Genomic DNA, 57435 nt, shown 5'->3' on the forward strand with positions numbered 1-57435 from the left:
ATATTCATCAACGAGTGCCCACACAGATTGATAGGTTTAAATTATTAAAGAGCTTCTCTTCGTTGTGACTTACATCACTTCGGAAGAGGCGGCCATTCTAGCGATTTAATTCTCAGTGTCAAACACTTATTTGGAATTAATTCCTACTTTCTAAAAGTAGAAGCGAATCATCGCTTAAAGCTAGTTGCCTTACTAACATTTCTCGCTGAAGCCTTGTGGCGTCTGCCGTGTCAGTGAGGCGGCATTATAGAGATGCCGCTCATATTGGCAAGCAATAAATGCGTTTTTTATTAAAAAAAGAGGTTAAGCGAAGACATTTCAACCAAGGGCTTATTTATACCACTTTCACCCCAAGTTTCGAACAAATTACCCACAACGACCTGTGGATAACTACTCTCCACTATCAAAAAAGTAAGATAAACGAGCCCTAGGGTTTAGATACTCTCGAACTTGTTCAGGTAATTTGCTTGGATGAACGGCATTAACGATTTTGATCTCTTTAATAAAGAGGTCAATGATCGGAGCTTGGGTTCTTGGCACGCTAGGATCATAGATAAGTACATTTGGATAAAGCATATGTTTAGCGTTAACGGATATCACAATCCCAATCGAGTCATTTGAAAGCTGTACTACAGTTCCTGGTGGATAGACTCCCATGAACTTAACTAACAGCCCCAAGTTATCTTGGCTATATAGATGCTTGCAGCTCTTATATAGGTGGGACAGTGCCAAATACGGGATCATTTGTTGAGATTGCGTTTTACCATGGCAAAGGTTATCAAATGCATTAGCCACGGCGACTATCTTGGCAAATTCATCAATCTCATGTTCTTTTAAGCCCTCGGGGTAGCCAGAACCATCATTCATCTCATGATGTTGAGCGATCACCTTTTTAGCACTTTCAGGAAAGTCATCAATTGCCGATACAATATCCGCACCGTATTTAGTATGAAGCTTCAGGTAGTTCTCTTCTGGCACCGTTAGTGCACTCTGCTTTCTTAGTATCGCGACTGGTATTTTGATCTTGCCTACATCGTGAAACAACGCTGCGAATGAGAGGTCTTTCAATTGCTGTGTGTTATAGCCTTTGGCCTTTCCTATCATCAGTGCAACAACCGAAACATTTAGAGTATGAAAGTAAATATCTTCGAAATCTGCTTTAGCATTCATAAGGTGCAAGGTGACGTTATCATCGCTCACTAGAGTTTCAACGATATCATCAACAAGAGCCTTAACCTCCCCTACCGCATCTAAAGGTCTGTTACGGATCTTGGTCATCACAGATCGCATTCGAGCAAGCGAACGTTCAAACTCTCTCTCACAATGACTCACCCTGCGGCGGTAAGAGCTAAGGGTTTCGATACGCTCATGCTTATCTTTCCACATTCTTTCCGTTTCAAGGCTTACCTGTGAATCAATATCGACTTCTTGTTCACCTACGTGATTAACAGGTAAAGGTGAGGTATCACTTTGACTCAGGTTTATATAGACGTGCTTAATCCCAAGATGTCGAATTACTTTTACTTGAGCGTCATCTTTGATTTTAAAGCTGTTGAATAAAAATGGGTGTTCATTCCATTTTACGGGGAGTCGTATATGCAGACCGGGCTGAATGCGATCTACGGTAATCTTTATGCTGCCCATTTTTATATATAATATTGATGATTAATCTCTATTTATAATTCTAATAAAACCAAGCAGCAATTTCACTATCCAATTTCACAGGCTCAACTTAAAGAGTCGCAGTGCACCATCCAGCGTATACCGAATTTATCTTCTACTTTGCCAAATCGAGCCCCCCAAAAAGTATCTGCGAGTGGAGTCATTATCCGCCCTCCCTTCTTGAGCTTTTCAAAGATTTGCTCTTGAGTCGTCGTATCCTCAGTAACAAGGGAGAGTGCAAGATTGTTTCCTTCTAATTCTTTCGCTTTGACGCCATCTGACATCATAAGCTTCATACCGAATGCTTCAAACTCTGCGTGCATAACCCAATCAGGCTGAGCACCCTCTATTACCTGTGGTGCGTCACTAAATAGTTGTTTTGATAAAACTACACCACCAAAGCACTTGTGATAAAAGTCCAATGCTTCATTACAACGACCATCAAAAAATAAGTAAGGGGTTACTTTCAGCATATCTCTCTCCTTTATGATCTATCTTAAACATAGACAATAGATGTGAGAATTAAAGGTAACATTCTGATTTAAGATAATTAATTCATTGGCACATTAGATTACGAAGAGAAATGATGAAATTTAGGAATGAAACATCAAGATCTGACTGATTGAACAGGCATACCTGCCGCCACCGTGAAGGCAATGCTTCCTATACCCCACAACAAAGCCCCGATTTTCATCTAGGCTTTGTCATTTAAATATGGTGCCGGTAGGTGACTTGACTGGGCTTGCATCCAAGCCGACACGCTGGATTTAAAATTCACAAACGCCCAAAGCGACCTTTCTATGTTTGGTACCGGTAGGCGGACTGATTGGACAGGCATTCCTGCCGCCACCGCGAAGGCAACGCTTCCTATATCCCAGATACAACAAAGCCCCGACTTTCGTCGAGGCTTTGTCATTTAAATATGGTACCGGTAGGCGGACTTGAACCGCCACGCCCGAAGGCAACGGATTTTGAATCCGTCGTGTATACCAATTTCACCATACCGGCATTATCTTGGGGCATTGCCCTTTCGATGTTTGGCATTATACGTATGCGAACTGATGTGGCAAGTATAAAAACTTGAATTCATGTGTGTTTGCCGATAATTTCGCCACTAAGTCATAAGCTGTGCGTCATGTCTCTTTTCAGGCTAAGCCTTAAACTATATTCTGACGCCTCAATTTTTAAAGAAGTAATAACACATGACATCAACAAACACTCTGCCACCAGCAGGAGTCATGCGCCGATTTGGTGCCTTGTTCTACGACGCTCTGATCGTAATCGCTATTGAAATGTTGGCGGCTGGCGTCATTGTCGCTCTACTGCACGCACTCATGGCTCTCGGCATTTTTAACCACAGCGGATATGCCGATGTTAGTGACTTCTTAACCAACCATCCGATTTGGAGCCCTGCATACACCTTTTACTTAGTGGCCGTTTGGGTATATTTCTTCGTCTTCTTCTGGACTAGAGCTGGTCAGACTCTCGGCATGAGAGCTTGGAAGCTGCGCGTTCAAAACAAAGATGGCTCAGCGATCACAGTAACGCAGGCGCTGATTCGTTTAGGTACTTCAGGTTTTGGATTGGCAAACCTATGTGTTCCATTCGATCCTGAAAAACGTGGCTTTCACGATATCTGGGCAAAGACAAAAGTCGTAGTGTTACCACAAGTACGATAGCGTGATTTAAGTTAGCTCCAATCAAGATCAAAAAAGGAAGGCGTTATGCCTTCCTTTTTTCTATTTACAGTTTCCGCCTCAAGAGCATGATGGCAATTCCAAGGAATACCACGCTCGGGGCTATTGCGCCAAAGGCAGGCGGTATTTGATAAACCAAACTCACCGGGCCAAAGAACTCACTGGATATATAGAAGGTAAAGCCAGCAATAACTCCTGACAAAATCCTCGCACCCATGGTCACGCTACGCAAAGGACCAAAGATAAACGACAGTGCCATCAACATCATAACCGCGATCGAAATTGGCTGGGTTATCTTTCTCCACAGCGCCAATTCATAGCGTGATGCATCTTGCTCTGACGCCTTCAGATAAGAAACATAATCATACAGCCCACTTAACGATAGCTCTTCTGGTTTAACCGTTACTATCGCCAACTTGTCTGGAGCTAATGAAGTTTCCCAAGAGTAAGTCGGTAGGCTTTCTTTGGTAATTTGAAGCTCATTTTCAAAAGACGTGATCTCTACATCCTTCATCGTCCAAACGTTGTCTCCAACGTAATCAACTTCGTCAGAATAAATAGCGGTCTTAAGTGCCTTGTTTTCATCAAAGCGCCACATGTTCATGCCATATAGTTTCTGGTCATCGATTTTGACAATAAAAATGAAGTCATTGGCATCACGAGCCCAAACACCACTTTGCGTCGAGATAATATTACCACCAGCAATCGAGATAGTTCTTAAATCACGAGCCATTTTCTGCGCTTGCGGTGCACCCCACTGACCAAGCAATGTCACCACGATCATCAGTGGAATAGCCGTTTTAAGTACCGATAGGCCGATATCTAACTTAGAGAAACCAGCTGCCTGCATAACGACAAGCTCAGAACTTGCAGCAAGCATACCAAGCCCTATCAATGCGCCAAGCAATGCAGCCATTGGAAAGAACATTTCGATATCACGAGGGATACTCAATAAAACGAAATACAGCGCTTGTAATAGATCGTATGTACCACGGCCAACTTTTCTTAGCTGTTCTACATATTTGATGATCCCAGAGAGACCAACAAACGTCACCAATACCAGTGACGTCGTTGCGATGATGGTTCTGCCTATATATAAATCGAGAATCTTAAACACGGCTTAAGCCAACCTCTTATTCTTGAATTTTTCTTTCAAACGCCTTACTGGCACGCTATCCATAAAGTTGGCACCAATCGCGACAAATAACAATAACGCATTGATTGGCCACATGCCGATTACCGCAGGAATGCTCCCCTCTTCGATTGAAGACTTGGTTGCACTGATTGCTAAGAAATAGGTGAGATAAATCAGTATTGCTGGGCCGATTTTCGCAAAACGACCTTGTCGAGGGTTTACCGCAGACAGTGGCACGACAAGCATGGTCAACAATGGAATACAAAGTACCAAAGAAATACGCCACTGCAACTCTGCTTTCGCACTATTATTTGAGTTACCAATCAGTTCAAGCGTAGGGATCGCTTCCCAGTCTCGACCTTTCTTCTCAACTTCACGCTGACCAATCAGGCCTTCGTATTCTTCAAAGTGCGTCACCCTGTAGTCGAGGCGAGTCGGAATGCCTTCATGACGAGTACCATCGTACATTACGATCACTTGGCGACCATCACTGAGCTCTTTTACATCACCTGACTTCGAGAACATCACACTTGGCAGTACAGAATCACGCGGACGCATTTGAGCTACGAACACGTTTTCTAACTTATTACCGTCGATATCATCAATAAACACGACAGAAGAGCCATCCGGCGTACCTTCAAACTTACCTTTTGGTAGCAAATCAACGCTGTTCTCTGCAGCTACTTCTTCATACATTTGTTCAACTTTGTCTTGTGACCAAGGAGATAACCAAAATGAGTTAAAGGCTGCAACAGATGCCGTAATTAAAGCGAGGTAAAGCGCAGATTGGATCAGGAATTTATTACCGATACCGGTGGCGTTCATGACCACTATTTCACTTTCAGCGTAAAGGCGGCCAAAAGTAAGCAAAATACCAATATAGATACTGAGTGGAAGCATCAATAGGCCCATCGCTGGCATATTTAAGCCAACAATCGACAATATAAGACTCGCAGGGATATCACCATCAGAGGCATCCGCTAAAACACTGATGAATTTTTGGCTGAGAAACACGAGAAAGAGAACAAAAAAGATCGCAAATTGGCTCTTGATTGTCTCGCGGATCAAATATCTAACAATAATCACGCTCAAATTACCTATACAAAACTTGTTTTTTTGATTGAATCACTATAATTTCCCGTTGAACCTTTTATTTTTTTAAATTTTTAGCTAAGTGTTAGCGTTCTTCTTTAAGGTTAGTTCCATTATAGGATCCAACAAGTAAGAACCCATTATCTAACATTTAGTTCGATTTGTCTTCAGGATGTAGGAGTACGCATGGAGTTCAGTGTAAAAAGTGGCAGCCCAGAGAAACAGCGCAGCGCATGTATCGTTGTCGGTGTATTCGAACCGCGCCGCCTTTCTCCAGTCGCCGAGCAATTAGATAAGATTAGCGATGGCTACATTAGTTCACTGCTTCGTCGCGGTGATCTAGAGGGTAAACCTGGCCAGATGCTACTACTGCATCAAGTACCTGGTGTACTTTCAGAACGTGTTCTACTGGTAGGCTGTGGTAAAGAACGTGAGCTAGGCGAGCGTCAATACAAAGAAATTATCCAAAAAACCATCAGTACACTAAACGAAACAGGTTCTATGGAAGCTGTATGTTTCCTTACAGAACTTCACGTTAAAGGTCGCGACACTTATTGGAAAGTTCGCCAAGCGGTAGAAGCGACTAAAGATGGTCTTTACACATTTGACCAATTCAAGAGCAACAAGCCAGAGACTCGTCGCCCACTACGTAAATTGGTATTCAATGTACCAACACGTCGCGAATTGAGCCTGGGTGAGAAAGCAATCTCTCACGGCCTTGCTATTGCTTCAGGTGTAAAAGCGTCTAAAGATCTAGGCAACATGCCACCAAACATCGCAAACCCTGCTTACCTTGCTTCTCAAGCTCGTCGTTTAGCCGACGATTACGAGACAGTGAAGACTAAGATCATTGGCGAAGAAGAGATGGAAAAACTGGGTATGACATCATACCTAGCAGTTGGCCGTGGCTCTAAAAATGAATCGATGATGTCTATCATGGAATACAAAGGCGCTCCGGATCCAGATGCGAAGCCGATTGTATTAGTAGGTAAAGGTCTGACTTTCGATTCAGGCGGTATCTCGCTTAAGCCTGGTGAAGGCATGGATGAGATGAAGTACGACATGTGTGGTGCGGCGTCTGTATTCGGTACAATGAAAGCACTGGCTAAGCTGAACCTGCCTATTAACGTGGTTGGTATCCTAGCCGGTTGTGAAAACATGCCGGGCAGCAATGCTTACCGTCCAGGTGATATCCTAACGACAATGTCAGGCCAAACGGTTGAAGTACTCAACACTGATGCTGAAGGTCGCTTGGTTCTATGTGATGCTCTAACTTACGTTGAGCGTTTTGAACCTGACTGTGTTGTCGATGTTGCTACGCTAACTGGCGCATGTGTTATCGCTCTAGGTCACCACATCAGTGGCGTTCTATCGAACCACAACCCACTTTCTCACGAACTTGTTAATGCTTCAGAGCAAGCAAGTGACCGTGCATGGCGTCTACCAATGGCAGACGAGTACCATGAGCAGCTAAACAGCCCATTCGCTGATATGGCGAACATCGGTGGCCGTCCTGGCGGCACAATCACTGCTGGTTGTTTCCTGTCTAAATTCACTAAGAAGTACCACTGGGCACACATCGACAGTGCTGGTACAGCTTGGAAGTCAGGCGCAGCGAAAGGCTCGACAGGTCGTCCTGTCTCAATGCTAGTCCAATTCTTATTGAACCGCAGCGGCCAAGAGACTGAAGAGCAATCTTCAAAATAATAAAAAGGGCCTACGGGCCCTTTTTTAATAAGCGCTATTTGTTAGACCCTGTTAACCAAGTAACATTGATATCCACGATTTTCAGTTCGAGTATTAAGTATGCAGACTGCTACATTTTACATTGTGCCTTCAGACAGCCCGCAAGCCAGCGAAGATGGTTTTGCTCACTATGTGCTGTTTCTTGCTCAGCACTTTGCAAAACAAGGCGCTAAACTTTATCTCAACTGTAATGACAAAGAGCATGCCGAGCGTATTGCTGAAGTTTTCTGGCAAGTCGAACCCTGTGATTTTATTGCGCACAACTTGGTTGGCGAAGGCCCGAAGTATTCAACCAACATCGAAATTGGCTATCAAGGCGTAAAACATAATTGGAATCGTCAGCTAGTAATTAATCTGGCCGATAATCATACAACCTTTGCGAACGCCTTTGCTCAGGTGATAGACTTCGTCCCTTGCGAAGAAAAAGCTAAGCAACTCGCTCGAGAAAGGTATAAAATTTACCGTCAAGCTAGATATCAGCTACAAACTATCGAGATTCAACATCCATAGTCAAACCTCATAGTTAAAGCTATCTTTGGATTTAGATTCAAGAAGCTTCACTTATGAAGTTTGACCACGATTAACCATTCACAGTATCCGTTTAAGAGCACTATGGAAAAGACATACAACCCAACATCAATCGAACAAGCTCTGTATAAGACTTGGGAAGAGAAAGGCTACTTTAAGCCACACGGTGACACATCAAAAGAAGCTTACAGCATCATGATCCCGCCACCGAACGTCACTGGCAGCCTACACATGGGTCACGCGTTCCAAGATACGATCATGGATACGCTTATCCGTGCTCAACGTATGAAAGGCAAAAACACGCTTTGGCAAGTGGGTACTGACCACGCAGGTATCGCAACTCAAATGGTTGTTGAGCGTAAGATTGCTGCCGAAGAAGGCAAAACAAAACACGACTACGGCCGTGAAGCTTTCATCGACAAGATCTGGGAATGGAAAGGCGAATCAGGTGGCACGATCACTCAACAACTTCGTCGTCTTGGTGCATCTGTAGATTGGGATCGTGAACGATTCACTATGGATGACGGCCTATCGGCTGCGACTCAAGAAGTGTTTGTTCGTCTATACGAAGAAGACCTAATCTACCGTGGTAAACGTCTAGTAAACTGGGATCCTAAACTGCACACTGCAATCTCGGATCTTGAAGTTGAAAACAAAGACAAAAAAGGTTTCATGTGGCACTTCCGCTACCCGCTAGCGAACGGTGTTAAAACGGCAGATGGTAAAGACTACATCGTTGTTGCGACTACTCGTCCTGAAACCATGCTTGGCGATACTGGTGTTGCTGTTAACCCAGAAGATCCTCGTTACAAAGATCTTATCGGCAAAGAAATCCTACTTCCTGTTGTAAACCGTCTTATCCCTATCGTAGGCGATGAGCACGCAGACATGGAAAAAGGCACGGGTTGTGTGAAGATCACTCCAGCTCATGACTTTAACGATTACGAAGTGGGTAAGCGCAACAACCTACCAATGATCAACATCCTAACGTTCAATGCTGATATCCGTGATGCTGCTGAAGTCTTCACGACTAACGGCGAAGAAAGCGATGTTTACTCAACAGGTATCCCTGCTAAGTACCAAGGTATGGAGCGTTTTGCTGCACGTAAAGCTATCGTTGCTGAATTCGATGAGCTTGGTCTTCTTGAAGAGATCAAAGATCACGACCTGACTGTCCCTTACGGCGACCGTGGTGGCGTGGTTATCGAACCAATGCTGACTGACCAATGGTACGTGCGCACAGCACCTCTTGCAGAACCTGCAGTTAAAGCGGTTGAAGATGGTCAAATCCAATTCGTACCTAAGCAGTACGAAAACATGTACTTCGCGTGGATGCGTGACGTGCAAGACTGGTGTATCTCTCGTCAACTTTGGTGGGGCCACCGTATCCCAGCATGGTACGACAACGATGGTAAAGTTTACGTAGGTCGCACTGAAGAAGAAGTTCGTGAAAAGAACAACCTAGCGCCTGTTGTTGTGCTTAAGCAAGACGACGACGTACTGGATACTTGGTTCTCTTCTGCACTTTGGACGTTCGGCACACAAGGCTGGCCTGAAGATACTGAAGCACTGAAAACATTCCACCCATCTGAAGTACTAGTATCTGGTTTTGATATTATCTTCTTCTGGGTTGCTCGTATGATCATGATGACCATGCACTTCGTGAAAGACGAAGATGGCAAGGCTCAAGTACCTTTCAAAACTGTTTACATGACAGGTCTTATCCGTGATGAAAACGGCGATAAGATGTCTAAGTCGAAAGGTAACGTACTTGACCCAATCGACATGATTGACGGCATCGGCCTTGAAGAGCTAGTAGAGAAGCGTTGTGGCAACATGATGCAACCTAAACTGGCTGCTAAGATCGAAAAGAACACACGTAAAACATTCGAAAACGGTATCGAACCCTACGGTACTGACGCACTGCGTTTCACTCTTGCTGCTATGGCTTCAACTGGCCGTGACATCAACTGGGACATGAAGCGTCTTGAAGGTTACCGTAACTTCTGTAACAAGCTATGGAACGCAAGCCGTTACGTACTAATGAACACAGAAGAGCACGACTGTGGCATGTCACTGTCTGTAGAAGACCGTGCCAACATGGAATTCTCTCTAGCAGACAAGTGGATTGAGTCTCAGTTTGAAGTTGCTGCGAAAGAGTTTAACGCTCACCTAGACAACTACCGTCTAGACATGGCAGCAAACACGCTTTACGAATTCATCTGGAACCAATTCTGTGACTGGTACTTAGAGCTAACTAAACCTGTTCTTTGGAAAGGTACTGAAGCTCAACAACAAGCGACTCGTTACACGCTTATCACGGTTCTTGAGAAGACTCTGCGTCTTGCTCACCCTGTTCTTCCTTACATCACTGAATCTATCTGGCAGAGCGTTAAGCCGCTAGTAGACGGCGTTGAAGGCGAGACAATCATGACTCAAGCGCTTCCTCAGTTTAATGAAGCTAACTTCAATGCTGAGATCGTTGACGACATCGAATGGGTTAAGACTTTCATCACCGCTATCCGTAACCTACGTGCGGAATACGACATTGCACCAAGCCAAGGCTTAGAAGTAATGATCAAAGTAGCGGATGAGAAAGATGCAGCTCGTATCGAAGCAAACAAGATCGTTCTGACTTCTCTAGCTAAGCTAGACGATATTAAAGTTCTAGCTGATGGTGAAGAGACTCCTGCTTGTGCAACTAAACTGGTTGGCAAATCTGAGTTGATGATCCCAATGGCGGGTCTTATCGACAAAGATGCAGAGCTTGCTCGTCTAGATAAAGAAGTCGCTAAGACTCACGGCGAGATTAAACGTATCGAAGGTAAGCTAGGTAACGAAGGTTTCGTTGCTAAAGCACCAGAAGCAGTTATCGCGAAAGAGCGTGAAAAGCTTGAAGGCTACCAAGAGACTCTTGTGAAGCTTGAAGAGCAAAAAGCGACAATCGCTGCGCTTTAAAACCGAGTGAACGAGAAGGCTTCGAACTTCTCGCTCTAAATAGAAAGGTTGGTCTTGGTGACCAGCCTTTTTTTATACCTCTGATTCCAATATTCCAATGCTTCTCACTCTATTCTCACTCTAGCCGCACTGATTGATAGGTTTCATCTATCAAATTAATCTCTACTTCCCATTATACTTAATGATAATAATTCTCAATAATAGACCTATCGAAACAACACAACGATTGAGTAATTATCATGAAAAAGACACTAACCTTTGCTGCATTACATTTTACTATCGCATTTAGTGTCGCTTATGTACTAACAGGCGACATCTTAATTGGTAGCTTAATCGCTATGATTGAGCCCTCTGTCAATACTGTTGCCTTCTATTTTCATGAAAAGGCGTGGGCTCAAGTTCCAGCGCTTAAAGCTCGTCAGTGGATGACCAAATTAAAAACAGCAAGCTTTGCTAGCATCCATTTTAGTGTTGCCTTTACCGTGGTCTACTTGTTGACTGGAGATGCTTTCATCGGCGGTGTGATGGCCTTGCTAGAGCCAACTTTAAATACCGTTGCTTACTACTTCCACGAGAAAGTCTGGTTACGTAAATCAGGCGACCAAATGGCACAACAACAATTCTGTTTGCACCAACATGCTTAGTCACCATATATTGGGTCACATATTAGTGACCCTTTCATAGGCAGATCATGGAACAAATTGCTGAGTTCACCCTTAGACCCATTACACCGCAAGACAACCCAAGCATCGCACAAATCATTCGCCAAGTTTCGGCTGAGCATGGACTCACAGAAGATAAAGGTTATGGCGTAGCCGACCCAACACTCGATGATATGTACTCTGTCTATAGCCAAGCGAATGCAATGTACTGGGTTATCGAACACAACGGAAAGATCGTCGGAGGCGGTGGCTTTGCCCCTCTAGCAGGTAAACCCAATGTGTGTGAGCTACAAAAGATGTACTTCTTACCGCAAACTCGAGGGCATGGCCTAGCCAAGCGAATTGTCGCTTTGAGCTTAAAGCAAGCCAAGCAACTTGGGTATCAACACATGTATTTAGAAACAACGAAGTGCTTGGGTGCTGCGGTCAAACTCTATGAGAAGCTTGGGTTTGAGCATCTTGAGTCAGCTTGGGGAGAAACAGGCCACGACGCTTGTGAGGTTGTCATGGCCAAGTCGTTATAAGCAGAATGCGCCGCTATAGCGAAAGAAGATAACGCTAAAATATACGGAGTTAACGTAGAAAGTTACTGACGCAAGAAGTTGGGTTCAAGGCAACAAAAGAACTCTCTTCTTGCCCATCAAGTACCACTTCTAATGGGTATAGATACTTGGGGTTAGGATTCTCAATATCAAAAATGATAGGAGCTTCGACCTGGAACACGACGCCAGTATGTTCAGCGCGTACATCAATCGGCATCACGAGAGTCATACCATTAAACTTGATGGATGCCGATACTAACCCCGCCTTTAGCGTTTGATAGATAACATCCACTTTAAACTCACAGCCACCACCGTGGTGCCAGATCTGCTCTGTGACAACTTGCTCTAGCTTGACGTTTCGAACGAACTGCAGGTATGGCGCTTGCCAAATCCCGATGCGTGAATCAGATTTAGCGATAGCCTGTGAAGATACAGAGTCATCCATGTCTTCTTCAAGCAATAGGCTCTCCTCTTCTTCAAGGAAAAGGATCTCGAAACGGTTTCGGCCGGACTGCATATAAGGACGGATATCTTTACGGTATTCAGCTTGGCTACCATCACAATCAAAAACAGCCACACCATTAAGTCGAACTTCAGCAAAATAATCGACTCCAGCCATCACTAACTCAACAAATGGACACGCTAACATAGCGTCATCCACTTCGATGTCGTGCATCAGGTGCCACTCTTGCTCTGCAATTTGACTTTCACTCAAGCTATCAGGGAGCTTTGAGCTTAACGGAGCCGGAAAGGTGATGTCATCTTGTGGGATAGAGAGATCCGTCAGTGGCGAAATTTGCCAAAGACCATCGAGAAGCAACCGCATATCATTCCTTGAGCTAGATCAATTTTGACCGCATTATAATGAATGAATGCATATAAAGACATTTATTTTTCTGAGGGTAAAAAAATGCCAGCTCGAGGCTGGCATTTTTTAAAATTGGGAAAGAATTACTCTTCGCCTTCATCATCTTCGTCTGGGTAGATAGCATCTTCACCTTCGTAGTAAGTGCCCCAGCCGTCGTAGATAATGTCAAACTTCTCTGCAAGGTTTACAAGCTTCTCAACTTGCTCATCAATCGCTTCTGCATTCAGAGTGCATTGCATCGTTGCATCACAACAAAGTAGCTTATTGCCATCTTCGTCTTCTGTCTCTTCAGCTTCAAGCACTTCAAAGCCCATTTTGAATGCTTCAACAACCGCTTTCTCAAGCACATCGAAATCTTCAGCAAATAGGTGATGCTCGATATCGTATAGAGCTTCAGGATCGCTACCATCTTCAATTAATGCTGTAATGATGTCGCGAGTCTCTTCCTTTTGAAATTCAATTAATTCCGCTACTGATAGATATTCATCTTCGTGAGACATGTGTCTGCTCCAGAGTGTTGACTATGAAAAGATCAAATTTGATTGCCACGAAATATGGCACGGATCGTCCAGAAAAGCCACCCAGATCAGGCCTAGAAAGGTAAGTTTATCGCGAGATCGCAGCGCCAATATCAATTCAAAAGTGAAATCAAAATCACAGAAACAAATTTTCAACATTTTATTAACTACGCCGTATTTTAGCATTTCGTTTTTGTGGCCACTTTAGGGCTTATTGAATAAAACTTGCGTGATTAGTCACGTTAGGTGCATACGCTAAACCGCTTTTGGGGTGCATAAATCCTCAGCTTGTTATCAAAAAGTGCATAATAGTGAATAAAAAATCACGATTAATAAGCAAAATTCAATTTTAACAAGCCACGAATTGAGCATAGATCCTCAAAAACGTTGTTCCGTTCGATAGCCAGTTAGTTGGAATTTAATCTGTATAAACTTAAAAATCACAGGTTTTATGACCAATTATCACCCAAATACCTTGTATTAACTCAATCTACAAAACTTGCATATTACGGACAAGCTTGTCATAAATAGACGCTGGATTAATAGTAAGGATGCAAAATGAGTAAGCTGTACGTTGGCTCCGAAGTCGGTCAATTGAGACGAGTTCTCCTAAATAGACCTGAAAGAGCACTCACCCACCTCACCCCTTCAAACTGTCATGAGCTTCTATTTGATGATGTACTTGCCGTTGAAGCCGCTGGTGAAGAACATGATGCCTTTGCAGAAACGCTGCGCAGCCAAGACGTAGAAGTACTACTGCTGCATGACCTGCTAGTAGAAACGCTTGCCGTATCTCAGGCTCGTGAGTGGTTGCTGAATACTCAAATCTCAGATTTCCGTTATGGGCCGACTTTCGCCCGTGACTTAAGAAACTACCTTGCTCAAATGGATAATGAGCATCTAGCAACGATCTTACTCGGTGGCTTGGCCTACTCTGAGCTTCCTATCAAATCATCATCGATGCTGCCTAAAATGCATCGACCACTCGATTTCGTTATCGAGCCACTGCCTAACCACCTATTTACGCGAGATACTTCTTGCTGGGTTTATGGCGGTGTATCGCTTAACCCGATGATGAAGCCTGCACGTCAACGTGAAACGAACCACCTGCGTGCTATCTACCGCTGGCACCCAGTGTTCGCAGGCCAAGATTTCATTAAGTACTTTGGTGATGAAGACCTTCACTACGACAACGCTAACATTGAAGGCGGTGACGTACTGGTTATCGGTAAAGGTGCGGTACTGGTTGGTATTTCAGAGCGTACTAAACCACAAGGTGTCGAAAACCTAGCGGCTAGCTTATTTAGATCAGGCCAAGCTACCGAAGTGATTGCGATCGATCTACCAAAACACCGCTCTTGTATGCACCTTGATACGGTGATGACACACATGGATATCGACACGTTCTCTGTCTATCCAGAGATCGTGCGTAAAGACCTAGACACTTGGCGCTTAACGCCAAAAGAAAATGGCGAAATGCGTGTCGAGAAAGCTGAAAACTACCTGTCAGCGATTGAAGGCGCGCTAGGCCTTGATCAACTGAAGATCATCACTACCGGCGGTGATAACTACGAAGCTGAGCGTGAACAGTGGAATGACGCAAACAACGTACTGACAGTGAAACCAGGTACCGTGATTGGTTATGAACGTAATGTTTACACCAATGAGAAATACGACAAAGCGGGTATCGAAGTTCTAACGATTCCTGGCAACGAGCTAGGCCGTGGTCGTGGCGGCGCGCGCTGTATGAGTTGCCCTATCGAAAGAGATGGTATCTAAGTCAAAGAGCTCAGTTAAACAGACTCAATAATCTTATCTAGGCCAGTATTCATTTACTGGCCTTTTTTATCAAATTAATAAAATAAATATTCACAAATATAGCATTTTTATGTTTAACTAAGTTCTTCATTGATTCTATATACGCAAGGAGCGAGAGATGGCCTTTAATCTTCGCAATCGTAACTTTCTAAAACTTCTCGACTTTACTCCTAAAGAGATTCAGTTTTTACTCGACCTGTCTGCTGACCTAAAAAAAGCTAAGTATGCAGGCACTGAGCAGAAGAAACTCAACGGCAAAAACATTGCTTTGATCTTCGAGAAAGCATCAACTCGAACACGATGTGCGTTTGAAGTGGCCGCCTTTGAGCAAGGTGCTCAAGTCTCTTACCTTGGCCCTTCTGGTTCTCAGATTGGTCAAAAAGAATCAATGAAAGATACGGCGCGTGTATTGGGACGCATGTACGATGGCATTGAATATCGTGGCTTTGGCCAAAGTATCGTTGAAGACTTAGGCGCTTATGCGGGCGTGCCGGTTTGGAATGGTTTAACCGATGAGTTCCACCCTACTCAGATTTTGGCTGATTTCCTCACTATGCTTGAGCATGGTCGCGGAAAACATCTGCACCAAATCAGCTTTGCTTACCTAGGCGATGCACGCAATAACATGGGTAACTCTCTGTTAGTCGGAGCCGCGAAGATGGGCATGGATATTCGCCTTGTCGCGCCTAAAGCATTCTGGCCAGAAGAGCAGCTTGTTGAAGAGTGCCAAGCTATCGCGCAAAGCACAGGTGCCAACATCACGCTGACAGAAGACGTTGCTGAAGGTGTTCAAGGCTGTGATTTCCTTTATACCGATGTTTGGGTTTCAATGGGCGAGGCCCCTGAAGCTTGGGACGAACGTGTAGCGGTAATGAAACCATACCAAGTGAATATGGATGTCATTAAGCTCACTGGCAATCCTCAAGTGAAATTCATGCACTGCCTACCCGCTTTCCACAACAATGAAACTGTGATTGGTCAGCAAGTCTCTGACAAGTATGGAATGAACGGCTTGGAAGTGACTGACGAAGTGTTTGAATCTGACTACTCGATTGTATTTGATGAAGCGGAAAATCGCATGCACACCATCAAGGCGGTGATGGTCGCGACGCTTGGTCAATAGACAATAATGAAAGTAAACAAAAGCTTGATGTAATCGCTTGCGCTCACAAATTGAAAGCGTATAATTCTCGGCAATTTGTCTGAGAGTAGTGAAAATGACGCCAACCAATATTGTGATAAAACATAATGATATTGTGAAAACACATAGTAATATTGTGAAAACACCAAATATTGCTCGCAAGCTAGCATGCTTGCCAGGCCGTCTATTCTGCTTTTCAGCACTTTTTTAAAGCCTCCCATTATGGGGGGCTTTTTTATGGCCAATACATTATTGTGGGGAAGAAGATCATGGCGAATTCGCTCTATCAAAAGCACATCATCTCAATTCCAGAGCTTTCTCGTGAAGAGCTAGAATTAATTGTTCAAACGGCAGGTCAGCTAAAGGCTGAGCCAAACCCAGAACTCATCAAGAACAAAGTTGTTGCCAGTTGCTTCTTCGAACCTTCTACGCGAACTCGTCTCTCTTTTGAAACTGCGATTCAACGCATCGGTGGTGATGTGATTGGTTTCGACAGTGGTGGTAACACTTCTTTGGCAAAGAAAGGCGAAACGCTAGCGGACTCGGTACAGGTTATCTCTTCATACGTTGACGCTTACGTGATGCGTCACCCTCAAGAAGGCGCAGCGCGTCTGGCTTCTGAGTTCTCAAACGGTGTACCTGTTATTAACGCAGGTGACGGCGCAAACCAACACCCAACACAAACGTTATTAGACCTATTCTCTATCGCTGAGACACAAGGCCGCCTAGACAACTTAAACGTTGCATTCGTTGGTGACCTTAAGTACGGCCGCACGGTTCACTCGTTGACTCAAGCACTAGCGAAGTTCGACAACATCTGTTTCTACTTCGTTGCTCCAGAAGCTCTAGCGATGCCAGACTACATTTGCGAAGAGCTTGATGAAGCGGGCATCAAGTACCAACTATTGACGGACATGGAAGATGTCATTCCTGAGCTCGATGTCTTGTACATGACTCGAGTTCAAAAAGAGCGCTTCGATGAGTCAGAATACGCGCACATCAAATCCGCATACATCCTGACCGCTTCGATGCTGGAAAATGCACGCGATAACTTGAAGGTTCTGCACCCTCTTCCTCGCGTTGATGAAATTACTGTCGATGTCGATAAAACACCTTACGCTTACTACTTCCAGCAAGCAGAGAATGGTGTTTACGCTCGTGAAGCATTGCTAGCCCTTGTTCTTAACGAAACGCTGTAGAGGAGAGATATCATGTCTAAAGAGACTCAATTAAAAGTTGAAGCAATCAGAAACGGTACTGTTATCGACCATATCCCAGCTAATATCGGGATCAAGGTGCTAAAACTGTTCGACATGCACAATTCTCATCAGCGCGTGACGATTGGCCTGAATCTACCGTCTTCTGCACTAGGCGGAAAAGACCTGCTCAAGATTGAGAATGTGTTTATCACAGAAGAACAGGCGAGCAAGCTGGCACTTTATGCGCCTCATGCAACAGTAAACCAAATCGAAGATTACGAAGTAGTTAAGAAGCTACCACTAGAACTTCCTGAGCAAATCAACGATGTGTTCGAGTGTCCAAACACCAACTGTATTACTCACAATGAACCGGTTGAAAGCAGCTTTAAGATCTTTGAAAAGAAAGAAGATATTCGATTGAAGTGTAAGTATTGCGAAAAAGTCTTCTCTCGCGAGATCGTGACAGAAAGATAACGTCATACTGCAAAGAAGACCGAATGTAAAAACTATCAAATACCTCGCCTGTGCGGGGTATTTTGCGCTTTACCTATCCAAAGTTTGAAGGCACACTGAAAATTGATTTTTATCTAATAACTGATGGAATAAACCAATGACTAAAGTACTTCACACAGAATCTGCTCCAGCTGCAATCGGCCCATACGTACAAGGCGTTGACCTTGGCAACATGGTACTGACTTCTGGTCAAATCCCAGTAAATCCAGCAACTGGTGAAGTATCTGCTGATATCGCAGAGCAAGCTCGCCAATCTCTAGACAACGTTCAAGCGGTTGTTGAAGCTTCAGGCCTGACTGTAAAAGACATCGTAAAACTAACGGTATTCGTTAAAGACCTAAACGACTTCGGCACAGTAAACGAAGTTTACGGTAAATTCTTCGATGAGCACGGCGTTGCAAACTACCCTGCACGTTCATGTGTTGAAGTAGCTCGTCTGCCAAAAGATGTAGGTATCGAGATCGAAGCTATTGCGGTTCGCAAATAGGTTTTAATCTTTAGATTAAACACCTTCTAATAAACGACTTAGCGTAATACTGGGTGTTTATTAGATACAAAAAAAGGTTGCCCAGTTGGCAACCTTTTTTATTGTTCATCGTTTCGCTTAGATAATTACTTTTTATTAAGCTCAACCACTTCTTTGTCTAACTCTTCAAGTTTCGCAGCCATCTGCTCACGAGCTAGGTTAGCCAGTTCACGAACATTAGACTTGTCGTAGCCTTCAGTGCTGATTGGTGGCAGCATTTCAACAATCACGTGACCATTGTTCCAACGGTTTAGCTTCACGCCACCGGTTGAGCTACACACGATAGGGATGATAGGCAAGCCAGCACCAATCGCAGCATGGAATGCACCTGTTTTGAATGGCAGCAGACCACGGCCACGAGAACGAGTGCCTTCAGGGAACATCCAAACTGAAACATCGCTCTCTTTTAGACTCGTCACGACCTGATCAATCGTACCTACCGCTTTGCTACGGTTAGCACGGTCAATTAGGATGTTACCCGTCAACCAGTAAAGCTGACCAAATAGAGGCATCCACACTAGGCTTTTCTTACCAACAGTTACCACTTTTGGCGTTACCGCTGATGAAATCGTGAATAGATCCCAGCTGTTTTGGTGGTTCGCCACATAAACATGTTGGCCGCGAGAGTAGGCATCTTCTGGGATGCGAAGCTCTAACTTCATGCCGAAGATCTTCGACATGCGACCGAAATAACGGCCAAAGGTAAATACGTGTTTCGGGTTGCGTGGACTTAATAGGCAGTAACCACAACCAAATACAAACATAAGAATCGCAAATATCGCCACTGCGAAAATACGTAATATTGCTATCATTTTGTTCCTCACCGACCGCCAAGTTGATTCATCTATTCGCGCAAAAATGAGCAATAGATTTACTCGCGGTAAATACAACTATAAAAAAGCCGAAACCAAGGTTCCGACTTTTATGTTTTCATCTTACTGATTCATGAATCCACTAACCTAGGTTAGTTCGACTCACTAAATCGTGTAATGTTTGCGCCTAAGGCTGACAATTTATCTTCAATCTTATCGTAGCCACGATCGATGTGATAAATACGGTCAACGATGGTTTCACCTTGAGCAATACAGCCAGCAATAACAAGGCTCGCAGATGCGCGAAGGTCCGTTGCCATTACTTGAGCGCCGCTCAGTTTTTCCGTTTCACCACAGATAGCCGTGTTACCTTCGATTTCCGCTTTTGCACCCATTCGCTGTAACTCAGGAATGTGCATAAAACGGTTTTCAAAGATAGTCTCAGTGATAACACCACTGCCCTTCGCCATCATGTTAAGCAGAGTAAACTGTGCTTGCATGTCGGTTGGGAAACCAGGGTGAGGTGCCGTTACGATTTTCACCGCTTTCAGTTCACGACCCGTCATATCAAGACTGATCCAGTCTTCGTCCGTTTCAACCTTCGCACCCGCTTCTTCAAGCTTCGCTAAGGCAGCTTCAAGAAGATGAGCGTTGGTGTTGCGACAAACCACTTTACCGCCAGAAACAGCAGCAGCAACCAGGAAAGTACCTGTTTCAATACGGTCAGCAACCACAGAGTGTTGGCCACCACCAAGACGTTCAACGCCTTCGATAGTAATAGTATCTGTACCTGCGCCAGAAATTTTAGCACCCAGTTTGTTTAGGAAGTCAGCCGTATCAACAATCTCAGGCTCACGCGCTGAGTTATCGAGTACTGTTGTTCCTTCCGCTAGCGTTGCTGCACACATGATAGTAATGGTGGCACCCACACTTACTTTATCCATCACGATGTGCGCGCCTTTCAGACGGCCATCAACACTTGCTTTCACATAACCATCTTCCAACTTAATGGTCGCACCTAGTTGCTCTAGGCCGTGGATATGCAGATCAACAGGTCGAGCACCAATTGCACAACCGCCTGGAAGTGACACTTGGCCTTCACCAAAACGAGCGACTAGAGGACCTAAAGCCCAGATAGAAGCACGCATTGTTTTCACTAAATCGTAAGGCGCACAAAATTCATTAATTTCGCTGCCATCAACATGAACACTACCATTACGCGATACTTTTGCGCCTAAACGCTTAAGCAGTTCCATCGTAGTATCGATGTCACGTAGGTGAGGAACGTTACTTACTTCCACTGGCTCTTCAGCAAGAATTGAAGCAAATAAGATAGGTAGCGCTGCATTTTTTGCGCCTGAGATCGTCACTTCACCGCTTAGCGGCTTATCCGATCCAATAACTCGAAACTTTTCCATCATAAACCTTAAAGTGACATCAGTTTCTTATCACGTTCCCACTCTTCCGGCGTGAAAGCCTTAATAGAAAGAGCATGGATGTCATTGCGTTGAATGTATTCCATTAGTGGGCCGTAGATTAGTTGCTGCTTCTTAACTCGATTCATGCCGTCAAAACATGGATCAACCGCAACAACTTCGTAATGACTGCCTTCCCCTTTCACGAAAATTTCCTGAAGGTTCAGTGCTTCTGCTAATAATTCTTGTACTTTTGTGCTGTCCACAAATAGCTCCTGCCTAATTTTTTATGTGTTCTGCCATCATTGGCTGGATATTGCTCAATTGGAACAACGTTCGTAATTGTTCTGGCACGAAACTGAGCATTATATGACAGTTTTGATTTTTTGCATGCTCTAATAAGTGAATTAGCATCACCATTCCTGCTGAATCGACTCGATTTATATGGCTAAGGTCAATTTCAACGCTCGATTCCGTTGTTTGCCACTTTTCCAATATTCGCCAGATTGCAGGAACGCTGTCTCGGTCGATATCACCGAGCAGCTGATACTCTTTAGAGCTTAGTGCTTGCCATTGAGAATGGCTCATTATTTGTTGCTCTCAAAACGAATGGGCTGCGCTGCCAATTTCTCTAGTTCGTCAGCAACTTGTAAGATGCCTTCTTGACGAATTTTCGTATTCCACTCTGACTGCTTGCTTGATAATAGACTAATACCTTCCGCAACCATATCGAATGCCTTCCATTCGCCTGACTTCTTATCTTTGCGTAACTTAAATTCAAGCTTAATGTTTGGTCGCGGCGTATCAATGATGTCGACCTTGATACTGGTAATGCGGCTATCCGCTTTGATTTTTGGTTCTGGACCAAATTCAATCGTCTGATCTGTGTATTGAGTCAGCACTTGGGCATAAGAAGAAACAAGGTATTTACGGAATGAATCGATAAACACGCCCACGTCTTTTCTATCCGCGCCTTTCAAGTTTGGTCCAAGTAACTTAAGAGCTGCATATTGTGCATTCACATAAGGCATCAACTCTTCTTCCACGATGACCTTCAATAACTCTGGATCTTGGTGGATGTTGTCTTGTTCACTCTTCAAACGCTCAAATGCCACTTCGGCAACTTGAGTCATCATCTGGTAAGGCTGAGTACGGTCAATCGATTCTGCAGCAAAGGCTTGGGTAGAAATAAGCAACGCCATTGCCGCCATAAACATTGATTTCAAGTAACCAATAGCTTTTAAATAACTAATAGTTTTCAACATTATCTTATTCCTTAGCTTCGCTGTCATTAGAACCACCAACGCTATACAGCACTTGGCCAATCAAATCTTCTAGTACCAATGCTGACTTAGTGTCTTCAATTGAATCACCATCGACCAACATCTCTTCATCATCAAAAATGAAGCCTGGAACCAGACTAATGTACTGCTCACCAATTAAGCCAGATGTTAAAATTTGAGCACTAGAGGTATCTGGAAATTGTGAGTACTTCCCGTCAATAGACAGTTCAACGACAGGAAGGTAGCTCTCGGTATCAAGCTCAATGCTTTTAACTCGTCCAACAACGACGCCACCCACTTTCACTGGAGAACGAACTTTTAGGCTGCCAATGTTGTCAAAGGTCGCTTTTAGATTGTAAGTATGGTTCGAACCTATGCCTTTTACGTCAGCGACTTGAAAGATCATGATTAAGATTGCGCAAATTCCGGCAATAACAAAGGTGCCGACCCATAATTCTAATTTTCGAGTTTGTTGCATGATTAATTCCCAAACATCAATGCGGTAAGAACAAAATCTAGCCCTAGTACCGCTAGAGAAGAGTGCACTACAGTGCGTGTGGTTGCCTGACTGATACCTTCTGAAGTCGGTACTGCGTCATAACCATTGAAAAGTGCGATCCAAGTTACGGTGATAGCGAAGACCATACATTTGATCATGCTGTTACCAATATCTCGGCCAAGTTCTACTGAAGACTGCATCGCAGACCAGAAACTGCCGTGATCAATGCCTTTCCAATCAACACCAACCAGTTGACCGCCCCAAATACCTACCGCCATAAAAATCATAGCAAGCAATGGCATTGAGATAAGCCCGGCCCAAAGACGTGGTGCAATAATGCGTTTAAGAGGGTCAACGGCCATCATCTCAAGGCTTGAGATCTGCTCTGTTGCCTTCATTAACCCAATCTCTGCCGTGAGTGCTGAACCGGCTCGACCTGCAAATAATAACGCAGTCACCACAGGCCCCAACTCACGCAACAGTGAAAGCGCGACCATTTGACCAAGGTTTCCCTCAGCACCGTAGTCAATTAACACGACATAGCCCTGCAGGCTGAGCACCATGCCGATAAACAGACCCGAAACTAAAATAATAGCCAATGACTGAACGCCAACGCTATAAAGTTGTTTTACTAATAAGGGGAAGTTTTTTAGTCGCGGGATGCCAAACAAAGCCCCAAATAACATCAGGCTTGCTCGACCAAATGACTCACAGCTCGCAAGTGTACGCTTACCGACACCCGCAATAGTTTTAACAATCATATTAAAACAAATCCTTTTCTAAGCTCTTCGCAGGGAATCTAAATGGTACTGGACCATCGGCTTCGCCTTGCAAAAATTGCTGCACTCTCGGATCGTTATTGTTGTACAACTCATCAGGTGTTCCAGCGGCAATAATCTTGCTATCTGCCATGAGGTAAACCCAATCAGCAATACTCATCACCTCTGGCACATCGTGAGAAACAACAATCGAGGTTAAGCCCAAGGCTTGATTGAGATTTCGTATCAATTCAACCAATACGCCCATGGTGATGGGATCTTGGCCAACAAACGGCTCATCGTACATGATAAGTTCTGGATCCAGTGCGATTGCGCGCGCCAGTGCGGCACGCCTAGCCATTCCGCCAGACAACTCACTCGGCATCAATTGCGCAGCACCACGTAATCCTACCGCTTCAAGCTTAAGTAATACGATGGTACGAATGAATTTTTCATTAAGTTCAGTGTGCTCTCGCAGCGGAAACGCCACATTATCAAAGACATTGAGATCCGTAAAAAGCGCACCCGATTGGAATAGCATGCTCATTTTCTTACGTGCTTGATATAGCTTTCGACGTGATAATGCAGGGATATTGTCACCATCAAACCAAATTTCGCCTTCATCTGGCGGCAGTTGCCCACCAATCAAACGCAGTAAAGTCGTTTTGCCAATCCCAGACGGCCCCATGATGGCGGTTATCTTGCCTTGAGGCACCTCTAAACTGATGTCATCAAAGATAACGCGCTCACCACGTGAGAAGCTGAGGTTCTTAACTTTCACAAGCTCAGTGTTCAACATATTTTTGTTGTTTCCTTGCTTTAAAAAACGCCAATTATGGCTGCAATAATAATGAGTCTACTTTAGAATTAAAAGCACTGTTCAATTAATTCATATTAAACAGGAATCTATGCAGGGATTTGAAAGCATTAGGAAATTATCTATTGATCTCTCTTTCTTGCCTGCTAACTGGTAATTAATTTGCCGAGTGACTTCCCTTTTATCTAGCAACAGGTCAAAATTAGCGGTTAATTCTCCGTTTTTATTAATTTTTTAGGAATCATCATGCTTGAAGCGATTGCGTTTCTTATTATCGGTCTAGGTTTTTTGGTGTGGAGTGCAGATAAGCTGGTTTACGGTGCCGCTGCTCTTGCTCGCAACTTCGGTATTTCACCACTAGTTATCGGTATGACGATCTTAGCAATGGGGTCTTCGGCTCCTGAAATGATGGTTTCTGCGACAGCAGCCCTTGATGGCAAAACAGATACAGCTGTAGGCAACGTACTGGGCTCTAACATCGCCAACATCGCGCTGATTTTAGGTATTACAGCCCTTATCAAGCCGTTATCGATTAGCTCAGGCGTGATTCGTCGTGAACTACCATTAATGATCGGTGTCACTCTGCTAGCGGGCGCCCTATTGTGGGATAACCATTTAGGCTTCTATGAAGGCGTGTTGTTGTTTGTTCTTTTTGCCGCGTTTTTGTTTGCTATGTTGCAAATCAGCCGCAGCGAGAAAAAGAACGGCGATGCTTTCCTTGATGAGCAAGAATCAGAGATCCCTGAAGGCGTAAGTAACCCTAAGGCTGCAATGTGGGTCGTGATTGGTCTAATCGTCCTACCTTTAGCTGCTGATATGCTGGTAGATAACGCTGTGATCATCGCGAAGTTCTTCGGCATGAGCGACCTTGTCATTGGTTTAACCATCATTGCTGTTGGTACTAGCCTTCCTGAACTTGCAGCATCACTAGCCGGCGTTATGAAGGGTGAAGATGATATGGCTGTAGGTAATATCATTGGTTCAAACGTATTCAACATCCTTGCTGTTATGGGTATCCCGGGCATCCTAAACCCTTCGATCTTGAGCGAGTTCGCTATGGGTCGTGACTTCTGGGTAATGCTAGGCGTATCGCTACTACTTGTTGTGATGGCACTAGGAAAATCTCGTAGTGTGAATCGTATTGAAGGCGGCGTGTTAATTGTGACGTTCGTGGCCTACCAAAGTTACCTATTAATGAACATGTCGGCTTAATTGTTGATTTAACTTCCCGTACTTGGAGTATTTGATGTCTCAGCCATTTGATTACCGCAGCGTTGCAAAACAAGTTTTGGAAACCGAAGTTGCAGGTCTCACTCAATTAGACCAATATTTTAATGATGATTTTTGTAAAGCTTGCGAACTTATCCTGAACAACAAAGGCAAAGTCGTTGTGATGGGCATGGGTAAATCAGGCCACATTGGCAACAAAATCGCAGCAACATTGGCAAGTACCGGGACATCGGCTTTCTTTGTTCACCCAGGCGAAGCGGCGCATGGCGACTTAGGCATGATCGAACCTGGTGATATTGTGATTGCAATATCCAACTCCGGCGAATCGGGAGAAATCCTCAGCCTATTTCCTGTGTTAAAGCGTCTGAGCATCAAGATCATCAGCATGACAGGCAAGCCAGCATCAAACATGGCAACCCTGTCTGATATCCATTTACAAATTTCAGTACCGGAAGAAGCTTGTCCGCTGGGCTTAGCACCAACAACAAGCACCACGGCGACTTTGGTCATGGGTGATGCATTAGCCGTTGCACTTTTGCAGGCTCGAGGCTTCACCGCTCAAGACTTTGCCCTGTCTCATCCTGGTGGCGCTTTAGGTCGTCAGCTGCTGTTGAAGCTCGACGACATCATGCACACAGGCGATTCACTTCCTGTTGTAGCACCCGACGCACTAGTAAGAGACGCTCTACTAGAGATATCTCAGAAAGGCTTAGGCATGACAGCAATCGTTGGTGAAGATGGCCAAATGGCCGGTATTTTTACCGATGGTGATTTACGCCGTATCTTAGACAAACGCGTTGATATCCATAACACGCAGATCGGTGATGTGATGACGCTAAACCCGACGGTAGCCGAGCCAAACATGCTCGCGGTTGAGGGCTTAAACTTGATGCAAGCGAAGAGCATCAATGGCCTGATGTTATGCCAAGAAGGTAAATTAGTCGGAGCGTTAAACATGCATGACTTACTGAAAGCAGGAGTAATGTAATGACACAGACAGTCGAAACTCTATACGGCACTGTTAATTCAGATGTATTTGCAATTGCAAAAGAGATCAAACTGCTGATTTGCGATGTCGATGGTGTCTTCTCTGATGGTCGCATCTACATGGGCAACAACGGTGAAGAGCTGAAAACCTTCCACACTCGTGACGGTTACGGTATCAAATCACTGATGAACGCAGGCATTGAAATCGCGATCATCACGGGTCGCAAATCTCAAATTGTTGAGAATCGTATGACCGCTCTAGGCATTAAGCTGATTTATCAAGGTCAAGACGATAAAGTTAAGGCATACCAAGATATTTGCGATAAGCTTTCTGTAAACCCTGAAAATACAGGTTACATCGGAGACGATCTGATTGACTGGCCTGTAATGGAAAAAGTTGGCTTGAAGGTCTGTGTGGCAGATGGGCACCCGCTACTTGCAAAGCGTGCAAACTACGTGACAACCATTAACGGTGGTCATGGCGCGGTACGTGAAGTCTGTGACCTTATTTTACAAGCAAGAAATGAACTCGACGTGCATAAAGGTTTAAGCATATGAGTTTTACTCGTATTATCTATTTAATACTCATATTTATTGCCTCTTGGTCGACCTATTACTTGTACGACAAAGAGCAAACATCAACGATACAAGTGGCTCCAAATTTGGAGCTGCCCGCGTTTAGTGGCAAAAGCCTGAACAACATTAGCTACGACGAAAGCGGTATTCGCAGCTATCAGGTTGAATCGACGTATTTAGAACACTACTCAGTAGTTGGCGATACGCACTTTCAAAACCCAGTTCTTTCGGTATTCCGTGAAGGGCACACGATTGAATGGCAAGTCACCGCTGATCGCGCGATTATGGATGAGAATCAAGTTGTCACGTTTTATGACAACGTCGTGGCAAAGAACCTGTTGCCAGAAGCCAGCTTCGATACAATGACCACAGATAAAATGGTTGTTGAGCTGCCTAGCCGAGATTTTTATTCAGAGACTCCGGTCCATATGATCGGTACATTTTTTGAAACTGAGGGACAAGCAATGAAAGGTAACTTCGGTACCAACAATGCAACCCTCTTTAATTCTGTTCAAGGTAGATATGAAACTCTTACACCTTAGTTTATTCGCTTTGACCCTTGCGGCACCAAATGTCTATGCCCTTTCTTCGGATAGCGAGCAACCTGTCTACATTGACTCAGACAGCCAGCAATTGGATATGAAAAGTAATCAAGTAACCTTTCTTGGTGATGTAAACCTTAAACAAGGCAGCATCAATATCAATGCCGATAAGGTTATTGTTACCCGCAACGCCGTAAACGGCGAGATTGAAGAAATTCAAGGCTTCGGTAAGCCAGCAACCTTCTCTCAGCTTACTGACGATGGTAAGACACTCTACGGTGAAGCTGACGACCTGCATTACCAGCTTGTTGCCGACAAACTGATCATGACCAAGAATGCGATGCTATCTCAAGATGGCAGTATCATTCGCGGCTCTAAGATCACTTACCAGATCGGTTCTCAGAAATTAGTCGCTGACAGTGGTGAAAACAAACGAGTGTCAACGGTTTTACAACCAACGGAAGTGAATAAGTAACGATGGCTGTTCTTAAAGCAAAAAACCTAGCGAAAACCTACAGCAAGCGCAAAGTTGTTACCGATGTAAGCTTGCAGGTAGAGTCAGGCCAGATCGTTGGTCTGCTTGGGCCTAACGGTGCAGGTAAAACCACATCGTTTTATATGATTGTTGGTCTGGTTGCGCGTGATGAGGGCACCATCAGCATTGATGACCGAGACATCAGTATCTTGCCAATGCACAGTCGCTCTCGTCTTGGTATCGGTTATCTGCCACAAGAAGCATCGATTTTCCGTAAGTTGTCAGTTGAGAACAACATCATGGCAGTATTACAAACCCGTGATGAGATGACCAATGAACAGCGTCAAGATAAGTTGGAAGACCTGCTTGAAGAATTCCACATCCAACATATCCGCACCAGTAATGGTATGGCTCTGTCGGGTGGTGAGCGTCGTCGTGTTGAGATTGCTCGCGCACTAGCAGCAAACCCGCAGTTCATTCTATTGGATGAACCATTCGCCGGTGTTGACCCGATCTCAGTAATCGATATCAAAAAAATCATTGTTCACCTGCGTGATCGCGGCTTGGGCGTTTTGATTACCGACCACAACGTTCGTGAAACATTAGACGTGTGTGAAAAAGCTTACATCGTAAGCCAAGGACACCTGATCGCTGAGGGTACTCCTGAAGATGTTCTCAATAACGAACAAGTTAAACAAGTTTATCTAGGCGAACAATTCCGTCTATGATTATATAGAGAGTATCGAGAGTTCTAAGAATAATAACTAGGTAAGTCACACTGAATGAAACCCTCATTACAACTTAAGCTAGGCCAACAGTTAGCAATGACTCCTCAATTGCAGCAAGCGATTCGTTTGTTGCAATTGTCTACTTTAGATTTGCAGCAAGAGATTCAAGAAGCACTTGAATCTAACCCACTACTCGATGTCGAAGAAGGCAATGAAGATACGCCAACATCGGAAGAAAAACCTAGCAGTGACGAAAAAGAAACTGTTGAAGCCACAGAGCAAGACTTACCTGATAGCTCAGACTTAATCGAAAAATCAGAGATTGGCAACGAACTAGAAATCGACACAACTTGGGAAGACGTCTACAGCGCGAACACCGGTAACACGGGTATTGCGATTGATGACGACATGCCGGTTTATCAAGGCGAAACCACTCAAAGCCTGCACGATTACCTACTTTGGCAACTCGACTTAACGCCATTCACTGACACCGACCGAAGCATCGCTTTTGCATTAATCGATGCCATCGACGACTACGGCTACCTCACTGTAACTTGTGAAGACATCCTTGAAAACTTCGACAATGAAGAGATCGAGCTTGATGAAATTGAAGCGGTACGTAAACGAATTCAGCAGTTTGATCCGCTAGGTGTCGGTTCAGTCAACCTGCAAGATTGCTTGTTACTGCAACTGGCAACCTTTCCCCAAGATACGCCTTGGCTTAACGAAGCTAAGTTAGTACTTACTAGCCATATCGACCAACTCGGCAATCGCGATTACAAACTGGTTATCAAAGAGACCAAGTTGAAAGAAGCAGAACTACGTGAAGTTTTGCAACTGATTCAACAGCTGGACCCTCGTCCTGGCAGTAAGATTACTCCGGATGAAACTGAGTATGTGGTTCCAGATGTATCTGTCTTCAAAGACCTTGGCAAATGGTTAGTGACCATTAACCCTGATAGCGTGCCTAAGTTGAAAGTGAATCAGCAGTACGCTGATCTGGGCAGTAAAGGCAACAGCGCCGACAATCAATACATCCGCTCAAATTTGCAAGAAGCAAAGTGGTTAATTAAAAGCCTAGAGAGCCGAAATGAGACGCTACTCAAAGTTGCGCGATGCATTGTTGAACATCAGCGTGATTTCTTCGAACATGGCGAAGAAGCGATGAAGCCAATGGTTCTTAATGATGTTGCGTTAGCTGTTGATATGCACGAATCCACGATCTCTCGTGTGACGACTCAAAAATTCATGCATACGCCACGTGGCATCTTCGAGCTCAAATACTTTTTCTCAAGCCATGTCAGCACTGACAATGGCGGTGAATGTTCATCTACAGCAATTCGCGCACTCATCAAGAAGCTTGTCGCAGCGGAAAATACCGCGAAGCCTCTAAGTGATAGTAAGATTGCTGCTTTACTGGCTGACCAAGGAATTCAGGTAGCTAGACGTACCATAGCGAAATACCGTGAGTCTCTGGGCATTGCCCCATCGAGTCAGCGTAAACGCCTGCTATAAGCTCATTTAGTCGCTAGTTACTTAGCAACTATGATCAGGCAACCAACTGAAAAGGAAAGTCTATGCAAATCAATATTCAAGGCCATCACGTTGATCTTACCGATTCAATGCAAGACTATGTTCACACCAAATTCGACAAACTTGAGCGCTTCTTTGATCATATCAATAGCGTTCAGGTTGTTTTAAAAGTTGAGAAAATCAATCAAATCGCAGAAGCTACCCTGCATATAAATCAGGGGGAAATCCATGCGACAGCAACAGATGAAAGCATGTATGCCGCGATTGATTCATTGGTTGATAAACTCGTCCGCCAACTCAACAAGCACAAAGAAAAGCTAAGTAGTCACTAACATGCAATTAAGCGAAGTACTTTCATTGGACTGCACCAAAAGTGCAGTCCAATGCACAAGCAAAAAAAGAGCCCTTGAGCTCATCAGCCAGATAGCAGCTGAGAGCTGCGGTCAAGATTCAACAGAGCTATTTGAGTGTATGTTGAGCCGTGAGAAGATGGGCAGTACCGGTATTGGTAATGGTATCGCGATTCCCCATGCTCGTATGAATGTCAGTGATAAAGCGATAGCTGTATTACTGCAATGCCAAGATCCTATCGAATTTGATGCGATTGATAATCGTCCTGTCGACCTACTATTTGCCCTGCTTGTTCCTAGCGAACAATGCAAAGAGCATCTAAAAACCCTTTCTTGTATGGCAGAACGACTAAACGACAAGCAGACTCTTAAACAGCTGCGTAATGCTCAGAGCGATCAAGAGCTTTACGACATCATGATTCAAGTGCCAACTTGCGAGCAATAACATGCGATTAATCGTGGTTAGTGGCCAATCAGGGGCCGGTAAAAGTGTTGCGTTACGAGTCCTAGAAGACTTGGGGTATTACTGTGTCGATAATCTACCAGTAAACCTGCTCAACAACTTTGTCGAATCGGTACGCGAAAGCAACCAAAACGTTGCGGTAAGTATTGATATACGTAACCTACCGAAAGAGCCTCAGTTAGTCACCGACACGCTCGAGCAACTCGAGTCAGCTACAAACATCGATGTTGATGTATTGTTCCTCGATGCCAGCAAGCAGACACTCCTTAAGCGCTACAGCGAAACCCGCAGAATCCACCCTTTATCAATTGGCCAAGAAAAGCTCTCTCTTGAGCAAGCGATTGATTTAGAGAAGACACTTCTGACACCTCTCGCAGAGCACGCCAGCATTGTGATCGACAGCAGTGACTGCAACCTCTACGAATTGAGTGAAAAGGTTCGATTTAAAGTTGAAGGCAAAGAGAAGCAAGAGCTGATCATCGTCTTTCAATCTTTCGGTTTTAAGTATGGCTTGCCAAGTGATGCCGACTACGTGTTTGATGTTCGCTTTTTGCCGAACCCTCACTGGGAACCTGACTTACGACCAATGACAGGCCTTGATGCTCCGATTCACTCCTTCCTAGAGCAGCATCAAGAAGTGATTGAACTCAAACAACAGATTCAAGGCTTTGTTGAACAGTGGTTACCAATGTTAGAGAAGAACAATCGCAGTTACCTAACGGTCGCGATTGGCTGTACTGGCGGCAAACACCGCTCGGTTTATCTAACCCAGAAAATTGGTGAGTACTTTGAGCAACTTGGCCATCAAGTTCAAATCAGACACGCCTCCCTAGAGAAGCACCAACAGGGCTAACCATGGAATTAACTCGAACTGTACTGATCCAAAATCGCTTGGGTCTTCACGCTAGAGCAGCCGTAAAGTTGGTTGAGCTTGCACAAAGCTTTGATGCAACCATCACTATCCATAGCGAAGAAGATAAAACAGCAACAGCAGACAGCGTAATGGGGTTACTTATGCTGGAATCAGCGCAAGGGCAACATATTACGATTCAAGCTGCAGGTACCGATTCACAGCAAGCACTGGATGCCGTCTGTCATCTCATTGAAGACAAGTTTGATGAGGGTGAGTAGCGAAAACGCTTCACTCACAACGCCTAAGACTCAAACAACGAACCAACCAATATTAAATCTTAGTTCTATCTAAGTTTATGATTTAAATAAGCCCCAGAATTAAGTTACTATTCCAACCATTGTTAGAATAATGAGATAGGAGGAAAATATGGCAGAGCAATTAGAATTCGACCAAGCTCACCAAACCCTCCAAGAAGTCAGCGAAGCCCTAGAAAACGGCCGATTTGTTCACGTACGCCGACAACTTCAGGACATGGAGCCTGAAGATATTGCACACCTTTTAGAAGCCTCCCCTCGCAAAAGTCGTGACGTACTCTGGCAACTCACCGATCCTGAAGACTACGGTGAAATTCTTGATGAACTAAACGAAGACGTCAAAGATGCTCTTGTGTCGAAAATGGCACCTGAGACCTTGGCAGAAGCAACCGAAGGTATGGAAACCGATGACGTCGCGTACGTACTTCGAAGCCTACCCGACGATGTTTCTCGCGAAGTCCTTTCTCAAATGGACTCCGTCGATCGTGCATTAGTTGAAACTGCCCTGTCGTACCCTGAAGATTCAGCGGGTGCGATCATGAACACCGACGTAATCACGATTCGTGGTGATGTCGATGTTGACGTTGTATTGCGCTACATGCGTATGCGTGGCGAACTGCCGGATGCAACTGATGCTCTGTATGTTATTGATGAAGAAGAACGTCTTATCGGTAACCTATCACTTACCACGCTAGTAACGACTCAACCTGATGTCCCTGTTTCAGAAGTGATGGATGATGCCGACGAAGCGATCGCGGTAGAAACCAGTGCGTCAGATATCGCGAGCCTGTTTGAACGTCGTAACTGGGTTTCTGCGCCTGTCATCGATAGTAACCAGCACCTTGTTGGTCGTATCACCATCGATGACGTGGTTGATGTTATCCGTGAAGATGCCGAACACTCAATGATGAGTATGGCGGGTATGGACGATGACGAAGATACCTTCGCACCGGTCGTAAAATCTGCTCGTCGTCGTAGTGTGTGGCTTGGTGCTAACGTACTCGCAGCACTGGCGGCAGCATCTGTATCAAACATGTTTGAAGCAACGCTCGATCAAATGGCAGCGATTGCGGTTCTGATGACTATCGTGCCTTCGATGGGGGGTGTTGCGGGTAACCAAACCGTTGCTCTGGTGATTCGTGGTTTGGCACTCGGTCATATCGGTGACAGTAACAAACGCGAACTGCTACTCAAAGAGGCAGCCATCGGCTTCCTAAACGGCGTTCTATGGGCCGTTATCATTGGTGGTATCGTGGTGGCTTGGAAAGGTAACTGGATACTGGGAGGCATCATCTCAGCGGCGATGATGACCAACTTGATTGTCGCAGGTATTGCTGGTGTAACTATCCCAGTGATGTTGAAGAAGATGAATATCGATCCAGCCCTTGCTGGCGGTATGGCACTGACCACAGTAACCGATGTTATTGGCCTATCGGTGTTCCTAGGCTTAGCGACCATACTGATCTAGTTAGCAGAAGCAGCTAGCCAATTTTTGGCGACATACAGAAAACAAAAAGGGAGCCATTGGCTCCCTTTTTTAATTCAATCAATTAGTGTTAATTGAATTACTCGCCTGCGACTTTCATTGACTCAAGCAAGATAGAACCCGTTTGAATTTGCGAACGTGTTTCTACGTCATTACCAACCGCAACAATCTGAGTAAACATGTCTTTTAGGTTACCTGCGATTGTTACTTCTGATACTGGGTATTGGATCTCTCCGTTTTCAACCCAGAAACCCGCAGCGCCACGTGAATAATCACCCGTTACGGTGTTTACGCCTTGGCCCATCACTTCAGTGACTAGGAAGCCAGTACCCAACTCTTTTAGCATCTGCTCAAAGTTTTGACCGGTCGATTTAACGAACCAGTTATGAATACCACCAGCATGACCGGTTGGCGTCATATCCATCTTACGTGCGGCATAGCTCGTTAGTAGGTAAGTTGCTAGCACACCGTCAGTGATGATTTCACGATCTTGAGTGAACACACCTTCGCTATCAAATGGGCTTGAAGCCAGACCACGTAGGATGTGAGGACGCTCAGAGATATTGAACCAATCAGGTAGGATTTTCTGACCTAAATGATCCAATAAGAAAGATGACTTACGGTAAAGGTTACCGCCACTGATCGCCATAACAAGGTGACCAATCAAGCCAGTTGCCACATCATTAGCGAACATAATTGGGTACTGGCCTGTTGGTAGCTTTTTCGCATCCAAACGGCTAATGGTCTTTTCTGCAGCTTCTTGACCTACACGCTCAGGCGTCCACAGCTCGTCACGGTGACGTGCAACGGTGTAGCTGTAGTCACGCTCCATCTCACCGTTAGCGCCTTGTCCAATTACACAGCAGCTCGTGCTATGACGACTAGAAGCATAGCTTGCTAGTAAGCCATGGCTGTTACCATAAACCTTAACGCCATAGTGGCTGTCGTAGCTTGCGCCATCACTCTGTTTGATCTTATCGCTATAAGCTAACGCTTGCTTCTCAGCAGCAATCGCAATCTCAGCGGCATAGTCAGGGTTTGGTTCATCAGGGTGAAAAAGATCCAAATCTGGAATTTCTTTTACCATGTATTCTTTTGCCGCAGGACCGGCAAATGGGTCTTCAGAAGTGTACTGAGCGATATCAAGTGCGGCCGCGACGGTTTGAGCAATCGCCTTTTCACTCAGATCAGATGTAGATGCGCTGCCTTTTTTCTGGCCGCGATAAACAGTAATACCTAGCGCACCATCACTATTAAATTCAACGTTTTCCACTTCACACATACGTGTTGAAACACTTAAACCCGTTGACTTAGTAATAGCGACCTCAGCTGCGTCTGCACTCACTGATGCCATATCCAACGCTTTAGCTACTGCGGCTTCTAGCTCAACTCTTTGCTGGGCGACTTGCTGTTTTACATCCATATCTATTCTAATTTTTTAGGTCAATATTACGTAGGATAACAAGAATTTCGCTTTCTCCCCAAGATTCTTGCTAAAATAGGCAATATATTCGTTTGAGATAGTGACATAGGCAGAAAAGATGGCTCGCAAAAACCAAAAAGCCCCATGGGAACCAGAAGAAGAAATCATCTGGGTAAGTAAGACAGAAATGAAAACCGACATGGAAGCGCTACAAAAACTGGGGGAAGAACTTGTTTCCCTGAAGCCTTCTGTATTAGACAAGTTTCCTCTGTCTGAAGATTTGGCACAAGCGATTAAAGATGCACAACGCTTTAAAAATGAAGCGAAGCGCCGTCAACTTCAATACATTGGTAAAGTAATGCGCAATGTTGATCCTGAGCCAATTCAAGCGGCTTTGGATAAAGTACGTAACAAGCACTCGCAAGCAACCGCTGAACTGCACAAGCTTGAGCAACTGCGTGATCGCGTTGTTGCTGAAGGCGATGCTGCCATTTCAGAAGTCATGGACATGTACCCTGAAGCAGACCGTCAGCGTCTTCGTCAGCTAGCTCGCCAAGCTAACAAAGAGAAATCAGCGAACAAGCCAGCAAAGGCTTCTCGTGAAATCTTCCAAATCTTAAAAGAGCTAAAGCTAGAAGACTAATCTTTGTCGCTTTATTCTGTAAGACAATAAAAGACCTAGCGCATGCTAGGTCTTTTTGTTTTCTACGTACTCAATATCAGAGAGATTAAACAAGAGTGATGAATCGTCACTCACCCGCTTTAACAAATGAGCTTAATTCTGTCTGTGGATGATCCGCCGTCAGTGCCTCTATCGAGTCTTCAACCAACACCTTACCTAGCGCCACAAACACAAACTTATTCGCGATACTGCGTGCGTCACCTAAATGGTGAGTCACCATCAAGACCGTAATATTTCGCTCTGCCGCTAATCGCTTCACTAAGCTAAGCATCTCTTCACGCAGCAAAGGATCAAGCGCAGAGAAAGGTTCATCAAGCAGCCAAATATCATGAGGTTGGACAAAACAACGCGCTAACGCAACACGCTGGCGTTGACCGCCGGATAAGTGCTCAGGCAACCTATCCAAATACTCAGCGACGCCAACTTGCGCTGCGGCTTGCTCCACAGCTTGCTTTTGGGTTGCAGTAAGCTTTAAACCTGGATGCAGACCTAAACCAATATTTTCTCGCACCGTAAGGTGAGCAAACAGGTTGTGCTCTTGAAACAACATCGCCAACGGACGCTGATGTGCTTCTTTACCAATAAGCGACTGCCCAGCCACTGATATCTCACCCGATGTAGGCTCGATGAAACCAGCAACTAGCGCCAACAGTGTAGACTTACCCGCACCACTCGGCCCCATAAGCGCAACAATATCGCCCTGCTCAGCTTGAAAATCAAAGCTAAACAACTCTCTGTGATAGTGGTAATCCACATCTTTCATCACTAACATCATCGGTTCCTTAATTCTTTAGCATCGAGCTTAGATCTTCGAGTAAATAAGAATTCTATTAAGCTAAAACTGCCGACACTCAGTAACAGTAAGCTCACAGAAACTACCGCCGCCGCTTCCATTTGATAGCTGCCTAACAATTGGAATAGGTACAAAGGCAGAGTTCTAAAATCTTGGCTACCAAACAAAGCAATCGCGCTTAAATCACCCATCGCCAACATAAAGCTGATCGAGAAGGCTTGCGCCATCGGCTTACGCAATGCGCGCCATTCCACGAGCCTGAATCGAGTGAAGCCAGTCATCCCTAAACTCGCACACACATACTGATACTGCTGAGACAGGTGCAGCATAGGTTGAGCCAAGGTTTTAATTACGTAAGGCAGCGCCATTAAACTGTTGACGGCAATCACGACAAAGAAAGCTAAACTGAATACATCGGTGAATGAACGCAGTAATAAGAAGATACCCGTACTGATCACCAGCCCCGGAGTCACTAAGATAATAGTGCCAATCAGCTCGATTTTATCGGCTCGAAAATTCTTGTTCTGTAAACGCCATGCTCGGCTAGTCAGCAGTATGGCGATACCAATACCAACTGCGATAACACTTGCTAATGACGCGACTTTAACCGAGGTCATTAACGCCGCCCAAAACGGCTCGCTGCTGAGTACGGTTAATGCCTGTGAGTTAATTCCACTGACGATAACCATAGCTAATGGCGGCAATACCAGCATTGAGACTATGATGATCCAAAAGCTATCCCAAGCTTTTGACCACCAGCTGTCCTTAACCAAATATTTCTCTTCCGACAGCTGACTGGCCGTCACTGAAATAGGCTTCGATAGGCGTTGAATGCTCACCGCTAGCACACCACACAGCAGCATTTGCCATATCGCGAGCAAGGCACCAGCTTGAAGGTCAAAGTCGAATTTAATCGCCTGATAAATAGCGAGCTCGATAGTGGTTGATTTAGGTCCACCGCCTAGCGCCATCACGGTAGCAAAGCTGGTAAAACACAACATGAAGACTAAGCCACACACATGTGGTAATTGCTGTCTTAAGCGAGGCCATTCAACCCATCTGAATTTGTTCCAATGACTCATACCCAAGTGAGCACAAAGCTTGTGTTGCTCGGCAGGCACGGTATCTAACGCTTGCAGAAGTAAGCGACTGGCATAAGGCAAGTTGAAGAAAACGTGCGCCAGCAAAATACCATTCAATCCGTATATGGAAAATGGCAATTCAATATCGAAGTTCGCCAAAAACTTAGCTAACCAACCACTATTGCCATAGATCGCAAGTAAGCCAAATACACCCACTAACACTGGCAGGACTAAGGTCGACGCGAACAGCCTTAACAACAAAGCGCGTCCAAAAAATTGTCTACGACACAGCGCATGAGCAATAGGTATAGCAAAGCCAACACTCAGCACCGTTGAGAGTGTCGCCTGATAAAAACTGAATTTCGTTACATGCCAATAGTAGGGATCGGACCATACTTGGCTGATATCAAGAGAAGGGGCATTGCTAAGCAATGCCCCAACTGCTGAAACCACGAAGGCGGTAATGAGTATCGCTACCCAAATCCCAACCTTAGGTGTTTTCTTTATCATAGATTGATTTTTTACCGTAAATGGTTCGCTCAGTTAACATCGAACAAACCTTTAAATACAGAAAGTTAGAAAGCTAATTTTTTAAAAGCAAATTAAAAAGTAAGTGCACTCTGCCATTCACGAATCCATGGCTTACGCTTAGCTGCAATTTCTTCGGGCGTAAAGCTTAGCGCTTTCTGAGGAACCGTAAGTTGCTCGAACCCTTTTGGAAGCTCAATATCGGTCACTGGGTACATCCAGTTGCCTGTTGGCATCGCCGATTGGAATTCATCACTTAGGATAAACGCCATAAACTCATCAGCAAGCTTTTCGTTCTTGCTGCCTTTAACCTTAGCGGCCACTTCCACTTGAGTGTAATGCCCTTCTTCGAAGCTTGCTGCTGCATACTTAGAATCGCTTTCAGCAATAATGTGGTAAGCCGGAGACGTTGTATAAGACAACACTAAATCCGACTCGCCTTCTAGGAACATAGAGTAAGCTTCAGACCAGCCTTTGGTTACAGTCACTGTTTTCTGAGCAAGCTTCTTCCATGCTGCTGTCGCTTCATCACCGTATACTGATTTCATCCAAAGCATCATGCCTTGGCCTGGTGTTGATGTACGTGGATCTTGGTAGATGACCTTAAGATCATCACGCTGCTCAACCAGTTCTTTCAAGCTCTTCGGCGGGTTTTCCAGTTTCTCTTTATTGTAAACAAAAGCAAAGTAGCCAAAGTCATAGGGTACAAAAGTGCTGTCGTTCCAACCATTAGGAAGCGTTACCGATGACGTATCAACATTATGCTCAGCCAATAAGCCCGTCGCTTTCGCTTCAGCCATCAGGTTGTTGTCGAGACCTAGCAAGATATCGGCTTTGCTGTTGCCGCCCTCAAGACGTAAACGGTTCAGAATAGACACGCCATCTTCTAGAGCGACAAAATTCACATCACAACCACACTTCTCTTCGAATGCTTTTTCAACGGCAGGACGAGGGCCCCAATCCGCAGCAAAAGAGTCATAGGTGTATATAGTCAAAGTGTTGTCTGCAGCAAAGGCAGAAAAAGAAATAGCTGTAGTAACAGCAAGGGTAGTTAATGTGAATTTCACTGGACGCTCTCCATGGTCTGAGCGGCACAGGTTTGAGGGAGGAGAACGGTAGAGGTTGTTCCTAACTCAATTCCTACGCCAGCATTATCTGGTTCAGGTTTACGGGTCCCAAGCACCTGCTTGATCTCAGCTCGCATTCATTATTTGAATGGTTCGCTCCCCGATGAGTGTTCAGAATTGTAATTTGATTTTTAACAATAAGCTATCAAGTTTGGATCAATTACGTTGATCGTAACCCCAACGTGGCACTAAACCTTGTTCGATACCAAGGTGATCTAGAATACGCGCCACCATAAAGTCGACCAGATCTTCAATTGACTTGGGTTGATGATAAAAACCCGGAGCTGCAGGCATGATCGTTACGCCCATGGTCGAAAGTTTGTGCATGTTCTCGAGATGAAGCGTCGAAAATGGCGTCTCGCGAACCACCAACAACAATTGGCCTCGCTCTTTCATGACTACGTCTGCTGCTCGCTCAATCAGGTTATCTGATAGACCATGAGCAATCGAAGCCAAGCTTCCCGCTGAACATGGACAAACGACCATCTGTTTAGGTGCTGCTGAACCAGAGGCAACCGGCGAGAACCAATCATCTTTTCCACACACCACCAGCTTTTCAGGGTCGCAGCCAAGATGTTTAACCAAAGCTTGTTTCGCCGCATCTGGCCCAGCAGGTAACTTAAGTTCATGCTCGGTCGCCAATACCACTCGCGCTGCCGATGAAATCAGCAAGTAGACCTGATAATCGGCTGCCAAAAGGCATTCAAGTAAACGCAGGCCATAAGGCGCACCAGATGCGCCAGTGAAAGCAAGGGTTATCGCTTTATCGTGTTTTGTCATGTTCTCAATTACTTCAAATTATAAGGTCGTGGATGCCGTTAGCCTTTGAGTGCCAATCCATCCAACAGTTTTTGATGAATGCCACCAAAGCCACCATTACTCATTACCAAAATTTGGTCGCCAGCTTGTGCCTCTGAGACAATTTTAGCAACGAATGCATCCATGTCATCACTCACGTGTGCCGGTTGGTGACAAGCGTCTGCAACATCTTGAACTGACCAATCAATGTTATCCGGTTGGAATAAGTAGGTAGAATCCGCTTGTTTAAGCGAATCAGCCAAGGTTTCTTTATGCACACCACGTTTCATGGTGGCGGAACGAGGCTCTAAAACGGCAATGATTTTTTTCGAGTCGACCTTATTACGTAAGCCGCCGAGCGTAAGTTCAATCGCCGTTGGGTGATGAGCAAAATCATCATAAACAGACACACCTGCCACCTCGCCTTTAAACTCCAAACGGCGCTTAGTATTAATAAAGGTAGCTAGTGATTCACAAGCAAGGTCAGGTGTCACGCCCACATGACGTGCAGCTGCAATCGCCATCAAAGCATTATTTACGTTGTGGTCGCCCACTAAATCCCAATTTACGGTTCCAACACATTCATTTTGGAAGTAAACCTCAAATTGAGAGCCATCTTTGACCAGTTTCTTGGCATCCCAGTCGCCTTGCTCGCCACTCGATTCAGTTTCACTCCAGCAACCGCGAGCTAGAACATCTTCAATAGCGCTGTCTTGCTTAGGTGAGAAAATGCGACCATTGCTTGGCACAGTACGCACCAAATGATGAAATTGTCGCTTAATCGCTTCAAGATCGTCAAAGATGTCCGCATGATCGAACTCTAGGTTATTCATCACTAAGGTTCTTGGGTGGTAATGAACGAACTTAGATCGTTTATCGAAAAAAGCACTGTCGTATTCGTCGGCTTCTACCACGAAGAACATGCTTTCACCAAGGCGAGCAGAGATACCAAAGTTACCCAACACTCCGCCAACTAAGAAGCCCGGTGCATAGCCACAGTCTTCCAAGATCCAAGCCAACATACTGGAAGTTGTGGTTTTACCGTGAGTACCGGACACCGCAAGAACCCAGCGGTCATGCAATAAGAACTCTTGCAGCCATTGTGGACCAGAGGTGTATCTAAGGTTGTTATCCAAGACATACTCAACACATGGGTTACCACGGCTCATCGCATTACCGATAACCACCAGGTCAGGCCTAGGCTCTAGTTGGCTTGGGTCGAACCCTTCAATAATTTCAATCCCTTGCGACTCTAACAAGGTGCTCATTGGTGGGTAAACATTCGCGTCACTACCCGTAACCTTGTGACCTAATTGACGAGCCAATACCGCAGCACCACCCATGAAGGTGCCACAAATTCCTAAGATATGAATATGCATAAATTGCTTCCAAACGCTTGGCTAAATAAACAGTGCCTAATTAAAACGGCTTGCACTCATTATCATTAAATGGCGATTAAAAGCGAGCAGCAATGCAAAACAAATTGAGTCGACATAGTAAGTGAGATCTGTGTCGCTTAGTTCATTACCATTAAAAAGATCTAACCTTTAGAATTTAGGTAAGCGTCTAGATGAATAAAGCCCACTCAAGAGGCCGAATCTACAGTGCTCAAATCCCCCCTAATATTGAGAGAAGTTTAAGGAAATAACATGTCTGAGATGCGCACCCTTGGTGAGTTCATTGTTGAGAAACAGAGTGACTTCCCCCATGCAAGCGGTGATCTATCATCCCTTTTGTCGTCTATTCGACTTGCTGCAAAAATTGTTAACCGTGAGATCAACAAGGCTGGCCTAGTCGACATCACTGGCGCTGTTGGTACAGACAACGTGCAAGGTGAAGAGCAGCAAAAGCTAGACCTTTACGCGAACGACAAATTTAAAGCGGCTCTAGAAGCCCGTGACCAAGTTTGTGGTGTTGCAAGTGAAGAAGAAGACGAAGCTGTCGCCTTCAATAAAGAGCTCAACAAAAACGCAAAATACGTTGTACTGATGGATCCACTAGATGGCTCATCAAACATCGATGTAAATGTATCGGTTGGTACAATTTTCTCTATCTACCGTCGAGTATCACCGATCGGTACACCACCAACACAAGAAGATTTCTTACAGCCAGGACACAAGCAAGTAGCCGCGGGTTACGTGATTTACGGTTCTTCAACCATGCTTGTATACACAACAGGTGCTGGCGTAAATGGCTTCACCTACGACCCATCACTGGGTACCTTCTGCCTATCTCATGAAAACATGATGATTCCAGACGAAGGTAAGATTTACTCAATCAACGAAGGTAATTACATCCGCTTCCCTACGGGTGTTAAGAAGTACATCAAGTACTGCCAAGAAAATGAGCCAAGCGACAACCGCCCTTACACATCACGTTACATCGGTTCTCTAGTATCAGATTTCCACCGTAACCTTTTGAAAGGCGGCATCTACTTGTACCCAAGCACGCAAAGTCACCCTCAAGGTAAACTGCGTCTGCTTTACGAGTGCAACCCTATTGCTTTCCTTATGGAGCAAGCTGGCGGTATTGCATCAGACGGTGCACAGCGTATCATGGATATCAAACCAACTGAGCTACACCAACGTGTGCCTTTCTTCGTTGGTTCAACAAAAATGGTACGTAAAGTAGAAGAGTTTCTTGAGCTGAACCCTGAGTAACCCTCTCATTTCATTCTCAAACTAACGCTATTAAAAAGCCAGCACCTCAGTGCTGGCTTTTTGTTGTCTCGTAAGGTGATTAACTAGTTAGGAATCATTGTTCCGCTGACACCAGTTACCCGAAAGTATTTCTTTATTAGCTGTTAGATCAAGCTGATACAAATATACCCATGCTAATCCAAATATAGTCTCTATTTGCTCGCGACGATACTCAACAGGAACATCTTCTAGCCGATCGAGCGACTCTAAAATTTCGTCGTTAATGATATAGACCTCACCAGCGACACTTTTCTTTCCCAAAATCATCGCCGGATAGGCACCTAAATCAAAAAGTGCGTATTCCTTAGGTGTATCAAACTGCCCTAATAAATCGCAGCCCTGCAAATAATGGTGATTGGACTGACCTTGCCTCAAGGTTCCATAGACAAAAACAAGATGCTGCATATGCCCTCCCATACGGCTCTACTCGAACTCAAATTGATAGAGAAGATCCACAGCACTGTCTAGGCCAGAAACAGCTTCAACATAGAGATCCTGCATCAATCTATAACGAACGGTAAACTCACCTAACGAGTTAAAGATACCCACACCATACTTCACCTGTAAGCCAGGCAGGATGTAACCACTTACCGTCACTTGAGAGTCATCGCCAGAGCCTGCAGTATCCAGTTGCAAGTCCTTTACACCAAAGGCTTCACCGATTTCACCAACAACCTTACCACTCTTCGCTAAACTCAAACCGATTAAAGTCGTTGTCATCGAACCGCTCGACTCACCGTCGATATCTTGGCCACGCAAAATATAAGACAGTGCGTTCGCTTGTGGCATCGCTGGGTCAGAATAAATCTCGATGGTAGGCTCTGTCGCAGGGCCAGTCACTCGAATACCAGCGGTCACGTCATCCTGAGTATTATCAGGATTACGAATCGCGTTGATGGCTACGTATGGCTGATCCGGTGGTCCATTCATTAGGATCTTACCCTCTTCGATCAAGAGGTCTTGCCCGAATGATTGATAAGTACCATCGACGATGTTCACTTCACCTGTAATAAATGGACCTTGGTCTTTTTGAGCCACGTTGAGCTTACCGACCAAATCACCTTCAAGACCGAAGGCAGACAGTTTAAAGTCATCACCAATGGAGATATTAATATTCGTCATCACATTGAATGGATTCGTATCTTCGTTTTCTGGCTCTAGATCTTTATTCAAAATAACCTGATCAGAAGAGACGCCAACCGCTGACGGTGGTAAATCTTCAACAACAATTCGTCCCCATGGTAATGCAATATCACCGGTGATTTTCGCCAGATCTGGTGTGACATCAATAGTCATATCAGGTACGACCTTCACCTTAACCATCGGTGGGATATCAACCATCAACTCATCAGCGAAAACTCTAACGTTCGAATGCCATGCTTTAAGATCTTGCCAATCTCCGGTTCCCTCAATATCAAGGTGACCATCAGGTGTTTCGACATTCGCATCCAGTTTTGCACTATAACCATCAAAGTCGAGGTCGATGCGGCCATCTTTCACATCAACAGGCGTAACATCGCCTTTGACTTGAATACCATCAACAGAGAATTGACCAAAGACTTGAGGGTGCATCAGAGAGCCTTTAACTTGAAGATCACTCTCAAGGTCGGCTTTCAATAAGCTGTATTCACCTAGAATTGGTTGTAAGAAATCAAGATGGAACGTGGTCAGCTTAATTGCCGCATCGACCATTTTGTCTTCGGCAAGAATATCCGGTAACGACACCGTGCCAGACAGGTCACCATTGTCGGAAACATCCAACTTAAAATCGGCATCCAGTTTGTTGTCTTTCAGTTGGGCATTCAATGCAACGCTTTCCCAACCCAGTGTGATTGGCTCACCCACTTGTTGAACAACCTGACCTTTCGGCATATCAACGCTTACCGTGACTTCAGGCTCATCTTGTTCAGACCACTTTGCATGAGCAGTCGCATTGACTAAGCCCTGTAATTGCGTCTCTTTAGGCACAAAGGCTTTAATCTGCTCGAAATCGAATTGATTGATGGCTACCTTGGCCTCACCCGATTTTCCGACACGAACGTCTTCATCCAAACACACGCTCGAACCCGATTGTTTCCAACAGTGCGCTTGAACATCGGCAAACTGTTTATCAACATCCGCATTTATCGCGACAGGTTGATCTAACACCCAAGGACCTTGCTGAGTGGTGATTTTGACTCTGTCTAACGATCCATACCAAATAAGAGAAGGCTTTTGAATCAACTCTCCGGAAATAGCTAAGCTTGTAGACACGATGTCGGATATCACATCAAGTGTCACTGTGTGTTTCTTCTCACCACCACTCACCGTGAGATCAATGCTTTCTACGCTCTGATCTTGATAGGTTAGGTTGTTAGCTTTTAATTCAAGATCAGCTTGAGCTTCAGGCAATGGCAGAGGAACCACAGAACCATTAAGCGACAAGGATTCTAGTGTTGCTTCGTTATTCCAATCTACCTTATCCACATTTAGAGCGAGATCGACTTCAGGCTTTTTCGTTGGACCACTGAGCTGGATGTTACCAATCACTTTACCTTTCAAATCAGGGACGCTTTTTACAAGCTCAGGGAAGTGAATCTCAACACCCATGTCCCATTTCTTATCAAGCTCACCCTGAGCCTTAATCGAGTTAACACCGTGAGCTAAGCTCAAACCACTGGTTTTCAGTTTTGGTTCACCGCTCGCGCTGCGATCCGACGCTGACAACTGACCTTCGATATCCAGAGGGTATTCTCGCAAGATCCCTTCAATATCCAATTTAGGCAGTTCAATCGCCCAGCCGCCCGCTTCCGTCAACTCACCTGAGGTGACGATGTTTCCACTAATGTTGCCCTCAGCTTCTGGCCACTGCAGACCCGGTTGAATATCTTTGAGTGTCACGTCAGCTTGCCAGTTAACGAGACTCTTCCAGTTCGCTTTAACGACACCGTTAAGCTCACCGCCTAGCGTGTTGAGCTTTAGACGCTCGAGATCAATTTGTTCCGTCGTGCCTTTACCCTGTAGATCGATGGCTAATTCAGGGATTTCCTTACCATCGGCTTCACCTTTAAGAAGAACATTAAAACCATCTAGTGAGCCATCAGCTTTAAATTGCTCAATTGTCGCTTGGTAATCGCTTTTTCCGGTAAGGGGCCACTGTGCTTGTCCGCCCTCTAAAAGAAGGTCAAATGGCAGAGTCGGTTCTAAGGGTTGAATATCCCCAGACAACTTTGCCTCAATCAGCTCAGAAAATTGGGAGTCTAGGTTTAGCTTAGCCACGCTGCCTTGTGCTTTCAGAGACAACTTCTGCCCAACAAGGTCGGTTTCTTTCACCAACGCATCCAAAGAAAGTTCTAGCGGGTAACCGCCCTTGAGCTCAACCTTCGTGGTTAGATTGGCGCTTGCTTGTGGCATATCGAGTTCGAGAGTTGAAACATCAACCGTGTGTTTGCCCGCGCGAGCTTCTAGCCCAAGGTGGTTAACAACGATTGGTGTTTCTTGTTCTAAGGTGAAACGGTTGAGGTCAAAACGCTCCAACACAACCTGCAGAGGAATCCAGACTTCCGGCAATTCGATAGCCGTTTTAACGGCAGCTTTTGGCTCAACCTTTTCTGCTTGCGGTTCTTCTGTCGACTCCGCGAGTTTAACCTTAAGATCATTGAATAAGGTTGGCGATACAGTTAGCTTTTCGCCCTGCATACTCAAAGCCGTAGAGAACAAGCTCCATTCAATTTCATGCCCTAAGATATTCAACTTGATATCAGACAAAGCGATACGGTTGATTACGATTGGCAACGGTGTTTTTACCGATGTTACGGGCGGAGTAGGTTCTGTTTCTTCTGTAGAGGCCGGAGGCAGTTCAGTAAATGCGAAGTCCAATCCTTGAATCGCTAAACGATCGACACACAACTTAGGGTCGAGCAGACAGCGAGGATTAATCGCCAAGTTCAGCTTTTGAACTTTGGTGTCTATATGCAGGCTGTCATCTTTAAACTGAACATTATTAAGCGTAAAGCTCGGGAACAGAGCCCCTTTAGTGCTTTCCACTTTAAGCTGTGGCAACGCTTTTTCAGCGCCCCACAACACAGTGTTCAACCCTGGATTGGTGAACAAAACAAAACCTAGCAAGGCTATCAACAACAGCAAAATAGACGTCAATGAGATCGACGTCCACTTGATGCACTTGCCCATCACTTTGATCATAATTCTGGCCCTAAACTAAAGTGTAACTGGAACTCATCACCTTTTTCTGCATCTAGACCCCAAGCAAAATCCAAACTCACTGGACCAACAGGTGACGCCCAACGAACACCGACGCCGGTGCCGTGTTTCCATTCGGGTTTGTCATTAAATGCATCACCAATGTCGTAGAATGCTGCGCCCCACCAGTTTCCAACCAAGCGGTATTGGTATTCAAACGAGCTGGTTGCAATGAATTTGGCACCCGTTAGTGCGCCACTTTCATCTCGAGGAGAGATCGACTCATAACCATAACCACGAATGCTATTGTCACCACCAGCAAAGAATCTTAGGGAGGGAGATAGCTTATCAAACTCGTCGGCAAAGTTGCCGCCAAATTGAAGTCGAGTTAAGCCTCGGTGATTGTCGCCAATGCTTCGAATCCAAGCGGTTTGACCTTGAAAACGAACAACCTTAGTTTCAGATAACAAGGTATCATCACCCGCTTCAACCATAATGGTTTGTTTATCGCCCCACATCGGCATCGAACCGCCTCGCGTTCGAGTGCGTGAGAAAGAGATACCCGGCAGCACAAATTGCGCTAAATCATCCTGCAAACCTTGCTCATAGTTTTCGACCAAGTATCGAATGAAGACCGTGCGTTGCCAACCGTTATCCAGTCGCCAATATCTTTCTAGCGCTAAGTTTGACTCCAAACTCTTGGTATCACGATTATCCAAGTTTTTCATACCGTACTTAACTTGATAGTAGTCGTTCAGCACGTCATCCAGAGGGATTTTATAGGTAGCGGTAATCGTCTGTTCAGGTTTAGAAATCGACAGGCTGCTATTGAAGCTATGGCCTTGTTCATTAACCCAAGGTTTTTTCCACTTCAGAGTGCCTTTTACGCCAAGGTCGGTGGATACACCGATACCCGTTTCGATTTGGTTACGAGCTTGCGGAGCAAGGCTAACCTTCATCGGGATCTCTCGGCCTTCGCCTAACTGGCTTAAATCTGGTTCAACAAATACCGAGGAGAACCAATCCGTATTGGACAGGTTTTGGTTGTACTCACCGACTTTGGTGATTGAGTAAGGTTCGCCATCCTCAAATGGTTTAAGTGACTGCACCTTATCTTCTTCTATCTGGCTACCAGTAACCTGAGTAGTACCAAAGTGATAGCGGATACCACTGTTATAATGAAGACGAACATAAGCGCGGTTCAATTCAGGAGCGACTTCTAGCTTACTAAGATCATAAGCACCATCGAAGTAGCCTTTCGCTAAGCCAAGGTTGCGGATCGACGATTTCAAAGAGTCATAATTACCATGATTCAGAGTCGAACCTTTAGACAAGCTACTCTTCGCTATCAAGGCTAAAAAGTCTGGGTCATCCTTGGCTTCACCAGTTAGAACGATATCTGAAGTATAAATAACAACAGGCTCTCCCGGCTCAACCGTAACGGTCATTTCGGTATCATCTTCGGAGTGAGTAAATGTGATTTTAGGGTGGTAGTAGCCTAACGCATTCAGGGCTTCTTTAATCATAGATTCCAAGCGGGATTGGAATCTTAGTGAAACCGAATACTCTTCTTCAGGGATCGCACTCAGATAAGCATCAACATTATCCTCAAGCGCTCCATCTAGCCCTTTGATTTCAAGGGAAACGTCAGCGAAAGCGAGCGTCGATGACAATAGAGTGCCAATCAGAACTGGTAAAGTTTTTCTTATCATGTTTAATTGGTGAAGAAGTTATCAATACGTTAATAAGTGAAAAGAAATAATACCGCTAAATAGGCATTGAGTCTGTAATAAATCCTGGAATAACACGGTCTAATTTAAAGACTTATTCAATATTGACCAACAGTTAATATGAACCCACGTTAAATAAAAGCCAGCGCGGTAAACGTATGCGAAAAGGAATATAACATGCTAAACAAACAACAACTGGTTTCTGCAGCAACCGCACTACCGGGAAATGCTGACCCAATTCGAATCACTGAGCGCCATTTCGTCAATCAAACCGACCTGCTCGATGCACCCACGGGCTCTCAACAAGAAGTCCTGTTTGGTATGGGGTGCTTCTGGGGAGCTGAGCGTTTGTTTTGGCAATTGGATGGCGTTATTTCAACATCCGTTGGTTACGCTGGCGGATACACAGTTAATCCCACTTATGAACAAGTATGTACTGGGCAAACCGGCCATACCGAGGTCGTTCGTGTCATATTTGATAGTGAACAAACCTCTCTAGCTCGAATACTTGAAACCTTTTGGGAGCGTCATGACCCAACTCAAGGGATGCGCCAAGGCAACGATTTAGGGACTCAGTACCGTTCTGCGATTTACACCTTCAGTGAAGAACAACAATCTATCGCTGAGCACTCTAAACGTGAATATCAACGAGCAATGACTGAATCTTTAGGCAACGAGATCACGACGGAAGTTCTGCCTGCTGGAAAATATTTTTTCGCAGAAACCTACCACCAGCAATACCTAGCTAAAAATCCGAATGGGTATTGCGGGTTGGGTGGAACAGGTGTGTGCTTCCCTCCACAATAAAGTGCCGTTCGACATACCATCGTGAACGACACGCATTAAAAAAGGGCTTCCATCAGGAAGCCCTTTTCATTGTTAATCTATTCGGTGCAAGACAAATCGATAAAGCTCAGTTACACCGGCAACGCTGCAATGGTGCCGTTAACTTCTTTAAAAATAGTGAGCTTTTGTTTGTCTGAAACTTCAGGAAGTAGCACCTTGCCTTGGTCGAAGCGAAACTCTCCAACACCTTCAATAGCAAATTGGCCTTTGAACAGGACTTTAACGAAACGCGCCACCTGACGTGGACGGTAAGTAGAAAATTTTCTTAACATAATACAACCTCAATTCCATTTGAGTACTACAGTCACATACCTGAACAGCGTCGCTGTTCAAAGCACATTTAATCGCTAATTCCTTTAGCAAACAGCAAGATAATCTATTGTTCATCTTGATATTGATGCATTATACCTTTTGGTAACAAGCCTGCAACTTCTTTCTACGTCGTACGATAAAAAAGTTAAAGAGGCATTTTTCAAATTTCATATTATACTTCCTGTGCAAACCATAAGCGGAACAAAAATATAATGAAAAACAAAACTCTACTGGCTTTTCTAGCCGCAGCCTCTCCACTCTTCGCCAATGCTCACAACCTATCAGTAGGCGCTACCCTGCCTGCCGTCGATGTGAGTAACTATGGTGAGATTGTTCTAAACGACGGAAATACTGGATATCAAGCTTGGGCAACCAATGATCTTCTAGGTAAAGTTCGCGTCGTTCAAGCTATCGCTGGCCGCAGCAGCTCTAAAGAGCTCAACGCACCACTGATGGCAGCCATTACCGCATCGAAATTCTCAGAAGACAGCTACCAAACCACCACTATCATCAACCAAGATGATGCGATTTGGGGTACTGGGTCTTTTGTTAAGTCCTCTGCCGAAAGCAGCAAAGAAGAATTTCCATGGTCTTCTATGGTCCTAGATGAAGACGGCGCCGTTGCGTCAACATGGGCTCTAAAAGAAGAAAGCTCAGCGATTATCGTTCAAGACAAGCAAGGTAAAATCTTGTTTGTAAAAGAAGGTGCATTAAACGAATCAGAAGTCACTCAAGTCATTGAGTTGATTAAAGCGAGCCTTTAATAAGATATTCGCGTCTTTTTCGAGACCTAACCAAAGGATATTGTTATATTATAACAGTATCCTTTTTTTAATTCTGTGGTTAATCATCCTGATGTGGCAAAACACACCCAACAATGTGAAACGCAAAACAGGCTTCTTGCTTGGGCTTATGCTCATGTTAAGCGTGTTAGCCGCAACACACATTGTGGATATCGCACCAGAGCACCACACTTCACACCATTGTGAGCTGTTTTCGCTTAATCAGTTCATCACAGCGCACTCACTACCACAGATTCCAGAGTTCCATTCGGAATTTACTGTCGCTATTACAGAGTCAGTAACTTCACTACAGCGGCTATATTTCGCTTATTTGGCACGCTCACCTCCTGTAAATATCGCTTAATTACCACTACTTTTTAATTAACCTTTATTCAGGAAAAAACATGAAACCTACTTTTTTAGCCGTTGTTATCGGCATGACTGTCTCTACAAATGTTCTAGCTAACGAAGAATTCCGCTCTCATGATGCACACGTACATGGCCAAGTTGAAGTAAACATCGCGCAAGATGGGCAAGAATTGCTTGTTGAAGTGACAGCTCCCGGCGCAGATGTGGTTGGGTTTGAACATGCTCCAGAAACTGCAGAACAGAAGAAAGTGTTTGAACAGGCTATCGCACAATTAAACAAGCCAGAAGAGCTGTTTAGTTTTAACAATGCGAGTTGTACTCTGAAGTTCAAGTCAGTAGCAAACACCTTAGAAGGCGGTCATGACGACCATGAAGGCCATGACCATGCGGAACACGGTCATGGCGACCACAAAGACCATGATCACGCTGAACACGATCATGACGACCACAAAGACCATGACCACGCTGAACACGATCATGATGACCACAAAGACCATGACCACGCTGAGCACGATCATGATGACCACGAAGGTCACGACCACCACGATCACTCAGAAGGTGGCCACGGTGAGTTCACTGTTGAGTACCACTATGAATGTTCAGATGTTGCTAAGCTAGACACAGTTGGCACTCAGTGGTTCTCTAAGTTCAGCAACACTGAAAAAATGACGGTGAACCTACTAACAGACACAGCTCAAGTACAAGAAGTGCTTAACGCAGAGCGTATTAGTTTCCGATTCTAATCACTCCTAGATCGGATTAAACGTAAAATAAACAGCCAGGTAAGTCATCGCTTACTTGGCTGTTCAAATCGGTGTGTTCCTGGGAATTTATGTTTCAAATTACTGTCCAGTAGATACACCGCTTTAATTATTGGAGCTAGCATGTCTTCTGACAGTTCATCACTTGTGGTCAAACTCGAAAATATCAGCTTTCGTTGGAAGCCTGAATTACCACCAACGTTAGAGATCCCCTCTCTTCACATCCAAGCCCAAGAGCACCTTTTTATTAAAGGGCCAAGTGGTTGTGGAAAATCAACTTTGTTAGGGCTACTGACCGGAATCAACCAAGCTGAGCAAGGAGAAGTCTCTATCCTTGATCAAGACCTCACTCAGCTTACACCTCGTCAAAGAGATAAATTCAGAGCCGATCATATTGGTTATATTTTCCAACAATTTAACCTGCTTCCTTATCTATCAGTTATCGATAACGTGACGCTTCCTTGCCAGTTTTCACAGATACGTAAACAGCAAGTCGCTGAAAGCCAGAAAAGCTTACAAGAGACGGCTCGAGAGTTGTTACTCAGATTAAAACTACCTCAAGCTTTAATGGACAAGCCCGTTACCGAGTTAAGCATCGGTCAACAACAACGTGTTGCTGCCGCTCGTGCTTTGATCGGCCAACCCAAAATCATTATTGCCGACGAGCCAACCTCGGCTTTGGATCATGACAACCGAGAAGCTTTTATCGAACTGTTGTTAGAACAAGCCAACCAGGCAGGTTCTACTCTTATCTTTGTTAGCCATGATCCAACACTAGAAAAGTTGTTCACTCGAACCATAGATTTAAAAACCGTTAACCAAGCTAAGGTTGTCGTATGAAAGTAATTACTCACTTAGCCTTAAAAAGCGTACTCAACCGTAAAGCCACAGCCATTCTAACTATTCTCACTGTGGCTGTATCCGTCATTCTATTACTCGGTGTGGAACGTGTAAGAACCGAAGCTAAGAGCAGCTTCGCCAATACGATTTCAGGTACTGACCTTATCGTCGGTGGCCGCTCTGGTCAGGTAAACCTGCTGCTTTATTCCGTATTTAGAATCGGTAATGCGACCAACAACATCGACTGGAAAAGCTATGAAGAATTTAGCCAGCACAACGCTGTAAAGTGGGCGATCCCAATCTCATTGGGTGATTCACATAAAGGCTTCCGCGTAATGGGCACGAACCATAGCTACTTCGAGAATTATCGCTATGGAAGTAAGCAACCACTTACTTTTCAGCAAGGCAAAGAGTTTAATCAGCTATTTGACGTAGTGATTGGTGCCGACGTCGCGAAGAAGCTAGATTACAAAATAGGTGATCAAATCATTCTTGCGCACGGTATCAGTGATGTTGCGTTTAGCCGTCACGATAATCTGCCCTTCAAGATTGTGGGAATACTCGCGCCAACAGGAACACCAGTAGACAAAACCGTACACGTATCGCTAGAGGCAATCGAAGCAATTCATGTTGGCTGGGAATCAGGTGCCAACCTCGGGCACACACCGAATGCTGAAGCGCTAAAGCAACGTGACTTCCAACCGAAGCAGATTACCGCGATGATGGTTGGCCTTAAATCGAAGATCCAAACCTTCGCACTGCAACGAGAAATCAATAACTACCGCCAAGAACCTTTAAGCGCCATTATGCCGGGCATTGCGCTTCACGAATTGTGGGGAATGATGGCTGTAGCAGAACAAGCATTACTGATTGTTTCAGGGTTTGTTGTTGTCGCCGGATTATTGGGTATGCTCAGTAGCCTACTCACTAGCTTGCAAGAAAGGCGTCGAGAGATGGCTATCCTACGTGCGATGGGCGCAAGACCTCGTCATGTGTTTGGTTTACTGATCAGTGAAGCCAGTGCACTAACCTTCCTTGGCATTACATTAGGTGTTGCAGTATTGTTTGCGCTGATCGCAGTGGTTGCTCCTATTGTGCAACAAAGTTATGGTATCAACATATCGATATCCGCAATCACACCGCATGAGTGGAAACTGCTTATGCTGGTACAAGTTGCTGGAATCATTATCGGCTTTATTCCCGCTTTCAGGGCTTACCGCCAGTCATTGTCTGATGGCATGACGATTCGAATCTAAAATAGGAACCTACGATGCAACGCAAATTCCTACTGATACTTGGGCTACTTCTGTTCCCATTTATCAGTACAGCTCACGCTGAAACCACTCAGAATGACGAATCGGTATTAACACTTGAATGGATTGATTTGATTCCAGAATCAGAACGTGCTCAGCTAGATTCATTTGGTATGCCGATGGTTGACCACAATAGTATGGACAAACCTCAACAATCGACACTTGGTGCTGTTCGCCCAGAGCTGAATGGCAGCACAGTGAAGATTCCTGGCTTTGTGATTCCATTGGAAGGTGATGAGAATATGATCACTGAGTTTCTGCTGGTACCGTACTTTGGCGCATGTATCCACGTGCCACCGCCGCCACCGAACCAAATCATCTACGTGAAGTTCCCGAAAGGTGCACCAATACAGCAGTTATGGGATGTGATCTATTTGGTCGGAACGCTGAAAACTGAGTCAATCAGCCATGACTTAGCGCAAACCGGTTATCTTATTGAAGGTACTGCGATTGAAGAGTATGACGACATGTAGTCATTAGAAGGGTGGCTCAAGGATGAGCTGCCGTCACTGAACGAGTGTGATCATTCAATAACAGTTTAATAACGATAATTTTCTTCTGAATTACGCGATGTAATTAGATAAGTAAGCTAGAACAGCGACATAAATCGCGAGTAATAACCCTATACTAAGCTGTTTCTTCAGCTTGTTATCATTGACTTGATTCATAACTCCTCCTTGAGAATTACAACAAATTTAACATTTTATTATCATTAACAAAAGTAAAAATTTGTTGAAACCTTCAACTATGCTCGCAAAATCTAGCCACCAATAAGATAAAGAGTTACATTTTAGACAGTTATACCAATCACAATAAGTAAGTGTTCAGAAATAGCGTAGGAAAAAGCCTTGAGAACAAGGCGGAGCTTTTTGATAAGTAGTTATTCTACAATCAAAAATTGTAGCTCAGTTATCAAGCGTTTTAACAAGCTAGGCTGAGCGATTATTTACTACGATTGGTTTTGAGTCGTCTCCTAACGGTACTCTTATGTCAAAAACCAAACAGCCAGTGATCATTGAGCATGCTAGCGACACACAGCATAAGCATGAGAAAAAGCCTCATATTGCCGACAGTGCCAGCAGAATGCTGCACATCGCACAAAGCTTCGGCCTCGATTTCTTAATTAGTCATAGTGCCAAGCCAAAGGATAAAGCTGAGAGTACGCTTATCGAACGGGCACTATTGCGAGAGAAAAAACGTAGAGAGCTTCGCCAAAAGAACCTAGAACAGATTCTAAAGTTGGCGCACTCTTCATGTAAGGATGAAGCGGCTGGAGACCCGGATCAGGACTGGTTATACCGTTTCTTCGACATGGCACAAGAGATCCACAATACATCGATGCAGAGGCTATGGGCTCAAGTACTGAAACGAGAAGTCACCAACCCAGGCTCGACGTCGATGAAGGCACTGCAAATCTTAAAAGACATGACACCAAAAGAAGCGTTAACCCTACAAAGGGCAGCATCACTGGGTTGTAGCTTTGGTAGCGATAACAGCAGAAAGCTCTTACTCGGCTTTAAATCTCATGCTGGGCTATTCAACTTTGGCAAAAGGGACACCACCAACACCATCAACCTTGGTGGGCACAACCTGCCCTACTCCAGCTTGCTCCACTTGATAGAGCTCGGGATTATTCTGGGCACAGAATTAGAATCCGGAGAGATTGATTTCGATCCAGCCCTGCACCTAACCTATCAAGGTAAGAGCATGTCACTGGCACCATTATCAAAAGGCGTGAAGCTGGTTTACTACCGATTCAGCCCTACAGGCAATGAGCTTTGTACCTTGCTCGGTAACAAGCCAAACACGCAGTATTACGATCAACTGATTGCACTATTGAGCCAGAAATTCACAGTACAGACAGAAGTGAAAAGCAGCGTAAATTACACCGTCTAGACACTCGACGGAGCTAAAATAGACGGTGTAAAAAGTGAAGTATAGAGAGGAATAAAGAGAATCTAGAGGATAGGTTTCTTGTCTCGGTAAACTAAGGCTGCACTATTTATCGGTCGTGAATAAACAGATAAACAGCTGAGTAGCCTTAGTCATACCAACGATCTCAGTTGGCTAAGATATTTCGCTTCTCCAACGCATCAATACACAGTTCGACCAATTCATCGAGTGTCTTCTCACCTGCAGGTAGATCAATCTCAGGGTTCTGAGGCGCTTCGTACACTGAACTAATACCTGTAAAGTTCGGGATCTCTCCGGCACGTGCTTTCTTATACAGACCTTTAGGGTCACGCTGTTCGCAAACCTCTAATGGCGTATTGACGAACACCTCAAGAAACTCACCTTCCGGCAATAAATCTCTCACGAGTTGCCTTTCAGCTTGATGCGGAGAAATAAAGGCTGACAACACGATCAAGCCTGCATCTGCCATCAATTTAGCAAGCTCACCAATACGACGGATGTTCTCTCGACGATCTTGCTCAGAGAAGCCAAGGTCACTACATAATCCATGACGCACATTGTCGCCATCCAATAAATAAGTATGGTAACCAAGCTGTGCCAAGCGATTTTCTAATGCTCCAGCGACTGTCGATTTACCAGAACCAGACAACCCCGTGAACCAGAGCACGGCTGGCTTTTGTGATTTCAGATCCGCGCGAAATGTTTTATCAATCGAGTGTTGATGCCACACAACATTCTCATCTTTGGATTTGAGTACTGCGGTCATAATTAGTCCTTTAAATAAACAGCATTAAAATGGGAAAAAATAAGGAATTAGGGTCAGCACCAAGCCCGAATATACAATCGAGATTGGAATGCCGATACGCAGATAATCCGTTAAATGGTAATTACCTACGCTATAAACAAGTAAGTTGGTTTGGTAGCCGTATGGAGAGATAAAACTGGCACTGGCACCAAACAGTACCGCCATGATGAACGGCATAGGGTCAACGCCATAACCTACTGCCATACTGTAGCCAATCGGAAATGAGAGTGCTGCAGCCGCATTATTGGTCACCAGCTCTGTCAAAACCAAAGTCATAAAGTAGGTAGCAACTAACGCACCGAATACGCCCCAGCCATTAAACGCCTCCATAAACATCAGCCCCATCCGCTCAGATAAACCCGATGAAATCATCAGTTGAGCAATAGAAAGTGCAGAGCCCACGATCACCACAATATCAACTGGGAAACGGCGGCGGAGCTCACCCAGTTGCACCACGCCAAATGCCACCAGCAACAGTAGAAAACCAGCTAAGCCTTTGATAATAGGTACTGCATCGATAAGGGCTAAACCAATCACGCTAGCAAAGCCGAGCAACACGAACGTCGATTTGTCGGCATCAAGCTTGGCACTCGAATCTAAGTCATTCATCAACACAAACTCTTTGTTGTGTTGTTGGCGCTGTTCTTCAAAGCGTTTACCTGGAACCAAAATCAAGGTATCACCAGCGGTCAATGTGATATTCCCTAGCCCACCTTCTAGGCGTTC

At 44.8% G+C, this 57435-nt stretch carries 59 protein-coding genes, 1 tRNA gene and 1 riboswitch (1 of these 61 only partly in view); of the genes, 33 read left to right on the forward strand and 27 right to left on the reverse strand.

Features of this window, described 5'->3' with window-relative positions; all coding sequences use genetic code 11:
- Positions 1–390: 390 nt before the first annotated feature.
- The 3 genes from AB6E52_RS09475 to AB6E52_RS09485 all read right to left on the reverse strand — a co-directional run bounded on the left by AB6E52_RS09475 (position 391) and on the right by AB6E52_RS09485 (position 2670).
- Positions 391–1644 carry an HD-GYP domain-containing protein gene (locus AB6E52_RS09475; protein WP_017063746.1) on the reverse strand — a complete coding sequence of 418 codons (1254 nt, stop codon included), beginning with the start codon at positions 1642–1644 and terminating at the stop codon, positions 391–393.
- Between the two features lie 83 nt (positions 1645–1727).
- Positions 1728–2135, reverse strand: coding sequence for a VOC family protein (locus AB6E52_RS09480; RefSeq protein WP_102320265.1), 408 nt, complete (start codon positions 2133–2135; stop codon positions 1728–1730).
- A 450-nt stretch (positions 2136–2585) separates the two neighbouring features.
- Positions 2586–2670, reverse strand: a tRNA-Leu gene (locus AB6E52_RS09485).
- Positions 2671–2864: 194 nt separating this feature from the next.
- Here AB6E52_RS09485 and AB6E52_RS09490 point away from each other — a divergent pair.
- Entirely contained in the window at positions 2865–3341 is a 477-nt protein-coding gene (locus AB6E52_RS09490; protein ID WP_102320266.1) for an RDD family protein, read from the forward strand.
- Positions 3342–3405: 64 nt separating this feature from the next.
- Here the strand turns inward: AB6E52_RS09490 and lptG are convergent, their stop codons facing one another.
- Entirely contained in the window at positions 3406–4476 is a 1071-nt protein-coding gene (gene lptG / locus AB6E52_RS09495; protein ID WP_017058938.1) for an LPS export ABC transporter permease LptG, read from the reverse strand.
- Between the two features lie 3 nt (positions 4477–4479).
- Positions 4480–5580 carry an LPS export ABC transporter permease LptF gene (gene lptF, locus AB6E52_RS09500; protein WP_017058937.1) on the reverse strand — a complete coding sequence of 367 codons (1101 nt, stop codon included), beginning with the start codon at positions 5578–5580 and terminating at the stop codon, positions 4480–4482.
- A 192-nt stretch (positions 5581–5772) separates the two neighbouring features.
- Here lptF and pepA point away from each other — a divergent pair, with 192 nt between their 5' ends.
- The 5 genes from pepA to AB6E52_RS09525 all read left to right on the forward strand — a co-directional run bounded on the left by pepA (position 5773) and on the right by AB6E52_RS09525 (position 12004).
- A complete protein-coding gene (gene pepA, locus AB6E52_RS09505) occupies positions 5773–7293 on the forward strand; it encodes a leucyl aminopeptidase (RefSeq protein WP_017058936.1) in 1521 nt (506 codons plus the stop codon).
- A 99-nt stretch (positions 7294–7392) separates the two neighbouring features.
- A complete protein-coding gene (locus AB6E52_RS09510; protein WP_017066664.1) occupies positions 7393–7842 on the forward strand; it encodes a DNA polymerase III subunit chi in 450 nt (149 codons plus the stop codon).
- Between the two features lie 102 nt (positions 7843–7944).
- Positions 7945–10818, forward strand: coding sequence for a valine--tRNA ligase (locus AB6E52_RS09515; RefSeq protein WP_102320267.1), 2874 nt, complete (start codon positions 7945–7947; stop codon positions 10816–10818).
- A 239-nt stretch (positions 10819–11057) separates the two neighbouring features.
- Positions 11058–11462 (forward strand): DUF2061 domain-containing protein, encoded by a 405-nt coding sequence (locus AB6E52_RS09520; RefSeq protein WP_102320268.1) that lies wholly within the window; start codon positions 11058–11060, stop codon positions 11460–11462.
- Positions 11463–11509: 47 nt separating this feature from the next.
- Positions 11510–12004, forward strand: a complete 495-nt coding sequence (locus tag AB6E52_RS09525; RefSeq protein ID WP_017066666.1) for a GNAT family N-acetyltransferase — start codon at positions 11510–11512, stop codon at positions 12002–12004.
- 49 nt (positions 12005–12053) lie between these two features.
- Here AB6E52_RS09525 and AB6E52_RS09530 read toward each other — a convergent pair whose 3' ends face one another.
- The gene (locus tag AB6E52_RS09530) at positions 12054–12848 is read right to left on the reverse strand and encodes a glycosyl hydrolase 2 galactose-binding domain-containing protein (protein ID WP_017058931.1); all 795 of its coding nucleotides are present in this window, start codon (positions 12846–12848) and stop codon (positions 12054–12056) included.
- A gap of 125 nt (positions 12849–12973) precedes the next feature.
- Positions 12974–13390 carry a ribonuclease E inhibitor RraB gene (rraB, locus tag AB6E52_RS09535; protein ID WP_017058930.1) on the reverse strand — a complete coding sequence of 139 codons (417 nt, stop codon included), beginning with the start codon at positions 13388–13390 and terminating at the stop codon, positions 12974–12976.
- A gap of 576 nt (positions 13391–13966) precedes the next feature.
- Between rraB and arcA the strand changes: the two genes are divergently transcribed.
- The 5 genes from arcA to AB6E52_RS09560 all read left to right on the forward strand — a co-directional run bounded on the left by arcA (position 13967) and on the right by AB6E52_RS09560 (position 18566).
- Entirely contained in the window at positions 13967–15187 is a 1221-nt protein-coding gene (gene arcA / locus AB6E52_RS09540; RefSeq protein ID WP_017058929.1) for an arginine deiminase, read from the forward strand.
- A 157-nt stretch (positions 15188–15344) separates the two neighbouring features.
- On the forward strand, positions 15345–16349 hold the full coding sequence (locus AB6E52_RS09545) for an ornithine carbamoyltransferase (protein WP_102320269.1): 1005 nt from the start codon (positions 15345–15347) through the stop codon (positions 16347–16349).
- Between the two features lie 287 nt (positions 16350–16636).
- Positions 16637–17566 (forward strand): aspartate carbamoyltransferase, encoded by a 930-nt coding sequence (gene pyrB / locus AB6E52_RS09550; RefSeq protein ID WP_012604860.1) that lies wholly within the window; start codon positions 16637–16639, stop codon positions 17564–17566.
- Between the two features lie 12 nt (positions 17567–17578).
- Positions 17579–18040, forward strand: a complete 462-nt coding sequence (pyrI, locus tag AB6E52_RS09555; protein ID WP_017058927.1) for an aspartate carbamoyltransferase regulatory subunit — start codon at positions 17579–17581, stop codon at positions 18038–18040.
- A gap of 136 nt (positions 18041–18176) precedes the next feature.
- Entirely contained in the window at positions 18177–18566 is a 390-nt protein-coding gene (locus AB6E52_RS09560) for a RidA family protein (RefSeq protein WP_004735319.1), read from the forward strand.
- Between the two features lie 125 nt (positions 18567–18691).
- Here the strand turns inward: AB6E52_RS09560 and AB6E52_RS09565 are convergent, their stop codons facing one another.
- The 8 genes from AB6E52_RS09565 to mlaF form a co-directional block, all read right to left on the reverse strand.
- Entirely contained in the window at positions 18692–19417 is a 726-nt protein-coding gene (locus tag AB6E52_RS09565; RefSeq protein ID WP_017058926.1) for a 1-acylglycerol-3-phosphate O-acyltransferase, read from the reverse strand.
- 152 nt (positions 19418–19569) lie between these two features.
- Entirely contained in the window at positions 19570–20835 is a 1266-nt protein-coding gene (gene murA, locus AB6E52_RS09570; protein ID WP_102320270.1) for a UDP-N-acetylglucosamine 1-carboxyvinyltransferase, read from the reverse strand.
- An 8-nt stretch (positions 20836–20843) separates the two neighbouring features.
- A complete protein-coding gene (ibaG, locus tag AB6E52_RS09575) occupies positions 20844–21098 on the reverse strand; it encodes a BolA family iron metabolism protein IbaG (protein ID WP_017058924.1) in 255 nt (84 codons plus the stop codon).
- Positions 21099–21111: 13 nt separating this feature from the next.
- Complete coding sequence (locus AB6E52_RS09580) at positions 21112–21420, reverse strand: lipid asymmetry maintenance protein MlaB (protein ID WP_004735315.1); 309 nt, start codon at positions 21418–21420, stop codon at positions 21112–21114.
- Entirely contained in the window at positions 21420–22049 is a 630-nt protein-coding gene (locus tag AB6E52_RS09585; RefSeq protein WP_120459707.1) for a phospholipid-binding protein MlaC, read from the reverse strand. The genes AB6E52_RS09580 and AB6E52_RS09585 overlap by 1 nt, the downstream gene beginning before the upstream one ends.
- Before the next feature lie 52 nt (positions 22050–22101).
- The gene (gene mlaD, locus AB6E52_RS09590; RefSeq protein WP_017058921.1) at positions 22102–22593 is read right to left on the reverse strand and encodes an outer membrane lipid asymmetry maintenance protein MlaD; all 492 of its coding nucleotides are present in this window, start codon (positions 22591–22593) and stop codon (positions 22102–22104) included.
- Between the two features lie 2 nt (positions 22594–22595).
- Entirely contained in the window at positions 22596–23375 is a 780-nt protein-coding gene (gene mlaE / locus AB6E52_RS09595) for a lipid asymmetry maintenance ABC transporter permease subunit MlaE (RefSeq protein WP_017058920.1), read from the reverse strand.
- A 1-nt stretch (position 23376) separates the two neighbouring features.
- Complete coding sequence (gene mlaF, locus AB6E52_RS09600) at positions 23377–24171, reverse strand: phospholipid ABC transporter ATP-binding protein MlaF (RefSeq protein WP_102320271.1); 795 nt, start codon at positions 24169–24171, stop codon at positions 23377–23379.
- 264 nt (positions 24172–24435) lie between these two features.
- Here mlaF and AB6E52_RS09605 point away from each other — a divergent pair, with 264 nt between their 5' ends.
- From AB6E52_RS09605 to mgtE, 12 genes are all read left to right on the forward strand, one after another.
- On the forward strand, positions 24436–25401 hold the full coding sequence (locus AB6E52_RS09605) for a calcium/sodium antiporter (RefSeq protein WP_017063737.1): 966 nt from the start codon (positions 24436–24438) through the stop codon (positions 25399–25401).
- A gap of 34 nt (positions 25402–25435) precedes the next feature.
- On the forward strand, positions 25436–26407 hold the full coding sequence (kdsD, locus tag AB6E52_RS09610) for an arabinose-5-phosphate isomerase KdsD (RefSeq protein WP_102320272.1): 972 nt from the start codon (positions 25436–25438) through the stop codon (positions 26405–26407).
- The gene (gene kdsC, locus AB6E52_RS09615; RefSeq protein WP_017058916.1) at positions 26407–26964 is read left to right on the forward strand and encodes a 3-deoxy-manno-octulosonate-8-phosphatase KdsC; all 558 of its coding nucleotides are present in this window, start codon (positions 26407–26409) and stop codon (positions 26962–26964) included. The genes kdsD and kdsC overlap by 1 nt, the downstream gene beginning before the upstream one ends.
- Positions 26961–27524, forward strand: a complete 564-nt coding sequence (lptC, locus tag AB6E52_RS09620; RefSeq protein ID WP_004735306.1) for an LPS export ABC transporter periplasmic protein LptC — start codon at positions 26961–26963, stop codon at positions 27522–27524. The genes kdsC and lptC overlap by 4 nt, the downstream gene beginning before the upstream one ends.
- Positions 27505–27999 (forward strand): lipopolysaccharide transport periplasmic protein LptA, encoded by a 495-nt coding sequence (gene lptA, locus AB6E52_RS09625; protein WP_004735305.1) that lies wholly within the window; start codon positions 27505–27507, stop codon positions 27997–27999. The genes lptC and lptA overlap by 20 nt, the downstream gene beginning before the upstream one ends.
- Positions 28000–28001: 2 nt before the next feature.
- Positions 28002–28727, forward strand: a complete 726-nt coding sequence (gene lptB, locus AB6E52_RS09630) for an LPS export ABC transporter ATP-binding protein (protein WP_004735304.1) — start codon at positions 28002–28004, stop codon at positions 28725–28727.
- Positions 28728–28781: 54 nt separating this feature from the next.
- Entirely contained in the window at positions 28782–30242 is a 1461-nt protein-coding gene (locus AB6E52_RS09635; RefSeq protein ID WP_017058913.1) for an RNA polymerase factor sigma-54, read from the forward strand.
- Positions 30243–30304: 62 nt separating this feature from the next.
- Positions 30305–30592 carry a ribosome hibernation promoting factor gene (gene hpf, locus AB6E52_RS09640; RefSeq protein WP_009847742.1) on the forward strand — a complete coding sequence of 96 codons (288 nt, stop codon included), beginning with the start codon at positions 30305–30307 and terminating at the stop codon, positions 30590–30592.
- A 1-nt stretch (position 30593) separates the two neighbouring features.
- Positions 30594–31055, forward strand: coding sequence for a PTS IIA-like nitrogen regulatory protein PtsN (gene ptsN / locus AB6E52_RS09645; RefSeq protein WP_004738707.1), 462 nt, complete (start codon positions 30594–30596; stop codon positions 31053–31055).
- A 1-nt stretch (position 31056) separates the two neighbouring features.
- Positions 31057–31926, forward strand: coding sequence for an RNase adapter RapZ (gene rapZ, locus AB6E52_RS09650; RefSeq protein ID WP_102320273.1), 870 nt, complete (start codon positions 31057–31059; stop codon positions 31924–31926).
- Between the two features lie 2 nt (positions 31927–31928).
- Positions 31929–32204, forward strand: coding sequence for an HPr family phosphocarrier protein (locus AB6E52_RS09655; RefSeq protein WP_017066670.1), 276 nt, complete (start codon positions 31929–31931; stop codon positions 32202–32204).
- Positions 32205–32352: 148 nt separating this feature from the next.
- Positions 32353–33708 (forward strand): magnesium transporter, encoded by a 1356-nt coding sequence (gene mgtE, locus AB6E52_RS09660; RefSeq protein WP_017058911.1) that lies wholly within the window; start codon positions 32353–32355, stop codon positions 33706–33708.
- Between the two features lie 97 nt (positions 33709–33805).
- Here mgtE and pmbA read toward each other — a convergent pair whose 3' ends face one another.
- Positions 33806–35149, reverse strand: coding sequence for a metalloprotease PmbA (gene pmbA / locus AB6E52_RS09665; protein WP_017058910.1), 1344 nt, complete (start codon positions 35147–35149; stop codon positions 33806–33808).
- Positions 35150–35267: 118 nt separating this feature from the next.
- On the opposite strand from pmbA, the gene yjgA reads away from it, so the two are divergent.
- Positions 35268–35792: a ribosome biogenesis factor YjgA gene (gene yjgA / locus AB6E52_RS09670; RefSeq protein WP_017069408.1), complete on the forward strand. Its 525-nt coding sequence runs from the start codon at positions 35268–35270 to the stop codon at positions 35790–35792.
- A 106-nt stretch (positions 35793–35898) separates the two neighbouring features.
- Here yjgA and thiQ read toward each other — a convergent pair whose 3' ends face one another.
- The 5 genes from thiQ to mpl all read right to left on the reverse strand — a co-directional run bounded on the left by thiQ (position 35899) and on the right by mpl (position 41538).
- On the reverse strand, positions 35899–36603 hold the full coding sequence (thiQ, locus tag AB6E52_RS09675; protein ID WP_017071293.1) for a thiamine ABC transporter ATP-binding protein: 705 nt from the start codon (positions 36601–36603) through the stop codon (positions 35899–35901).
- Complete coding sequence (gene thiP / locus AB6E52_RS09680; RefSeq protein WP_170967441.1) at positions 36603–38216, reverse strand: thiamine/thiamine pyrophosphate ABC transporter permease ThiP; 1614 nt, start codon at positions 38214–38216, stop codon at positions 36603–36605. Before thiP ends, thiQ begins: the two co-directional genes overlap by 1 nt.
- Before the next feature lie 92 nt (positions 38217–38308).
- Positions 38309–39301 carry a thiamine ABC transporter substrate binding subunit gene (gene thiB / locus AB6E52_RS09685; protein ID WP_102320274.1) on the reverse strand — a complete coding sequence of 331 codons (993 nt, stop codon included), beginning with the start codon at positions 39299–39301 and terminating at the stop codon, positions 38309–38311.
- Positions 39302–39354: 53 nt separating this feature from the next.
- Positions 39355–39474, reverse strand: a riboswitch (TPP riboswitch).
- Positions 39475–39517: 43 nt separating this feature from the next.
- On the reverse strand, positions 39518–40141 hold the full coding sequence (locus tag AB6E52_RS09690) for a flavin prenyltransferase UbiX (RefSeq protein ID WP_016787846.1): 624 nt from the start codon (positions 40139–40141) through the stop codon (positions 39518–39520).
- Positions 40142–40179: 38 nt separating this feature from the next.
- A complete protein-coding gene (gene mpl / locus AB6E52_RS09695; RefSeq protein WP_017071296.1) occupies positions 40180–41538 on the reverse strand; it encodes a UDP-N-acetylmuramate:L-alanyl-gamma-D-glutamyl-meso-diaminopimelate ligase in 1359 nt (452 codons plus the stop codon).
- Positions 41539–41808: 270 nt separating this feature from the next.
- Between mpl and fbp the strand changes: the two genes are divergently transcribed.
- Positions 41809–42819 (forward strand): class 1 fructose-bisphosphatase, encoded by a 1011-nt coding sequence (gene fbp, locus AB6E52_RS09700; RefSeq protein WP_017063728.1) that lies wholly within the window; start codon positions 41809–41811, stop codon positions 42817–42819.
- An 87-nt stretch (positions 42820–42906) separates the two neighbouring features.
- On the opposite strand, the gene AB6E52_RS09705 is transcribed toward fbp, so the two are convergent.
- From AB6E52_RS09705 to AB6E52_RS09715, 3 genes are read right to left on the reverse strand one after another with little or no spacing between them, the layout of a single operon-like run.
- Positions 42907–43263: a gamma-glutamylcyclotransferase gene (locus tag AB6E52_RS09705; RefSeq protein WP_017069403.1), complete on the reverse strand. Its 357-nt coding sequence runs from the start codon at positions 43261–43263 to the stop codon at positions 42907–42909.
- A gap of 18 nt (positions 43264–43281) precedes the next feature.
- The gene (locus tag AB6E52_RS09710; RefSeq protein ID WP_102320275.1) at positions 43282–47040 is read right to left on the reverse strand and encodes a translocation/assembly module TamB domain-containing protein; all 3759 of its coding nucleotides are present in this window, start codon (positions 47038–47040) and stop codon (positions 43282–43284) included.
- On the reverse strand, positions 47037–48749 hold the full coding sequence (locus AB6E52_RS09715) for an autotransporter assembly complex family protein (protein WP_017063725.1): 1713 nt from the start codon (positions 48747–48749) through the stop codon (positions 47037–47039). Before AB6E52_RS09715 ends, AB6E52_RS09710 begins: the two co-directional genes overlap by 4 nt.
- A gap of 195 nt (positions 48750–48944) precedes the next feature.
- On the opposite strand from AB6E52_RS09715, the gene msrA reads away from it, so the two are divergent.
- Positions 48945–49574, forward strand: a complete 630-nt coding sequence (gene msrA / locus AB6E52_RS09720; RefSeq protein ID WP_017058899.1) for a peptide-methionine (S)-S-oxide reductase MsrA — start codon at positions 48945–48947, stop codon at positions 49572–49574.
- 110 nt (positions 49575–49684) lie between these two features.
- Here the strand turns inward: msrA and AB6E52_RS09725 are convergent, their stop codons facing one another.
- Positions 49685–49885 (reverse strand): DUF1107 family protein, encoded by a 201-nt coding sequence (locus AB6E52_RS09725; protein ID WP_017058898.1) that lies wholly within the window; start codon positions 49883–49885, stop codon positions 49685–49687.
- Positions 49886–50137: 252 nt separating this feature from the next.
- Here AB6E52_RS09725 and AB6E52_RS09730 point away from each other — a divergent pair, with 252 nt between their 5' ends.
- The 7 genes from AB6E52_RS09730 (at position 50138) to AB6E52_RS09760 (ending at position 55886) form a co-directional block, all read left to right on the forward strand.
- Positions 50138–50689: a YtfJ family protein gene (locus AB6E52_RS09730; protein WP_017063723.1), complete on the forward strand. Its 552-nt coding sequence runs from the start codon at positions 50138–50140 to the stop codon at positions 50687–50689.
- A gap of 91 nt (positions 50690–50780) precedes the next feature.
- The gene (locus AB6E52_RS09735) at positions 50781–51071 is read left to right on the forward strand and encodes a DUF2607 family protein (RefSeq protein WP_017063722.1); all 291 of its coding nucleotides are present in this window, start codon (positions 50781–50783) and stop codon (positions 51069–51071) included.
- A gap of 40 nt (positions 51072–51111) precedes the next feature.
- Positions 51112–51819: a DUF2796 domain-containing protein gene (locus AB6E52_RS09740; protein WP_102320276.1), complete on the forward strand. Its 708-nt coding sequence runs from the start codon at positions 51112–51114 to the stop codon at positions 51817–51819.
- 141 nt (positions 51820–51960) lie between these two features.
- A complete protein-coding gene (locus AB6E52_RS09745) occupies positions 51961–52677 on the forward strand; it encodes an ABC transporter ATP-binding protein (RefSeq protein ID WP_017058894.1) in 717 nt (238 codons plus the stop codon).
- Positions 52674–53933 carry an ABC transporter permease gene (locus AB6E52_RS09750; RefSeq protein ID WP_017058893.1) on the forward strand — a complete coding sequence of 420 codons (1260 nt, stop codon included), beginning with the start codon at positions 52674–52676 and terminating at the stop codon, positions 53931–53933. The genes AB6E52_RS09745 and AB6E52_RS09750 overlap by 4 nt, the downstream gene beginning before the upstream one ends.
- 14 nt (positions 53934–53947) lie before the next feature.
- Positions 53948–54463: a DUF3299 domain-containing protein gene (locus AB6E52_RS09755; RefSeq protein ID WP_017058892.1), complete on the forward strand. Its 516-nt coding sequence runs from the start codon at positions 53948–53950 to the stop codon at positions 54461–54463.
- A gap of 514 nt (positions 54464–54977) precedes the next feature.
- Entirely contained in the window at positions 54978–55886 is a 909-nt protein-coding gene (locus AB6E52_RS09760) for a TIGR03899 family protein (RefSeq protein WP_102320277.1), read from the forward strand.
- A 163-nt stretch (positions 55887–56049) separates the two neighbouring features.
- On the opposite strand, the gene cysC is transcribed toward AB6E52_RS09760, so the two are convergent.
- Together cysC and AB6E52_RS09770 are read right to left on the reverse strand one after the other, a co-directional pair.
- The gene (gene cysC / locus AB6E52_RS09765; protein ID WP_102320278.1) at positions 56050–56670 is read right to left on the reverse strand and encodes an adenylyl-sulfate kinase; all 621 of its coding nucleotides are present in this window, start codon (positions 56668–56670) and stop codon (positions 56050–56052) included.
- 24 nt (positions 56671–56694) lie between these two features.
- On the reverse strand, positions 56695–57435 hold the 3' portion of the coding sequence (locus tag AB6E52_RS09770; protein WP_017067554.1) for an SLC13 family permease. 984 nt of this gene lie beyond the right edge of the window; the window shows 741 of its 1725 coding nt (coding positions 985–1725); the start codon falls outside the window, past its right edge — the gene reads right to left on this strand; the stop codon is at positions 56695–56697.

It is taken from the genome of Vibrio sp. 10N.247.311.13, from assembly GCF_041467595.1.
In the GTDB taxonomy this organism is placed as follows: Bacteria; Pseudomonadota; Gammaproteobacteria; order Enterobacterales; family Vibrionaceae; genus Vibrio; species Vibrio crassostreae_C.

Excerpts from the sequence above, each read along its gene's own strand:
- AB6E52_RS09745 (WP_017058894.1), top strand. The coding sequence starts at position 51,961 with ATGTCTTCTGACAGTTCATCACTTGTGGTCAAACTCGAAAATATCAGC.
- AB6E52_RS09490 (WP_102320266.1), top strand. The coding sequence starts at position 2,865 with ATGACATCAACAAACACTCTGCCACCAGCAGGAGTCATGCGCCGATTT.
- fbp (WP_017063728.1), top strand. The coding sequence starts at position 41,809 with ATGTCTGAGATGCGCACCCTTGGTGAGTTCATTGTTGAGAAACAGAGT.
- mlaD (WP_017058921.1), bottom strand. The coding sequence starts at position 22,593 with ATGCAACAAACTCGAAAATTAGAATTATGGGTCGGCACCTTTGTTATT.
- AB6E52_RS09730 (WP_017063723.1), top strand. The coding sequence starts at position 50,138 with ATGAAAAACAAAACTCTACTGGCTTTTCTAGCCGCAGCCTCTCCACTC.
- pyrI (WP_017058927.1), top strand. The coding sequence starts at position 17,579 with ATGTCTAAAGAGACTCAATTAAAAGTTGAAGCAATCAGAAACGGTACT.
- rraB (WP_017058930.1), bottom strand. The coding sequence starts at position 13,390 with ATGTCTCACGAAGATGAATATCTATCAGTAGCGGAATTAATTGAATTT.
- AB6E52_RS09760 (WP_102320277.1), top strand. The coding sequence starts at position 54,978 with ATGTCAAAAACCAAACAGCCAGTGATCATTGAGCATGCTAGCGACACA.
- AB6E52_RS09545 (WP_102320269.1), top strand. The coding sequence starts at position 15,345 with ATGGCCTTTAATCTTCGCAATCGTAACTTTCTAAAACTTCTCGACTTT.
- AB6E52_RS09515 (WP_102320267.1), top strand. The coding sequence starts at position 7,945 with ATGGAAAAGACATACAACCCAACATCAATCGAACAAGCTCTGTATAAG.
- AB6E52_RS09580 (WP_004735315.1), bottom strand. The coding sequence starts at position 21,420 with ATGAGCCATTCTCAATGGCAAGCACTAAGCTCTAAAGAGTATCAGCTG.
- AB6E52_RS09740 (WP_102320276.1), top strand. The coding sequence starts at position 51,112 with ATGAAACCTACTTTTTTAGCCGTTGTTATCGGCATGACTGTCTCTACA.
- AB6E52_RS09725 (WP_017058898.1), bottom strand. The coding sequence starts at position 49,885 with ATGTTAAGAAAATTTTCTACTTACCGTCCACGTCAGGTGGCGCGTTTC.
- arcA (WP_017058929.1), top strand. The coding sequence starts at position 13,967 with ATGAGTAAGCTGTACGTTGGCTCCGAAGTCGGTCAATTGAGACGAGTT.
- AB6E52_RS09525 (WP_017066666.1), top strand. The coding sequence starts at position 11,510 with ATGGAACAAATTGCTGAGTTCACCCTTAGACCCATTACACCGCAAGAC.
- AB6E52_RS09510 (WP_017066664.1), top strand. The coding sequence starts at position 7,393 with ATGCAGACTGCTACATTTTACATTGTGCCTTCAGACAGCCCGCAAGCC.
- pepA (WP_017058936.1), top strand. The coding sequence starts at position 5,773 with ATGGAGTTCAGTGTAAAAAGTGGCAGCCCAGAGAAACAGCGCAGCGCA.
- mpl (WP_017071296.1), bottom strand. The coding sequence starts at position 41,538 with ATGCATATTCATATCTTAGGAATTTGTGGCACCTTCATGGGTGGTGCT.
- AB6E52_RS09690 (WP_016787846.1), bottom strand. The coding sequence starts at position 40,141 with ATGACAAAACACGATAAAGCGATAACCCTTGCTTTCACTGGCGCATCT.
- thiP (WP_170967441.1), bottom strand. The coding sequence starts at position 38,216 with ATGATAAAGAAAACACCTAAGGTTGGGATTTGGGTAGCGATACTCATT.
- kdsC (WP_017058916.1), top strand. The coding sequence starts at position 26,407 with ATGACACAGACAGTCGAAACTCTATACGGCACTGTTAATTCAGATGTA.
- hpf (WP_009847742.1), top strand. The coding sequence starts at position 30,305 with ATGCAAATCAATATTCAAGGCCATCACGTTGATCTTACCGATTCAATG.
- AB6E52_RS09520 (WP_102320268.1), top strand. The coding sequence starts at position 11,058 with ATGAAAAAGACACTAACCTTTGCTGCATTACATTTTACTATCGCATTT.
- AB6E52_RS09635 (WP_017058913.1), top strand. The coding sequence starts at position 28,782 with ATGAAACCCTCATTACAACTTAAGCTAGGCCAACAGTTAGCAATGACT.
- lptC (WP_004735306.1), top strand. The coding sequence starts at position 26,961 with ATGAGTTTTACTCGTATTATCTATTTAATACTCATATTTATTGCCTCT.
- AB6E52_RS09475 (WP_017063746.1), bottom strand. The coding sequence starts at position 1,644 with ATGGGCAGCATAAAGATTACCGTAGATCGCATTCAGCCCGGTCTGCAT.
- AB6E52_RS09530 (WP_017058931.1), bottom strand. The coding sequence starts at position 12,848 with ATGCGGTTGCTTCTCGATGGTCTTTGGCAAATTTCGCCACTGACGGAT.
- AB6E52_RS09605 (WP_017063737.1), top strand. The coding sequence starts at position 24,436 with ATGCTTGAAGCGATTGCGTTTCTTATTATCGGTCTAGGTTTTTTGGTG.
- cysC (WP_102320278.1), bottom strand. The coding sequence starts at position 56,670 with ATGACCGCAGTACTCAAATCCAAAGATGAGAATGTTGTGTGGCATCAA.
- lptA (WP_004735305.1), top strand. The coding sequence starts at position 27,505 with ATGAAACTCTTACACCTTAGTTTATTCGCTTTGACCCTTGCGGCACCA.
- AB6E52_RS09565 (WP_017058926.1), bottom strand. The coding sequence starts at position 19,417 with ATGATAGCAATATTACGTATTTTCGCAGTGGCGATATTTGCGATTCTT.
- AB6E52_RS09750 (WP_017058893.1), top strand. The coding sequence starts at position 52,674 with ATGAAAGTAATTACTCACTTAGCCTTAAAAAGCGTACTCAACCGTAAA.
- AB6E52_RS09715 (WP_017063725.1), bottom strand. The coding sequence starts at position 48,749 with ATGATAAGAAAAACTTTACCAGTTCTGATTGGCACTCTATTGTCATCG.
- AB6E52_RS09585 (WP_120459707.1), bottom strand. The coding sequence starts at position 22,049 with ATGTTTATGGCGGCAATGGCGTTGCTTATTTCTACCCAAGCCTTTGCT.
- yjgA (WP_017069408.1), top strand. The coding sequence starts at position 35,268 with ATGGCTCGCAAAAACCAAAAAGCCCCATGGGAACCAGAAGAAGAAATC.
- mgtE (WP_017058911.1), top strand. The coding sequence starts at position 32,353 with ATGGCAGAGCAATTAGAATTCGACCAAGCTCACCAAACCCTCCAAGAA.
- ptsN (WP_004738707.1), top strand. The coding sequence starts at position 30,594 with ATGCAATTAAGCGAAGTACTTTCATTGGACTGCACCAAAAGTGCAGTC.
- lptB (WP_004735304.1), top strand. The coding sequence starts at position 28,002 with ATGGCTGTTCTTAAAGCAAAAAACCTAGCGAAAACCTACAGCAAGCGC.
- AB6E52_RS09755 (WP_017058892.1), top strand. The coding sequence starts at position 53,948 with ATGCAACGCAAATTCCTACTGATACTTGGGCTACTTCTGTTCCCATTT.
- rapZ (WP_102320273.1), top strand. The coding sequence starts at position 31,057 with ATGCGATTAATCGTGGTTAGTGGCCAATCAGGGGCCGGTAAAAGTGTT.
- pyrB (WP_012604860.1), top strand. The coding sequence starts at position 16,637 with ATGGCGAATTCGCTCTATCAAAAGCACATCATCTCAATTCCAGAGCTT.
- AB6E52_RS09705 (WP_017069403.1), bottom strand. The coding sequence starts at position 43,263 with ATGCAGCATCTTGTTTTTGTCTATGGAACCTTGAGGCAAGGTCAGTCC.
- AB6E52_RS09655 (WP_017066670.1), top strand. The coding sequence starts at position 31,929 with ATGGAATTAACTCGAACTGTACTGATCCAAAATCGCTTGGGTCTTCAC.
- pmbA (WP_017058910.1), bottom strand. The coding sequence starts at position 35,149 with ATGGATGTAAAACAGCAAGTCGCCCAGCAAAGAGTTGAGCTAGAAGCC.
- AB6E52_RS09560 (WP_004735319.1), top strand. The coding sequence starts at position 18,177 with ATGACTAAAGTACTTCACACAGAATCTGCTCCAGCTGCAATCGGCCCA.
- murA (WP_102320270.1), bottom strand. The coding sequence starts at position 20,835 with ATGGAAAAGTTTCGAGTTATTGGATCGGATAAGCCGCTAAGCGGTGAA.
- AB6E52_RS09710 (WP_102320275.1), bottom strand. The coding sequence starts at position 47,040 with ATGATCAAAGTGATGGGCAAGTGCATCAAGTGGACGTCGATCTCATTG.
- mlaF (WP_102320271.1), bottom strand. The coding sequence starts at position 24,171 with ATGTTGAACACTGAGCTTGTGAAAGTTAAGAACCTCAGCTTCTCACGT.
- msrA (WP_017058899.1), top strand. The coding sequence starts at position 48,945 with ATGCTAAACAAACAACAACTGGTTTCTGCAGCAACCGCACTACCGGGA.
- kdsD (WP_102320272.1), top strand. The coding sequence starts at position 25,436 with ATGTCTCAGCCATTTGATTACCGCAGCGTTGCAAAACAAGTTTTGGAA.
- AB6E52_RS09735 (WP_017063722.1), top strand. The coding sequence starts at position 50,781 with ATGTGGCAAAACACACCCAACAATGTGAAACGCAAAACAGGCTTCTTG.
- mlaE (WP_017058920.1), bottom strand. The coding sequence starts at position 23,375 with ATGATTGTTAAAACTATTGCGGGTGTCGGTAAGCGTACACTTGCGAGC.
- AB6E52_RS09480 (WP_102320265.1), bottom strand. The coding sequence starts at position 2,135 with ATGCTGAAAGTAACCCCTTACTTATTTTTTGATGGTCGTTGTAATGAA.
- thiQ (WP_017071293.1), bottom strand. The coding sequence starts at position 36,603 with ATGTTAGTGATGAAAGATGTGGATTACCACTATCACAGAGAGTTGTTT.